The organism is Intrasporangium sp. Soil_C_50 (assembly GCF_057656595.1).
In genome coordinates this window covers 338,409-394,331 of the sequence record NZ_JBDGKB010000001.1, presented here as the reverse complement: position 1 = coordinate 394,331, position 55,923 = coordinate 338,409, and the positions used below count along the sequence as shown (strand labels likewise).

Sequence of the window (55,923 nt, the reverse complement as noted above, 5' to 3'; positions counted from 1 at the left end):
CCGGTGACAGGTGTCCAGTGGTCGTGAGGTGGCGGCGGATCCGGCTACGCGCCACGCTGAGGGTCTTGTACAGCGCCCCGCGCGTCGTGCCGAGTCGGTCGGCGAGCACGTCGATCGGCACGTGGTCGAGCAGCAGCGCGACGGCGATCCGACGCTGGTAGGGCGTGAGCGCGTCCGCGAGGGCCGACGCCACTGCCGCGGCGAGGTCGGCGGCCTCGGCGAGGTGCTCCGGACCGGGGGCCGTGTCGGTCCAGATGCTGTCGGCCCACGCTGCGTCGTCGGGCAGGCACACCTCACGCGTCGCCCACGCCCGGCGCCGCACCTCGTTGGCCGCGTGGAGGACGCCGAACTTGTAGGCCCACGTCGTGAACCGGCTGCGGCCCTCGAAGGTGTCGAGTCTGGCCAGCACCGCGACGACAGCTTCGTCGGCCGCGCCCTCGACGAGCTCGTCGAGGACCGCCGCGCCGACCCCGGGCAGCTGGCCCCGCAGGTGCCACACCTGGTGTCGGCACGCCCTGACGAGCAGGCCGCGCAGCTCGCGGAGTGCCTCCTCGCGGCGTGCGCCTGTCCCGGCGAGGTCGGCCGCCCAGTCGCGTCCCCCGTCCGGACGCGCGAGGCCTGCGGGCGGGCGCACGGCGGCCTCGAGGGCCGTCCGTGCGGCACCGTCGGCGTCGGCGATGGTCACGGGGTCGATCCTTCCGGGGAGAGGATGCGCGCGGCAAGTACCGGCGGGCAGCCGCGGTCGACGAGCTGGAGGAGCGCGTGCACGTCCACGCGTCGGTCCGCGGCGAGCCGGCCCGCGAGGTCGGCGTCGAAGCCGGCCTCGAGCAGTCGGCACCGGCGCCACACCGTCACGTCGACGGGTGGTCCCGCGGCCCCGCACCCGGCGACGCGGGTCGAGTGGATGGTCATACCTCCTTGGTGTCACGGACGTCGACGCCCTTACCCGCCGCGGTAAGACCCCGCCCGGACCGGACACCAAGCAGGTGTCGCAACCCGCAGGCGCCTCGCGCGGCACGGGTGGCGAGCCGTCCACCACATCCGACTCGAAGAGGAGCCTCCATGTCCCACACGCACCCCGCCCCGTCGAGACCCGGTGACCTCATCGACGCCACACCCGCGGCCAGTCGCCCGGATCCCGCCCGCCAGGCCTACCTCGTGCTGCGCACCGCCTTCACCGTGGCCCCGATCGTCTTCGGCGCCGACAAGTTCGCCCACCTGCTCGCCGACTGGGACCGCTACCTCGCACCGCAGATCGCCCATCTGTCGCCCTTCACCGTGCACCAGACGATGTACGTGGTCGGCGCCGTCGAGATCGCGGCGGGCGTGGTCGTCGCGGTGTGGCCGCGTCTCGGGGCGCCGGTCGTCGCCGCATGGCTGGCGGGGATCATCGTGAACCTGCTGCTCCTGGGCGGGTACGGCGACATCGCCCTGCGCGACTTCGGCCTCATGCTGGCGGCCGTGGCGCTGGGTCGGCTCGCCGTCGTGTACGACCGGCGAGCGCTGCCGTGGGCGCGCCGCACGACCTCCTGACGCGGATTGGGTCCGAGCCGGGCGGCCTTGTCGCTCAGGCGCTCTCGGCAGCGCGGTAGGTGCGCCGGTAGGCCAGGGGAGAGACGCCGACCGCTGCCGAGAGGTGCTGGCGCAGTGAGGCCGTCGTGCCGAACCCTGCCTCGGCCGCGACGCGGTCGACCGGCAGGTCGGTCGTCTCGAGCAGGTGGCGGGCCCGGTCGACGCGGGCGCGGGTCAGCCACGTCACCGCCGTCTCGCCGGCCTCCTCGCGGAACCGACGCGTGAAGGTGCGCACGCTCATGCCGGCGTGCCGCGCGAGGTCGGCGAGGCCGAGCGGCTCGCCGAGGTGCTCGAGGGCCCACACGCGTGTCGGGCCGGTGCCGGCGTCGGCCTCCTCGGGCACGGGCCGGTCGATGAACTGGGCCTGGCCGCCGGCCCGCCACGGTGCGACGACGGCGCTGCGCGCGACCCGGTTGGCCGCCTCGGCGCCGAGGTCGGAGCGCACGAGGTGCAGCAGCAGGTCGATGCCGGCCGCGTTGCCGGCGGAGGTGAGCACGTCGCCCTCGTCGACGTAGAGGACGTCGGGGTCGAGGGTCACCCGCGGGAAGTACCGGCGGAACGCGTCGACGTGGCACCAGTGCGTCGTCGCCGTGCGCCCGTCGAGCAGCCCGAGGCCGGCGAGGGCGAACGCCCCGGTGCAGATGGAGATCCAGCGGGTGTCCGGTCGCACCGTCGCCGCGAGGTCGCGGAGCGCGTCAGGCACCCGGCCGGTGTCGACGATGCCGCCGTAGATGCCGGGCACGATGACCGTGTCAGCCTCTGCCAGAACGGAGCTCGCGTGTGTGGGCAGCGCCTGGTAGCCGGCTGAGGTGGTGACGGGGCCGTCGTCGAGGGTGCACATCGACACCTCGTACGGGAGGGGAGCGCCGGTCAGCGGGCCGGGCCAGCCGGGGTCGAGGGCTGCGGCGCGCAGGAACCGGTGGGGCAGGCCGAGCTCGAAGGCCACGACGTTCTCGAGGGCGAGGACGACGACGCGGTGCGGATCACGGCCGGCGTGGCAGGTCATGGCCAGATCCTTGCACATGTTGTCCATCTGGTCACTCGTCGCGCGAAGGGCAGAGCGGGCACAGTGGCCCGGTGACCCTCACCGACCGCTCCGCCGCCGCACCGGCCCCGGGCGCCTCCGCCACCCGACGCGTCCACCCCGCCTGGTGGGTCGCCCTCGTCACGTTCCTGACGATCATCGGCGCCGCCGGCTTCCGCTCGACCCCCGGCGTGCTCATGACGCCGCTGCACGAGGAGTTCGGCTGGCCGATGGGCGTCATCGGCGCCGCCGTCTCCGTCAACCTCGTCCTCTTCGGTCTGGCGGCCCCCTTCTCGGCGGCCCTCATGGAGCGGCTCGGCATCCAGCGGGTCGTCGCCGTCGCGCTGGTCCTCGTCAGCGTCGGCTCGCTCCTGCCGATCTGGATGACGCAGTCGTGGCAGCTGGTCCTGTGCTGGGGATCGTCGTGGGGATGGGCACCGGCGCGATGTCGATGGGCCTGGTCGCCACCGTCACGGGGCGCTGGTTCGTGGCGCGGCGCGGGCTCGTCACCGGCATCCTCACCGCGGCCGGGGCCACCGGCCAGCTCGTCTTCCTGCCGCTCCTGGCCTGGCTCGCCGAGCACCACGGCTGGCGCACCGCCGCCGTCACGACGTCCGCGGCCGCCCTCGCCGTGGTGCCCCTCGTGCTGTGGAAGCTGCACGACCACCCGAGCGTCCTCGGCATCACCGCCTACGGCGCGCCGGCCGGAACCCCGGTCGGCCGTCCGCCCCGGCCCACCGGCCACCCGGCGCGCCTGGCCCTCGAGACGCTGCGCGACGCGTCGCGCACCCGCGTCTTCTGGCTGCTCGCCGGCAGCTTCGCCGTCTGCGGCGCGTCGACCAACGGCCTCGTGGGCACCCACTTCATCCCCGCTGCGCACGACCACGGCATGCCGACGACGACGGCCGCCGGCCTGCTGGCCCTCGTCGGCGTCTTCGACATCCTCGGCACCGTATTCTCCGGCTGGCTCACCGACCGCGTCGACCCGCGGGTGCTCCTCGCCGCCTACTACACGCTCCGCGGCGCTTCTCTGTTCCTGCTGCCGTCGCTCTTCAGCGACCGCATGCACCCGAACATGCTGGCGTTCGTGCTCTTCTACGGCCTCGACTGGGTCGCCACGGTGCCCCCGACGATCGCCCTGTGCCGCCTCGCCTACGGAGAGCGGGCGCCCATCGTCTTCGGCTGGGTGTTCGCCTCCCACCAGCTCGGCGCGGCCGTCGCGGCGGTCGGCGCGGGCCTCGCCCGCGACCAGCTCGGCACCTACGACCTCGCCTGGTACGTGGCCGGCGCGCTCTGCCTCGGGGCGGCCCTGATGTGCGTGGCGATCACGACCGCTCGGCTGTCAGATGGGTCACCTCGGCGCACGGACTCTGGCGCGGAGGCCGCACCGGCGGCACAGTGAGGCCATGACCAGCGACGGCACCGACGGCACCACAGCCGCGTTCGCGGCCTACCGAGACCTCCACGAGTCGAGCCTGCGTGACCCCGAGGCGTTCTGGGCCCGGGCAGCCGGGGCGATCGACTGGGTCACACCACCGACGCGCATCCTCGACGACACGGCACCGCCGTTCTACCGCTGGTACCCCGACGCCGAGCTCAACGTCTGCTTCAACGCCCTCGACCGGCACGTGGCCGCGGGGCGCGGCGCCCAGCCCGCCCTGCACTACGACTCGCCGGTCACCGGGGCCAAGGCGACGCTGACCTACGCCGAGCTGCTGGACCGCGTCGCCCGCTTCGCCGGTGCGCTCGCCGGGCTCGGCGTCGAGAAGGGCGACCGGGTCGTCATCTACATGCCGATGGTCCCCGAGGCCGTCGTCGCCATGCTGGCCTGCGCGCGGCTCGGGGCGGTGCACTCGGTCGTCTTCGGCGGCTTCGCCCCGCAGGAGCTCGCAGCGCGCATCGAGGACGCCGAGCCGAAGGTCGTGGTGTCGGCCAGCTGTGGAGTCGAGCCCACGCGCATCGTCGAGTACAAGCCGATGCTCGACGCCGCCCTCGACCGCAGCAGCCACAAGCCCGAGTCGGTCATCGTGCTCCAGCGCGAGCAGTCGCCCGCCGACGTGGGCCAGCGCGACACCGACTGGGAGGAGATGACCTGGGACGAGGTGTACGACGACGCCGAGCCGGCCGACTGCACCACCGTGGCGGCCACCGACCCGCTCTACGTGCTCTACACCTCCGGCACGACGGGCAAGCCCAAGGGCATCTACCGCGACAGCGGTGGCTACGCCGTCGCGCTGCGCTGGTCGATGGAGAACGTCTACGACGTCCGGCCGGGCGAGACGATGTTCACCGCCAGCGACGTCGGCTGGGTCGTCGGCCACTCCTACATCGTCTACGCGCCGCTGCTGACCGGCGCCACGACCGTGCTCTACGAGGGCAAGCCCGTCGGCACGCCGGACGCCGGGGCCTTCTGGCGCGTCATCGCCGACTACGACGCGGTGTGCCTCTTCACGGCGCCCACCGCCTTCCGCGCCATCAAGAAGGACGACTCGACCGCCTCGAAGGTCGCCGAGCACGACCTGTCGCGCTTCAGGGCGCTCTTCCTCGCGGGGGAGAGGCTCGACCCCGACACCTACGAGTGGGCCTCGGCCGCGCTCGGCGTACCCGTCGTCGACAACTGGTGGCAGACCGAGACGGGGTGGCCGATCGCCGCCAACCCCAAGGGGATCGGACTGCTGCCGATCAAGCCCGGCTCACCGACCGTCGCGGTGCCCGGCTACGACGTGCGTGTCCTCGACGGCGAGGGCAACGAGGTGCCCGCCGGCACCGAGGGCGCGATCTGCCTCCGGCTGCCGATGCCGCCGGGCACCCTGCCGACGCTCTGGCAGGACGACGACCGCTACGTGTCGTCCTACCTGGCGGCCTATCCCGGGCACTACCTGACCGGCGACGGCGGCTACCTCGACGAGGACGGCTACCTCTTCGTCATGGGTCGCACCGACGACGTGCTCAACGTCGCCGGGCACCGCCTGTCCACCGGCTCGCTCGAGGCCGCGCTCGCCGGTCACGAGGCCGTCGCCGAGTGCGCCGTCATCGGCGTCCACGACGACCTCAAGGGCCAGGTGCCGCGCGCCCTCGTCGTGCTCAAGTCGGGCATCGACGCCGAGGCCGAGGGCGAGCGCATCCGGCGCGAGCTCGTGGCCCGCGTGCGTGCGGAGGTCGGGCCCGTCGCCTCCCTCCACCGCGTCGACATCGTGGCGGCGCTGCCCAAGACGCGCTCGGGCAAGATCCTGCGCAAGACGATGCGCGAGATGGCCGACGGCAAGGACGCTGCCGTTCCGGCGACGATCGAGGACGCCTCGGTTCTCGACGCCCTGGCGCCGGTGCTCACGACGCCGGAGTGAGCAGAGCGGGGACCTCCCCGATGTCGTCGACGAGGTGCACCGAGCCGGCCATCCGGCGGTCGGCGGCGAGGACATTCAGCGTCGGCCAGACCGGCACGTCGACGGTCCACTGGCGCCGGCCGACGAGCACGAGCGGCGGCAGCGGCGCGTCGTCGAGGGCGTAGTAGAGCGGCGTCACGGCCTGGAAGATCTCCTGCACCGTGCCCGCCGCGCCTCCGAGGACGACGATCCCGGCGGTGCTGCGCGACAGCAGCCCGTCCTCGCGGATCGCGTTCGAGAAGTACTTGGCGACCGCGTCGCAGAAGACGTTCGGCGGCTCGTGCCCGTAGAACCACGTCGGGATGCCGAGGGAGCGTGCCGTCGGGCCGAGCAGGTCGGTCGGCACCCGCGGCTCGTCGCCGACGACGTCGGCCCGCACGTCGAGGGCCAGGCGCGCCCAGTCGGTGACCGACGGGCGGAAGGTCGGCACCGCGGCCAGGCGGTCCAGGGCGTCCTCGAGCCGCGCCGGGTCGCGGCACAGTGCCCCGAGGTTGACCGCCTCCATGGCGCCCGGGCCCCCACCGGTGGCGACGAGGTGGCCCTCCGAGGCCAGCCGGTGGCCGAGACGCGCGGCCGCTGCGTACGCGTCGGTGCCCCGTTCGACGCGGTGCCCGCCCATGACGCCGACGACCGACCGCCCGGCCACCAGCTCGTCGAGGTCGTCGGTGACGGTGTCGTCGTGGATGGCCCGCACGAGGGTGCAGTAGGCGTCGGTGCGCAGGTGGGCGTCGACGAACCACCGGTAGGCACGGGCGTCGGGCGTCGCCTCGTAGCCGCGCTCGAGACCGGAGTAGAGGTCCTCGGGCCGGTAGAGGCCCCGCCACGGGTCGACCGGTGCGTCGGCGACGCCGGGGAAGACGATGGCGCCGCGACGCAGGAGCACCTCGGCGACGTCGGTGGGTACCGTGCCCCCGAGCACGACGAGACCGGTGAGGTCGGTGTGCTCGGCGAACCGCAGGGCGTACCCCGACAGGTCGAGCCCCTGCAGGCGCAGGCCCCCGAGCGGCGTGCCGTCGTCGAGGTGGTCCTCCAGCGCGTCGAGGCTCTCGATCTCCATGGCGCCATCCTGCCGTGACGACGACGCCTGCGACGGCGTGGCGCGACGGCGCGCCGGGTGGTGGACCGGTGCCACGGGCCCGTGCCGGTTTTGCGAGGATCACGGCGTGCTCGGTGTCCTCGAGGGTTTCGCCACGATCGCCATCATCGTCGCGGGCGGCTGGCTGCTCGCCGACCGACGCGTCCTCGACGAGAGCGCCCAGGTGACCCTCTCGCGGCTGGCCTTCCACGTCGCCTCGCCCGCACTGCTGCTCACCGTCATGCAGCGCACGCCCCTCGACGCCGTCCTGTCGGCCAACCTCGTCACGTCGCTCATCAGCTTCGCCGTGATCGTCGGCATCTACGTGGCGATCGCCCGGTTCCGTTGGGCCGGAGGGACGCTCGGCTCCCGCCTCGTCGGCAGCCTGTCCGCCGCGTACGTCAACGCCGGCAACCTCGGCATCCCCATCGCGCTCTACGTGCTCGGCGACGTCGCGTGGGTCGCCCCGACGCTGCTCATGCAGCTGCTCGTCATCACGCCCGTGTACATGGCGCTGTTCGACAGCGACGCCCGCGGGGAGCGGCCGCGCCTGCTCCGATCGCTGCGCCGGATGTTCAGCAACCCCATCACCCTCGGTGCCATCGCGGGCCTGCTCATCGCCGTGTTCGACGTGCAGCTGCCGCGGGTCGTCGCCGACCCCATCGAGCTGCTCGGACGCATGGCGGTGCCCTCGATGCTCGTGGCGTTCGGCATCTCGCTGCGTCGCGGCCCCCGACCGGCCACGGGCCGTGCGGCCGAGCACGTGTGGGCCATCGTCGGTCTCAAGGTGCTGCTCATGCCGGCCGTCGCGCTCGGCGTCGGCCTGGCCCTCGGGCTCCGCGGCGAGGCGCTCTTCGCGGTCGTCGTGACGGCCGCACTGCCCACGGCGCAGAACATCTTCACCTACGCGGTGCGCTACCGCCGCGAGGTCAACCTTGCCCGCGACGTCATCTTCGTCAGCACCTTCGCCTCGATCCCGGTCATCCTCGCCGTCGCAGCCCTCTTCCACGCCTTCGCCGGCGTCTGACGGGGCCGCCGGGTGGGCGGCCCCGTCAGGGGTCTCGATGCGGGAGTCGACTCAGAAGTCGCCGAAGCCGCCGAAGTCGCCACCGAAGTCGCCACCGAGGTCGCCGCCACCGCCCCAGTCGCCGAGGTCACCGCCGCCGAAGCCCTCGCCGGCCGCGCTGACGTCGCCACCGGCGTCACCCGCACCGGTGTCGCCACCCGTGTCGCCCGCGCCACCTGCATCGGCGCCACCGGCGTCGGACGCGTCGGACGAGCCGTCGCCCTCGCCGGCCTGCGCGGCCTCGGGGGACTGGTCGTAGCCGTCGAAGAGGGCGTCGGCCACCATCGAGCCGACGACCACGCCGGCGATGGTGCCGAGCATCGAACCCGCGATCATGCCGCCCATCCCCATCCCGCCGCCCATGCCGCGGCCGCCACCGGCGAAGGCTCCCTGCAGGTAGCCGGGCCGGCGCAGCTCGGCCCGCGTGGCGCTCCGGGCGAGGTCGGCCGGCTGGTCGCTGCGCGGGCGCTCGGACTCCGGGAGGTCCTCGGTCAGCCGCTGCAGCACCATCTGGCGCTGCTCGGGGGACAGCTGCGCGAACGCGTCGGCGTGGACGCGCTCGAGGTCTTCAGGTGGCGCCGTGCGCAGCAGGTAGCGGTACCGGGCGATGGCGCGCTCGTCCTCGGTGGAGGCACCGCCGCGCGGTGCGGGCACCGCATAGGGGTCGGCCCCCGGAGCGGCGTACGGCGCACCGGTCGGGGCGGGAGCGCTCGGGGCCCCACCCCATCCGGGCCCGCGTGCGGCGGTTCGGGACTGCGGCTCACGGCCCAGCAGTCGGTCGAGGAATCCCATGTCGTCTCCTTGCGTCGGCGTCACATGTGGCGACGGGGTGCCGGCGACGGTCGCCGGTCACGTACCTCGGGGAACGACCGGGGGCCGGTCACCGTTCCTCGGTGACCGGCCCCTTCGGGCAGCGTCCCCTCCCTGGCGCAACCCGACGTCCTGACGCTGAGCGCGACGGGCGCGACGCGTCAGAGGTGGTTCTCCGCCTCCGTGAGCACCGAACGCAGCCGCGACTCGATGTCGTCGAACTGCTCCTGGCCCATGATGAGCGGCGGTGCGAGCTGGACGACGGGGTCGCCACGGTCGTCGGCGCGGCAGTAGATGCCGGCGTCGAAGAGCGCCTTCGACAGGAACCCGCGCAGGAGCCGCTCCGACTCGGCGTCGTTGAACGTCTCGCGGGTCTTCTTGTCCTTGACGAGCTCGATGCCGTAGAAGTAGCCGGCGCCGCGGACGTCGCCGACGAGCGGCAGGTCGAGCAGCTTCTCGAGGGTGGCCTTGAACGCGGGGGCGTTCTGCTTGACGTGGGCGTTGAGGCCCTCGCGCTCGAAGATGTCGAGGTTGGCCAGGGCCACGGCCGAGGAGACGGGGTGGCCGCCGAAGGTGTAGCCGTGCGGGAAGTAGTCGGTGCCCTTCCTGAACGGCTCGAAGAGGCGGTCGCTCGCGATCATCGCGCCGATGGGGGAGTAGCCGCTCGTCATGCCCTTGGCGCACGTGATGATGTCGGGCACGTAGCCGAAGTCGTCGCAGGCGAACATCGAGCCGATGCGGCCGAAGGCGCAGATGACCTCGTCGGACACGAGCAGCACGTCGTACTCGTCGCAGATCTCGCGGACCCGCTCGAAGTAGCCGGCCGGCGGCGGGAAGCAGCCGCCGGAGTTCTGCACCGGCTCGAGGAAGACGGCCGCCACGGTGTCGGGGCCCTCGAACTCGATGGCCTCGGCGATGCGGTCGGCGGCCCAGCGACCGAAGGCCTTCTCGTCGTCGCGCAGGTGCTCGGGGGCGCGGTACTGGTTGGTGTTCGGCACCTTGAACGTGCCGGGCACGAGCGGCTCGAACATCTCCTTGGCCGCCGGGATGCCGGTGATCGACAGGGCGCCCTGCGGCGTGCCGTGGTAGGCGACGGCGCGGGAGATCACCTTGTGCTTGGTCGGCTTGCCGGTCAGCTTGAAGTACTGCTTGGCCAGCTTCCACGCGGTCTCGACGGCCTCGCCGCCGCCCGTGGTGAAGAAGACGCGGTTGAGGTCGCCCGGCGCGTGGGCCGCCAGACGCTCGGCCAGCTCGATGGCCTTGGGGTGCGCGTAGCTCCACAGCGGGAAGAACGCGAGCTCCTTGGCCTGCTTGGCCGCCGCCTCGGCGAGCTCCTCACGACCGTGGCCGACCTGGACGACGAAGAGGCCGGCGAGTCCGTCGATGTACTCGTTGCCGCGGTCGTCCCAGATCTTCCAGCCCTGCCCGCGCGTGATGATCGGCACGGAGTGGCCCAGGCCGCCGTCCCCGGGGTCCTCGAACACCGAGTGGCGCGTGAAGTGCATCCACAGGTGATCGCGTGCGGCATCCGACAACAGCGTGCCCGCAGGGGTGCGCTGGTCCGACGCCGGTTCCCAGACCTCGTTCGGGTTGATGCTCATCGTGTTCCCCAGTTGTAGAGCTGTTTGTTGAGTTTGAGGTAGACGAACGTCTCGGTGGCGAGCACGCCCTCGAGGGTGCGGATCCGCTTGGTCAGCAGCTCGAGGAGGTGGTCGTCGTCCTCGCAGACGACCTCGGCGAGGACGTCGAAGCTGCCCGCAGTCGTCACGACGTAGGACACCTCGTCCATGTCGGAGAGCGCGGCGGCCACGGCCGTCATGTCGCCGGTGACCCGCAGGCCGATCATCGCCTGACGCTGGAACCCGACCTGGAGCGGGTCCGTGACGGCGACGATCTGCATGACGTCGGCGTCGAGCAGGCGCTGCACGCGCTGGCGCACCGCCGCCTCGGACAGCCCGACCTCGGTCGCGATCGAGGCGTAGGACTTGCGGCCGTCCTGCTGGAGCAGCTCGATGATCGTCTTGGAGACGTCGTCGAGGTTGACGCCGCTGCGACGGGGCCGCTTGGCCCCGTTGGTGCCGCTGGCCCCGTTGGCCACACCTCGGATGGTCGTCATGGGCCCGATCTTGACCTGTGGAACGGAACGTTGGCAAGCCCCTGCGCAACTGATTCCGAAGTTTTATCGGCGCAACCCTTCACCATTGCGCAGGACTCTGTTTAGAGTTTCGCCATGACTTCGCAGCCGCGCCAGCTCCGCAACTTCATCGGTGGGCAGTACCTCGACCCCGAGACCGACGCGACCACCGACATCGTCAACCCGGCCACCGCCGGCGTCGTCGCGAAGGCCCCGGTCAGCACCCAGGGTGACGTCGACCGGGCCTACGACGCAGCGTCGAAGGCCTTCGAGACGTGGGGCGACACGACGCCGGGCGAGCGGCAGGCCGCGCTGCTGAAGTTCGCCGACGCCATCGAGGCCCGGGCCGACGACTTCGTGCGCCTCGAGGGCGAGAACACCGGCAAGCCGCACGCCCTGACGGCGAGCGAGGAGATCCCGCCGATGGTCGACCAGCTGCGGTTCTTCGCCGGCGCCGCGCGGGTCCTCGAGGGCAAGGCGGCCGGCGAGTACATGAAGGGCCACACCTCGTTCGTGCGCCGCGAGCCGATCGGCGTCGTCGGCCAGGTGACGCCGTGGAACTACCCGATGATGATGGCGATGTGGAAGATCGCCCCGGCGCTCGCCGCGGGCAACACGATCGTCCTCAAGCCCTCCGACACGACGCCGGAGACCACCCTGCTGCTCGCCGAGCTCGCCTCGGAGTTCCTGCCCGAGGGCACCTTCAACGTCGTCACCGGTGACCGCGAGACGGGCCGCATGGTCGTCGAGCACCGGACCCCGGCGCTCGTGGCCATCACCGGCTCGGTCCGGGCCGGCATGCAGGTGGCACAGAGCGCCGCCAAGGACCTCAAGCGCGTCCACCTCGAGCTCGGTGGCAAGGCGCCCGTCGTCGTCTTCGACGACGCCGACATCGAGGCCGCCGTCGAGGGGATCGCCGTGGGCGGCTACTTCAACGCCGGCCAGGACTGCACCGCCGCCACCCGCGTCCTCGCCGGACCGCGCATCCACGACGACTTCGTCGCCGCGCTCGCCGAGTACGCGAAGAACGAGGCCAAGGTCGGCCTGCCCGACGACCCCGACGCCCTCTTCGGACCGGTCAACAACCCGAACCAGGTCGCCCACGTCAGCGGCATGATCGACCGCCTGCCCGACCACGCCCGCGTGGCCGCCGGTGGCCGCCGCGCCGAGGGTCTCGGCGACGGCTTCTACTTCGAGCCGACCGTGCTCGCCGGCCTGCGCCAGGACGACGAGCAGATCCAGACCGAGATCTTCGGCCCGGTCATCACCGTCCAGCAGTTCACCGACGAGGCCGAGGCGCTCGCCTGGGCCAACGGCGTCCAGTACGGCCTGGCGTCGAGCGTGTGGACCAAGGACTTCGGACGCGCCATGCGGATGAGCAAGAAGCTCGACTTCGGGTGCGTCTGGATCAACACGCACATCCCGATCGTTGCCGAGATGCCCCACGGGGGTTTCAAGCACTCCGGCTACGGCAAGGACCTGTCGATGTACGGGTTCGAGGACTACACGCGCATCAAGCACGTCATGGCCAACATCGAGTCCTGACCGGGACCGCCACAGGGAGCAGTACCAGGCAAGTACGGACGGACAGGGCCGTCCCACGGCCCGGCCCACTCGGGCCGGGTTCGTTCACCAGCACGTGAAGGAGCAGGCGTGAACAGGCGTCGACCCCCCTCGGATCCCGGCATCCGAGCCCTGGCCTCCATGGCCGCATCGTCCGGCCTCTCACGGCGTGGCCTGCTCGGGGGCGGCGCAGCCGGTCTCGCTGCGCTCGGCCTGTCCGCGTGCGCGCCGCCGCCGCCCCCGAGCGGGAGCGTCGGCGCCGCACCGACGCTGACGCTCCCCAAGGACGTCTCCGACACCGAGAAGGTCGTCAAGTTCGCGAACTGGACGGCCTACCTCGACTACGACGACAAGACGAAGACCTATCCCACGCTCGAGGCGTTCCAGAAGCTGACCGGCATCACGGCCACCTACTCGGAGGACATCGAGGACAACGAGACGTATGCGACGAAGATCGCGCCGCAGCTGCAGGCCAACCAGGACATCGACCGCGACATCTTCGTCTTCACCGACTGGATGGCCAACCGGATGATCCAGCAGGGCTTCGTCCAGCCGCTCGAGCTGATCCGCATGCACAACGCCTCGAACCTGCGCCCGATCCTGCAGGACGTCTCCTTCGACCCGGGTCGCAACCACTCGCTGACGTGGCAGAGCGGCTTCGCCGGCATCGGCTACCACAAGGGCAAGGTGGGTCGCGAGCTCAAGACGCTCGACGACCTCTGGGCCCCCGACCTCAAAGGCAAGGTGACTGCCCTGCTCGAGTTCCGCGACACCGTCGGCCTCATCATGCTGCGGCAAGGGGTCGACATCTCCCAGCCCTTCACCGAGGAGCAGTTCCAGAAGGGCGTGGACGAGGTGTCCAAGCAGCTGGCCAACGGCCAGATCCGCCGGATCAAGGGCAACTCCTACCTGCAGGACCTCACGAGCGGCAACGCGATCGCGGGCATCGTCTGGAGCGGCGACATCGCCCAGCTGCAGACGAACACCAAGGACGACAACTGGACGTTCGTGCTGCCCGAGTCCAAGGGCACCCTCTGGAGCGACAACATGATGGTCCCCATCACCTCGCGCCACCGACGCAACGCACAGCGGCTCATGGACTACTACTACGACCCGCTCGTGGCCGCGAAGGTCGCCGCGTACGTCGCGTACATCTGCCCCGTCCAGGGTGCCCAGGAGCAGATGAAGAAGGTCGACCCGACCCTCGTCGACGACCCGATGATCTTCCCCACGGAGGAGTACCTCAGGACCAACACCCGGAGCTTCCGGGCCCTGTCACCGGCAGAGGACCAGAAGTTCTCCCAGATCTGGAGCACGGCGGTGGGCAACTGATGGCTACGAACACGCGCGAGGCGCACGGCGACCTCGTCCTCGAGAACGTCACCAAGCAGTTCGCCGACTTCACCGCCGTCGACGACCTCTCCCTCGTCGTGCCGCGTGGCTCGTTCTTCGCGCTGCTCGGCCCGTCGGGCTGTGGCAAGACGACGACGTTGCGCATGGTCGCCGGGCTCGAGCAGCCCACGGCCGGAAGGGTGCTCATCGGGGAGACCGACCTCACCGGCACGCGGCCGCACGAACGGCCGGTCAACACGGTCTTCCAGAGCTACGCGCTCTTCCCGCACCTGACCATCCGGGAGAACGTCGCGTTCGGGCCCAAGCGCCGCAAGGCTGCCGACGCGATGCGTCAGGCCGACGACGCGCTCGAGCTCGTCCAGCTCTCGCACCTGGCCGGCCGCAAGCCCATGCAGCTCTCCGGTGGTCAGCAGCAGCGCGTCGCGCTCGCGCGCGCCGTCGTCAACCAGCCGGAGGTGCTGCTGCTCGACGAGCCGCTGGGCGCCCTCGACCTCAAGCTGCGACGCCAGATGCAGGTGGAGCTCAAGCGGATCCAGAGCGAGGTCGGGCTGACCTTCATCCACGTGACGCACGACCAGGAGGAGGCCATGACCATGGCCGACACCGTCGCCGTCATGAACGGTGGCCGGATCGAGCAGATGGGTCCGCCCGAGCGTCTCTACGACCTCCCGCGGACCGCCTTCGTGGCCAACTTCGTCGGTCAGTCCAACCTCGGGGTCGGCCGGATCCTCGGCACCGACGGCGACTTCGTCATGGCCGAGGTCAGCAACACCAAGGTTCGGATCCCGAAGCAGCGCACCGAGATCCACGACGGCGAGCTGATGTTCGGCGTCCGTCCCGAGAAGGTCCGGATCCACGAGTCCCAGCCCGACGGCTCGGGCAACGACGTGCGGGCCACCGTCACCGACGTCTCCTTCAGCGGCGTCGCCACGCAGTACCTCGTCACCGTCCCGAGCGGTGCCAACTGGAGCGTCTACGAGCAGAACCTCGACGTCGAGCCGATCAGCGTCCGGCCGGGTGACGACGTCTGGCTGTCGTGGGACCCCACGCACGCCTTCGCCGTGCCCGTCGACGAGAGCGGCCGCAAGGCCGCGCTCGTGGAGGATGGCGCATGACCACCGCCGTCGCGGCGAGTGCCCGTGAGGCGGGCGACCCGCAGCTGACGCCGCCCCGCGCCGGCGCGAAGCGGCGCAGGTGGACGCCGTACCTCCTGCTGATCCCCGGCCTGCTCTGGCTGACGCTCTTCTTCATCGTCCCGCTGATCCAGCTTGGCTCGGCGAGCCTGCAGTCGCAGTGGCCCGGGGCGCCCGGCTACTACTACCGCGACGTCAACGTGGGCAACTACGTCGAGGCCCTCAAGACGTACGGCGAGCACTTCGTGCGCTCGCTGCTCTACGCCGGCACGGCCACGGTCCTGTGCTTCGTCGTCGCCTTCCCGCTCGCCTACGCGATGGCGTTCAAGGCCGGACGCTGGCGCAACGTCATGCTCATCCTCGTCGTCGCGCCGTTCTTCACCTCGTTCATCCTGCGCACCATCGCCTGGCGCCAGATCCTCGCCGACGACGGCTTCGTCGCCTCGACGCTGCGCACGCTGCACCTGCTTCCCGGCGGCCACATCACCGAGACCTGGGTCGCCGTCGTCGCGGGCCTGACGTACAACTTCCTGCCCTTCATGGTGCTGCCGATCTACACCAGCCTCGAGCGTGCCGACCCGCGCCTGCTCGAGGCCGGGCGGGACCTCTACGCCGACCGGTTCACGAACCTGCGCACGGTCACGATCCCGCTCGCGGCCCCAGGCATCCTGGCCGGCACCCTGCTGACGTTCATCCCCGCCGCCGGTGACTACGTCAACGCGGAGCTGCTCGGCTCGGACACGAGCACCAAGATGGTCGGCAACGTCATCAACAGCCAGTTCTTCTCGGTGCTCGGCGGCTACCCGACGGCGGCCGCGTTGTCGATCAGCCTGATGATCCTCATCCTCGTGCTCGTCCTCGGGTACGTCCGCCGGTTCGGGACGGAGGAGGTCCTGTGAGGCGCGCACGTTCCTGGGTCAGCGACCACATCGCGATGATCATCGCGGTCGGGGTCCTCATCTACCTCTTCCTGCCGGTCTTCTACACGTTCGTCTTCTCCTTCAACAACTACCGCCGGTCCAACATCACGTGGAACCCGGAGGGCAGCCCGACGCTCAAGCACTGGGCCAACCCGTGCGGCGCGCCCGGCGTCTGCCCGGCTCTCGTCGAGAGCATCAAGATCGGGGCGCTGGCCACCCTGGTGGCCACGGTCCTCGGTGCCCTCATCGCCTTCGCCCTGGTGCGCTACTCGTTCCGGGGGCGCAGCTCGACGAACGTCCTCGTGTTCCTGCCCATGGCGACCCCAGAGGTCGTCCTGGGCGCGAGCCTGCTGACGATCTTCATCCAGGCCTTCCGCATGGATCTCGGCTTCTGGACCGTCGTCATCGCGCACATCATGTTCTGCATCAGCTTCGTCGTCGTCACCGTCAAGGCGCGGTTGCAGAGCCTCGACCCGCGCCTCGAGGAGGCCGCGTCGGACCTCTACGCCAACCCGAGGACGACGTTCCTGCGGATCACCTTCCCGCTGGCCCTGCCGGGCATCGTCGCCGCAGCCCTGCTGTCGTTCTCGCTCTCCTTCGACGACTTCATCATCACCAACTTCGTCTCCGGCAACGAGACGACGTTCCCCAAGTTCGTCTACGTGTCCTACACCCGCGGCATCCCGGCCCAGGCCAACGTCATCGGGTTCTCCATGTTCGTCATCGCCGTCCTCTGCGTCATCGCTGCCCAGGTCATCGGCAGCCGACGCCGCCGCGGTGCGACGGCCTGACCCTCTGGAGTGAGTCTTCTTGCGTGTCCTCATGATCGGCTCCGGCGGAGTCGGTGACGCCGCCGCGCGCATCGCCGCCGAGCGTGCCTCCTTCGAGCAGTGGGTCGTCGCCGACTACGACGTGACGCGTGCGGAGCGCACCGTCGCAGCCGTGACCGAGCGCCACCCGGGCGAGACGCGGTTCGTCGCGGCCTGCGTCGACGCGTCGGACGCCGGTGCCGTCACCGCGCTCGCCCGCGAGCACGGCGCGACCCACGTGTTCAACGCGGTCGACCCGAAGTTCAACCTGCCGATCTTCCACGGCGCCAAGGCTGCCGGGGCCGACTACCTCGACATGGCGATGAGCCTGTCGCGGCCGCATCCGGACCGCCCCTACGCCGAGACCGGCGTCAAGCTCGGCGACGAGCAGTTCGAGGTGGCGGGGGAGTGGGAGGCCGACGGCCGCCTCGCTCTCGTCGGCATCGGCGTCGAGCCGGGGTTGTCCGACGTCTTCGCCCGCTACGCCGCCGACCACCTCTTCTCCGAGATCGACGAGCTCGGCACCCGCGACGGAGCCAACCTCGTCGTGCGCGACGACGACGGCAACGAGATCTTCGCGCCGAGCTTCTCGATGTGGACGACGATCGAGGAGTGCCTCAACCCGCCGGTGGTCTGGGAGAAGGACCGCGGCTGGTTCACGACCGAACCGTTCAGCGAGCCGGAGGTCTTCGACTTCCCGGAGGGCATCGGGCCGGTCGAGTGCGTCAACGTCGAGCACGAGGAGGTGCTCCTCATGCCGCGGTGGGTCGAGGCGAAGCGGGCGACCTTCAAGTACGGCCTCGGCGACGAGTTCATCGGCATCCTCAAGGTGCTCCACACGCTCGGCCTCGACCGCACCGAACCGGTCCGCGTCAAGGGCGTCGAGGTGAGCCCGCGCGACGTCGTCGCCGCCGTGCTGCCCGACCCGGCGACGATCGGGCCGCGGATGACGGGCAAGACCTGCGCCGGCCTCTTCGTCACCGGTACCGGCACCGACGGGCAGCCGCGGCGCACGTACCTGTTCCACGTCGTCGACAACGAGCAGACGATGCGCGACTACGGCGCCCAGTGCGTCGTGTGGCAGACCGCCGTCAACCCGGTCGTCGCGCTCGAGCTGCTCGCGCGCGGCACGTGGAAGGGCGCCGGCGTGCTCGGCCCCGAGGCGTTCGACGCCGTTCCCTTCCTCGAGCTGCTCGCGGCACCGAAGCCCGAGGGCTACGGCTCGCCGTGGGGCCTCGAGGACCGCTGAGGCGGCCGCGGCTGACCCCCGATCCACCCCCGAACCACCACCGATCCACCCGAGAGAGAACCGGTCCCCGCGGGACCTAGGCTGAGGAGCATGGCAGGCGTGACACAGGAGTCAGTGAAGGCGACCTTCGAGTCGGTGGTCGAGTCGGTCCCCAAGGGGCTGTTCATCGGCGGGTCGTGGCGCGCCAGCAGCAGCGGCGCGACCATCGCCGTCGAGGACCCGGCCACGGGTGAGGTCATCGCCCACGTGGCCGACGCGACGGTCGAGGACGGCCGGGCCGCGCTCGATGCCGCCGTGGCCGCCCAGGCCGAGTGGGCGCGCACGGCCCCCCGTGACCGCGGGGAGATCCTCCGCGACGCCTACGAGCGCATCGTGGCCCGCACCGACGAGTTCGCGACGCTGATGACCCTCGAGATGGGCAAGACGCTCGCCGAGTCCCGGGGCGAGGTCGCCTACGGCGCCGAGTTCTTCCGCTGGTTCTCCGAGGAGGCCGTTCGCGTCTCCGGCCGGTGGTCTACCGCTCCCAACGGCGCGACGCGACTCATGACGATGAAGCAGCCCGTGGGCCCGACGCTCATGATCACGCCGTGGAACTTCCCGCTGGCGATGGGCACCCGCAAGATCGGCCCGGCCATCGCGGCGGGCTGCACGATGGTCGTCAAGCCCGCGAGCCAGACGCCGCTGACGATGCTGGCGCTCGCCGACCTCCTCAAGGAGTGCGGCGTGCCCGACGGGGTCCTCAACGTCGTCACGACGAGCCACACCGGCGACGTCATGGAGCCGCTCATCCGCGATCCCCGGCTGCGCAAGCTGACCTTCACCGGTTCGACGCCGGTGGGGCGCAAGCTCATCGAGCAGGCCGCGGAGGGCATCCTGCGCGTCTCGATGGAGCTCGGCGGCAACGCCCCGTTCCTCGTCTTCCCCGACGCCGACCTGGACAAGGCCGTCGACGGCGCGATGCTGGCCAAGATGCGCAACATCGGCGAGGCGTGCACGGCCGCCAACCGCTTCTACGTCCACGAGTCGCTCGCCGCCGAGTTCTCGTCGCGGCTGGCCGAGCGGATGGGTGCGCTGACCCTCGGGCACGGGACCGAGGACGGCGTCGACGTCGGCCCGCTCGTCGACGAGAACGCCCGCACCAAGGTCGGCGCGCTCGTGCAGGACGCCGTCGACAAGGGTGCCCGGGTGCTCACCGGCGGCAAGGCGCGCGAGGGGGCCGGCTGGTTCTACGAGCCCACGGTGCTCGCGGACGTCCCCACCGGCGCCGACCTCGCCCGTGAGGAGATCTTCGGCCCGGTCGCGCCGGTCACGTCGTTCTCCGACGACGACGAGGCCGTCCGGCTCGCCAACGACACCGAGTTCGGCCTCGTGGCCTACCTGTTCACGCGCGACCTCTCCCGGGCCATCCGCGTCAGCGAGGAGCTCGAGTACGGCATGGTCGGCGTCAACCAGGGCATCGTGTCCAACCCGGCCGCGCCGTTCGGCGGCGTCAAGCAGTCCGGGGTCGGCCGCGAGGGCGGTTTCGAGGGCATCGAGGAGTACCTCGAGACGAAGTACGTCGGCATCGCGCTCTGAGGCACGATCGACCAGACCACGACGCGTCGTGAAGCGACGGATGCCGGGGCACCCATGTGGTGCCCCGGCATCCTCGCGCGTCCTGCGTGAAAACGCGGTCACGGCAGGGGATCCCGTGGTGCAATCGTGCGCATGGTCACTCCCGCTGGACACCGTGATGCCGGTTCGCTGCGCCCGCTCGACGCGCTGCTCACCGAGACCGACGACGTGCTGCGCCGCGGTGGTGTGGCCGGTGCCCAGGTGTGGCCGACCGCGTTCCCCGTCCTCGACGCGACGCTGACGGGCGGGTTCCGCGCGGGCGAGCTCGTGCTCCTCGGAGGCCCGGCCGGCCACGGCAAGACGACCCTGGGCCTCCAGATGGCCCGGAACGCCGTCGCAGCAGGCGGGTCGGCGGTCGTGTTCTCCTACGAGCACGAGTCGTACACGCTCCTCGAGCGCCTCATCTCGATGGAGGCCATGGAGGCGAGCGGCGCCTACGCTGGCGACGTCGCCGGGGTCGTCGAGGTGCGGCGCGCGCTCGAGGTCGGCTCGGGCGGTGCGTCCCTCGCCTCGGTGCTGGCCGACCTCCCCGGCGGCACGGCCGCCCACGACGCCCTGAGCGGCTACGGCGACCGGCTCCAGATCCACGAGTCCTCAGGTGCGACAACGTCGCTCCAGGAGATCGCCGCAGTCATCGGCCGGGTCACCCAGACCACCGGTCAGGCGCCGTTCGTCCTCATCGACTACATCCAGAAGGTGCCCGTCGACGGCGAGGACGAGAACGCGCGCGTCACCGCCGTGGCCGAGGGCCTCAAGGACCTCGCCCTCGCGGCGCGGGTGCCGATCGTCACCATCTCGGCGGCCGACAAGGAGTCCCTCGCCAGCGGGCACCGCATGCGCACCCACGACCTGCGCGGGTCGTCGGCCCTCGCCTACGAGGCCGACGTCGTCCTCATCGTCAACGACAAGGTCGACGTCGTCTCGCGTGAGCACCTCGTCTACGACCTCGGCAACATCCAGCGGTTCCGCGGCTGGACGGTCGTCACCATCGAGAAGAACCGTCACGGCCGGGCCGGCGTCGAGCTCGAGTTCGCCAAGGACTTCGAGCACGGGCGGTTCGAGCCGGACGGCAAGGTGGTCACCGAGCGCCTCATCGACGAGCGCGTCTTCGTCTCCTGAGGGTGTGACGATGGGCTTCCTGCGCGGTCTTCTCGGAGGCGGCGGCCCCCAGGAGCCCGTCAGCGTCGTACCGCGGGACGTCAGCCACCGCGTCTTCGTGGAGGTGGGCCCCGACGCGGTCTGGCAGGCGCTCGTCGCCCCGGCGCCCGGCGCGGAGCACGGGGTCGACTGCGTCGGTGTCCTCCCGCTCCCGCGGGCCGAACCGGCCGGGCTGCCGGAGTTCGCCGGGGTGTGGCGTCGCGGTGACGGTCGCCTCTGGGCCGGCCTGTCGACCGTCGTCGACCTCGAGCCGGGCCGACGCGTCGTGGCGCGGTCGGCCGACGGCGCCGCACCCTTCGACCTGACCACCACCCTCGAGCCGCTCGACCACGGCACCGTCGTGACGCAGGTGCTCGGGGGTCTGGCGCCGGACGACCCGCTCGCCGGCTTCGCCCGCAGCTGGATCGCGCGCGGGCTGCTCGGGCTCAAGGCCGACGTCGAGGGACGCCCGCGCGATGTGCCCGATGCCGCGTCCGCCCCCGACGGGCCGGACGCGTCGCTGCACCGCGGGCTCTCTCCCGCGGTGGTGCCGGTGACGGTGTCGGCGTCGGTCGAGGTCGCCCTGGCACCGGACCTGCTCTGGAGCTTCCTCACCGACCCGGCGTCCGAGTCGCTGCTGCACCCGGACGTCGAGCGCGTCGTGCGCCTCGAGCTCACCGACGCGCCCGGCACCGAGCACGTGCTGGCCGTGCACCGGGGCCCCGACGGCCGTCGCGGCTCCAGCATGTCGGTGCTCGTGGAGTCGGGCGGCCCGATGCGCATGGTCGAGCGAGACCTCAGCGCCCCACGCGAGAGCGACGTCGAGACGGTCGTGGAGCCGGTGGGGAACTTGTGCAGGCTCGGCGAGACCGTGACGGCGTGGCTGCCGGCCACGCCCGGTACGACGCCCGACACGTCGGGCCTCACCGCGTTCCTCCGGTCCCGCCTGGAGACGGTGCGGACGCTTGCCGAGGCCGGCGTCGCGGCGCCTCGCGACCCGCGCAACGGCTTCCTGCCGCCGGGATCGCCGTCCGCAGCGGACACACCCGCAGCAGCGGGATCGGCGGCGCCGGGTGCGCCACGCGGGGGAGTGGACGCGTCGGCACGTGCGGACGCTCGGGGCGGCGCCACCACGGCGCCGAACGGGCGTCCCAGCGTGCCCTCGAGCGTCCTGCTGCCGCCGCCCCATGTCGTCGTGCCCGCACGGCCCTACCTGCCGAGCGACGTGTGGTGGGGCTGGGGCGACCTCGGGGTCGCGTCGCTCGACCTCGGGTGGTGGTGAGACCGCAAGGACGATCGGGTGCGGTGTCGGACCCGGCGCCTACGGTCGGGGGATGGACGACACCGATGCCGAGCTCGACGCCCTGCAGGACCTCCTCGACCGCTCCCACGCCCGCGCCACCGGCCACCTGCGCGGCATCATCACCGACGAGCGCACGCTGACCGCCCGCCAGCTGGCCGCGCTCCTCACCGGCATGAAGGTGCTGAGCGTCGCCACGGTCACCGCCGCCGGCGAGCCGCGCATCAGCGCCCTCGACGGGCACTTCCTCCACGGCACCTGGACCTTCGGCACGAGCGGCACCTCGGCGAAGGCTCGCCACCTCGAGCGACGTCCGGCCGTCAGCGTGGCGCACGTCGACGGCGAGGAGCTCGCCCTCTTCAGCCACGGCTACGCCGACCGCATCCCGGCCGGTCCAGAGCTCGACGCCGTCGACGCCCACTGGACCGCGCACTACGGCAGCAGCCCGTTCTCATGGGGTGACGACATCCGGCTCTACCGGATGCGGATGACGTGGGCGGTGGCGTACGCGTTCAAGCGCGACGAGCTGCTCCGGTCGCGAGGCATCCCGGCCTGACACCTGCTCGCCCACCCGCTCGGGCTCACCTCGACGCCCACCTGACGTTCACGCGGCCCCCGCCCGACGCCCATCGCGGCGAGCGCTCGGTGGTGCGGAACAATGCGGGGGTGACCGACGCCGCCACCGCCCGCCCCCGCCGGATCGTCCTGCTCGGATCGACCGGGTCGATCGGCACCCAGGCCATCGACATCGTGCGCCGCAACCCCGACCGGTTCGAGGTCGTGGGCCTGTCTGCCGGGTCCAACCTCGCCCTCGTGGCCGAGCAGTCTGTCGCGCTGCGCGTCCCGGTCGTCGCCGTCGCGGTCGCGAGCGCAGACGCCCTCGCCGCCGCGATCGCCGCGGCCGCCGACGCGTCGGGCGTCACCGGCTACGCGCCCGAGCTGCTCGTCGGCCCCGACGCGAGCACGAGTCTCGCGGCGCGTGAGGCCGACGTCGTCGTCAACGGCATCACCGGTGCCATCGGGCTCGAGCCGACCCTCGCCGCCCTCCGCGCCGGCACCACCCTCGCCCTGGCGAACAAGGAGTCGCTCATCATCGGCGGCCCCCTCGTCAAGGCGCTCGCCGCCCCCGGGCAGATCGTGCCCGTCGACAGCGAGCACTCGGCCATCGCCCAGTCGCTGCGCGGTGGTCGCGCCGAGGAGGTGCGGCGGCTCGTCGTCACGGCGAGCGGCGGCCCGTTCCGCGGACGCAGCCGGGCCGAGCTGGCCGACGTGACGCCCGAGCAGGCCCTCGCCCACCCGAACTTCGCGATGGGCCGGGTCATCACGACCAACTCGGCGACGCTCGTCAACAAGGGTCTCGAGGTGATCGAGGCCCACCTGCTCTTCGACATCCCGTTCGAGCGCATCGAGGTCGTCGTGCACCCACAGCAGATGATCCACTCGATGGTCGAGTTCGTCGACGGCTCGACGATCGCCCAGGCCGGGCCGCCGCGGATGCTCGTGCCGATCGCGCTCGGGATGAGCTGGCCCGAGCGGGTGCCCGACGTCGACGTGCCGTGCGACTGGACGAAGGCGCAGTCGTGGGAGTTCGAGCCGCTCGACGACGACGCGTTCCCCGCAGTGGCCCTCGCCCGACGCGTCGGGGAGGCCGGTGGCACGTGGCCGGCCGTCTACAACGCCGCCAACGAGGTGGCCGTCGACGCCTTCCACGACGGACGCATCGGCTTCGTCGACATCGTCGACACCGTGGCCCGCGTCGTCGACGCGTACGCGACCAAGCCGGCCTCACGCGTCGGTGAGCTGACGCTGGAGGACGTGCTCGCCGCCGACGCCTGGGCACGGGACGCCGCAGGCCGCCTCGTCGCAACCCCCTGACGCCCTGACCCCCTGACCCCCTGAGCCTGCGACTCGAGGTGATCAGCGACCGTATCGGGTCGCCGATCACCTCGAACCGATCGTCAGCGAGGGGTGAAGAGCGCGTCGGGCAGCACCGCGTCGACCTCGTGCAGGTCGACCGAGAACCCGTCGCGCACCCCGACGGCCCCCACCGGCTCGCACGACACGACGACGCCGGTCGCGCGGTCGAGGCCGACCAGCCACTCGGGGTACTCGTCGGCGGCGCGCACCGGTCCTTCGGCCGGGTCGGCGTACAGCCGCTCCGACTCGGCGCCCCAGAGCAGCGGGCAGCACGAGCAGCGCGGTTCGTAGCCGTCGACGCCGACGGCGAGGGCCCACCACGTCTCGCGCCCGGCCCGTGCGGTGGCCTGCAGGTCGCGCAGCCGGGTCCCGGCCGACAGCTCGACGGGGTCGAGCATGGCCACCCAGTCGTAGGAGCCCCACAGCGGGTCGTCGTAGTCGACGTCGAGCCGGCCGGGCCGCTCATCGACGAGCCCGTCCGCGCGCCGTCGCGGGGTGTGGTCCTGCGGCGGCGAGACGACCCACGGCGACGGCTCGGTACCGGCGGCGTGCAGGACCGCCTTGCCGTACGGCACACCCGTGACGACGTGCCGGGCTCCGTCGACCTCGACAGCCAGGCGCCCCGGCCTCGAGAGCCACGCCTCGACGGGCGAGCGGCCCGGTCGACGCAGCGTGAAGCGCAGCGTCGTGAAGAGCCACGGCGACGAGCGCGCCAGGGCCCGGAACGCGTCCTCCGTCGGTGCCTGCATCCACCGAGTGTGGCGGGTGAACGACGCGCACGTCCCCGGCATTTCCGCGGAGTCGCGGGAGGGGGCGGAACGATGGCCGCCGGATGTGACAATGGGTCATGCTCTTCGTGCTCGGGGTCCTCGTCGTCGTGGTGGGCGTGGCCCTGTCCATCGCCCTCCACGAGATCGGCCACCTCGTCCCGGCCAAGAAGTTCGGGGTCAAGGTGACCCAGTACATGGTCGGGTTCGGCCCGACGGTGTGGTCGCGCAAGCGGGGGGAGACCGAGTACGGCATCAAGGCCATCCCGCTCGGCGGCTACGTCCGGATGATCGGCATGCTGCCGCCGCGCCCGGGGGACAAGCCCGGCGAGCTGCGCACCCTCTCGACCGGCCGGTTCAGCCAGATGGTCGACCAGGCCCGGGCCGACTCGATGGAGGAGGTCAAGCCCGGCGACGAGGACCGCGTCTTCTACAAGCTGAACCCCGGCAAGAAGATCGTCATCATGCTCGGCGGGCCGGTCATGAACCTCCTCATCGCCTTCGTCCTCATCACCGGCGTCATCACGCTCTACGGCCTGCCGCAGGTGGCGGCCAAGGTCGGCCTCGTGGCGCAGTGCGTCCCCACTGCGGCCCCGACGGTGCAGAACCCACAGCCGAAGTGCACCCCGGGCGACCCGAAGGCGCCCTCGGCCGCGGCGGGTCTGCGGCAGGGCGACCGCGTCCTGTCCATCGACGGCAAGGCCGTCAGCTCGTGGGACCAGGTGTCGGCCACGATCCGCGACCATGCCGGCACCCCCATGGCGTGGGTGGTCCAGCGCGGCGACCAGAAGGTCGACGTCACCATCACACCGGCGAAGCTCGAGCGAGCCACGTACGGCCCCGACGACAAGCCCGTCCTGCGCGACGGCAAGCTCGTGCTCGCGCCGGTCGGCTACGCCGGCATCGTGCCGGGCCAGGACCTCGTCAAGACGCCCGTGCTCGAGGCCCCCGGCTACGTCTGGGCCCGTGTCCTCGACACCGCCGGCATCATCGTGCAGATCCCGCAGAAGATGGCCGGCGTCGTCCAGGCGGCCTTCGGCTCCGGCGAGCGCGACCCGAACGGTCCCATCTCGGTGGTCGGTGTCGGTCGCCTCGGCGGTGAGGTCGCGGCCGTCGACATCCCCGACTCCGAGGGCGGCAACTGGGTCAAGCTCGCCCAGCTCGTGCTCCTGATCGCCTCGCTCAACCTCGCCCTGTTCGTCTTCAACCTCATCCCGCTGCTCCCGCTCGACGGTGGCCACGTGGCGGGTGCGATCTGGGAAGCGGTCAAGAAGGGCGTCGCGCGCGTGCGCAACCGGCCCGACCCCGGCTACGTCGACGTCGCCAAGGGGCTGCCGATCGCCTACGGCATGAGCCTCGTGCTCATCACCATGTCGGTGTTGCTCATCTACGCCGACATCGTCAAGCCGATCAGCTTCTTCGGCTGAGCGCGGGCCTTCGGGGGAGCGCCCGGCGGGAACCTCGGGGCGCCGCGACATAATGGGCCGCATGAGCGTCTCCCTCGGCATGCCGTCCGCGCCCCCGCCGGTCCTCGCGCCCCGTCGCAAGACCCGCCAGATCCAGGTCGGCAAGGTCGGCGTCGGATCGGACTTCCCGATCTCCGTGCAGTCGATGACGACGACGCCGACCACCGACATCAACGCGACGCTCCAGCAGATCGCCGAGCTGACCGCTGCCGGCTGCGACATCGTGCGCGTCGCGTGCCCGAGCCAGGACGACGCCGACGCCCTGCCGGCGATCGCAAGGAAGAGCCAGATCCCGGTCATCGCCGACATCCACTTCCAGCCGAAGTACGTCTACGCGGCGATCGACGCCGGGTGCGCAGCGGTGCGCGTCAACCCGGGCAACATCCGCCAGTTCGACGACAAGGTCAAGGAGATCGCCAAGGCGGCCAAGGACGCCGGCGTCTCGATCCGCATCGGCGTCAACGCCGGCAGCCTCGACAAGCGGATCATGGACAAGTACGGCAAGGCGACGCCCGAGGCGCTCGTCGAGTCGGCGGTCTGGGAGGCGAGCCTCTTCGAGGAGCACGACTTCCACGACTTCAAGATCAGCGTCAAGCACAACGACCCCGTCGTCATGGTCCGCGCCTACGAGCTGCTCGCCGAGCGCGGCGACTGGCCGCTGCACCTCGGGGTCACCGAGGCCGGACCGGCCTTCCAGGGCACCATCAAGTCGGCCACCGCCTTCGGCGCCCTGCTCTCGCGCGGCATCGGCGACACGATCCGCGTCTCGCTCTCGGCCCCGCCGGTCGAGGAGGTCAAGGTCGGCAACCAGATCCTGCAGAGCCTCAACCTCAAGCCGCGCAAGCTCGAGATCGTCTCCTGCCCGTCGTGCGGCCGCGCCCAGGTCGACGTCTACACGCTCGCCGACCAGGTCACCGCCGGTCTCGAGGGCATGACCGTGCCGCTGCGCGTCGCCGTCATGGGCTGCGTCGTCAACGGGCCGGGGGAGGCCCGCGAGGCCGACCTGGGCGTCGCGAGCGGCAACGGCAAGGGCCAGATCTTCGTCAAGGGCGAGGTCGTCAAGACCGTCCCCGAGGCCCAGATCGTCGAGACGCTCATCGAGGAGGCCATGCGGATCGCCGAGGAGATGGGCGAGCCGATCGACGACGACGCCGCCGGCAGCCCCAGCGTCACCGTCGGCTGACCGTGCGCCCGCCCGTCCCGGCGACGGGCCGCTTCGCCGTCGTGCGCGCGCTCGCGGACGAGCTCGTCGCGCTGAACCCCGGGCGACGCGTCGCGGTCGCGGTGGACGGTGTCGACGGGGCAGGCAAGACGGTCCTCGCCGACCAGCTGGCCGAGGTCGTCGGAGCGCGCCGGGAGGTGCTGCGGGTCTCGGTCGACGGGTTCCACCGCCCACGCGCCGAACGCATCGCGCGGGGGCGCGGCCCGGACTCGTTCTACGAGGACTCCTACGACTACGCCGCGTTCCGACGCGCCGTGCTCGAGCCGTTCCGGGCCGGGCTGCCGGTCACGCCGGCCGTCAACGACGTCGAACGCGACGAGCCCGTCACGCCGGTGCCCGTGCCGGTCGGCGTCGACACCCTGCTGCTGGTCGACGGGATCTTCCTGCAGCGACCGAGCCTCGTCGACGCGTGGGACGCCGTCGTGTTCGTCGACGTCCCCTTCGCGGTGTCGGTGCCGCGCGGCCACGCCCGGTTCGGCGAGGGCCACGACCCGGACCCGGAGGCGGAGGCCAACCGCCGCTACGTCGGCGGTCAGCGGCTCTACCTCGCCGAGGCCGACCCGCGCGGCCACGCGACGTGGGTGTTCGACAACACCGACCTCGACGCGCCGGTGCTGCACCGCCGCCACCACTGAGCTCGGGTGGGTGAGGGTGCCCGCATGGCGCGGTTCGTCGTCGCTGGGCGTCGGGCGACGACGGCGGGGCATGACAACGCCGAGGTCACGATGGGGTCGCCGCTGCGAGCCGCAGGTGACAAGCGGCCGTCGTACCGTCACTCTTGGGAGGTGCTCCGCCAACGCCTCCCTGTGCGGTCGCTGTCGACCGCTGACCGCGACACGGCCCTCGCGCTGTGCGCTCGCGACCGGGTGGCCAACGTCTTCGTCGCCGCGCGCATCCTCGAGGGCAGCATCTCGACCTCCCCGGGCTCGCTCATCGGGCACGTCGAGGCCGGCGACCTCACCGGTCTGGCGTGGGTCAGCGCCAACGTCGTCCCGGTCGAGCTCGACGACGCCGGTGTCACCGCGGTTGCGACGCGGATCCTGCGGATGCGGCGCCAGTGCGCGTCGATCTTCGGGCCCAGCGAGCAGGTCGTCGGGCTCTGGGACCGGCTCGGCCCCTCGTGGGGGCCCGTCCGCGCCGTCCGCACGCACCAGCCCCTCCTGGCCACCTCGACCCCGCCGTCGAGCCTGGGCATCGACCTCGACGACCGCGTGCGCCCGGCGACCCTCGACGAGGTCGACCTCGTGCTGCCGGCCGCGGCGCACATGTTCACCGAGGAGATCGGCTACCCGCCGTTCCACGGCTCCGACCGCGGCTACCGCGCCAGCATCGCGGCCCTGGTCCGGCAGGGCCACACCTACGTGCGGATCGAGGACGGCGAGGTCGTCTTCAAGGCCGACATCGGCTCGCTGGCGCTCGGGTGCGCGCAGGTGCAAGGCGTGTGGCTGCACCCGAGGCTGCGTGGACAGGGCCTGGCGGTGCCGGCGATGGCCGCGGTGGTCGAGCAGGTGCTCGCCGGCCCCGCCGACGAGGTGTCGCTCTACGTCAACGACTTCAACGTCGCGGCGCGCGCCACCTACGACCGGTGCGGGTTCCACGAGGTCGGCGCGTTCACCACCGTCCTGCTCTGACCGGCACCCGCTCCGACGCCTAGGCTGCGTCCATGACGAAGCGCCCGAACCCTCCGGCCCGGCTCGCCGGCGACGGCCTCGCCCTCGCCGGTCTGTTCCTCACGTCGGGGGTCATGCACTTCGTGCGCCCGGAGCCGTTCGAGCGCATCGTGCCCAAGGCGCTGCCGAACCGACGGGCCCTCGTCCTCGTGTCGGGTGCTGCCGAGATCGCTTGTGCCGTAGGGCTTCTCGTGCCATCGACCCGTCGGGTGGCCGGGCTGGCATCGGCCGCGCTGCTCGTCGGGGTCTTCCCGGCGAATGTCACGATGACAGCCCAGGCAAAGCGTCGCCTCGACCGGTCGCCGGAGGACCGAGCACGGCAGGGCTTCCTCGCCGCGACGGTTGCGCGGCTGCCGCTCCAGTGGCCGATGATCCGGGCGGGGCTGCGCGCCGCCGGCGTCGTGCGCTGAGCCTGGATCTCGCGCGGCCGCCCGTCGGGCCGGTGTGGTTTTCGTGCCAGTCGAATGGTCCGAATCGCCCCATTGGACATATCCCTGATCGTCCACTTTTGTCCCATTCCATGAAAAGGGACATAAGGGACTGATCGCCCAGTTTTCTTGCACTTCAGTCGAATTCGCGACGAAGAGCGGAACCGCTGTGGTTCCTTTCTCTCTCAGACGCCCCGTCCGACATGGGCTGGAAGGCGTCTTCGTCTGAATCCACTGACCTCACTGGGGGGAATTCGTCATGCGCACGACCAAGATGAAGAAGAAGACCGCTGTCATCCTGACCGCGGGTGCCCTGACCGTGGCGGCTGCCGGCGGCGCCGTCGCCTACTGGACCACCACCGGTTCCGGCACCGGCTCGGCCACCAACGCCACGTCGAACGGGACCGTCGTCCTGCACGCCAGCTTCGCCGACGGGATCGCCCCCGGCAACACGCGGACGGTCACGTACACCGCCGACAACGCCGGCACCTCGAGCCTGTTCGTCAACACGATCCACGCGGTCGTCTCCACCGACAAGCAGGGCTGCGACGCGGCCGACTTCAGCATCCCGGACGTCGCCTCGGGCACGCGCGTGGGCGCCGGGCTGACCGGTGTCGCCGCCGGTAGCGGCACGCTCACGTTCGCCGACACGGCGGTGAGCCAGGACGCCTGCAAGGGCGCGAAGATCACGCTCACGCTCACGAGCGACTGACCCGGTCCGGTGTGGACCGGGCGGCCCGATGGCGTCCGGTCCACCTCGGTCCACCACACACGAATCGAATCACCCGGCAGCACAGGCAGACTCACTCAGGGGACAGGGCAGATGACGGTGAACCCGGCGGTACGACGTGGCGGCCTCACGGCCGCGCTCGTCGCGGCGATGGTGCTCGTCGCGGGCGTCGTCTACGCCGTGGCGGCAAAGCCCGGCATCTCGGTGCAGGTCTCGCCCGCGAGCCAGTCGGTCACGAGGGGCGGCGCGACCACCTACACCCTGACCCTGGGCAGCATCAACGGCTTCGCCGGTACCGCGACGCTCAGCGCGTCGGGCCTGCCGTCCGGTGCGACAGCGACCTTCTCCCCGGCCACGGCGGCCCTCACCGCGTCGGGTGCGGGAGCGACGGCCACCGCCAGTGTCACCGTCACGACGACGTCGTCGACGGCGGTCGGCTCCTCGAGCCTGACCTTCACCGCGACGAGCGGCAAGACGAGTGGTGACGTCACGGCGGGCCTCACCGTCAACTACCAGCTCTCCGGGTCTCTGACGATGAGCGCGACGCCGGCCGCCACGACCCTCGCTGCCGGCTCGAGCGCCGTGTACTCGATGCAGCTGTCGCGGACCGCGATGCGGGGCCCCGTCTCATTCAGCGTCTCCGGGGGACTGCCGTCCGGCGCCACCTGGGGCTACACGCCGAACCCGACCACCGGGTCGACGGCCACGCTCCAGGTCGACGTGCCGGCCACCGCGTCCGACGGCACCTACACGCTCTACCTCGTCGCGTCCGGCAGCGACGACGCGGGGACGACCCGCTACGCCTACGCGAGCGTGCAGCTCACGGTCACGACCAGCGGCAAGGCCTTCACGATCACGGGCTCGTCGCAGACGCCCTTGGCGCCCGGCGTCTCCGCGCCGCTGGCTCTCGCGCTGACCAACCCGAACAAGAAGCCGCTCGCGGTCACCAACCTCACCGTCACGGTCACCTCGGTCACGCGGACCCCGTCGGCCGTCGCCGCCGGTCTCGCCTGCTCGACCGCCGACTACCAGGTGCGGCAGTACGGCGGGCCGTACCCGCTCACGGTCGCGGGCAGCTCCACCACGACGCTGGCTCAGCTCGGCGTCGCCCAGAGCTACTGGCCCGCGCTGACCCTGCTCGACCGCCCCGTCAACCAGGACGGCTGCAAGGGCGCGAGCGTGACCCTGGCCTACGCCGGCAGCGGACAGGGGAACTGACATGGCTCGCTTCCGAGGGATCTCGATGGGCCGCCGCCTCCTGTTCGCTGGTGCGCTGGCGCTCGGCCTGACGGCGGTCGGCACGTCCGCCTGGGCGTACTGGATCGCCGCAGGTGCCGGTAGCGGCCAGGCGAAGGCTGCGACGATGAGCGCACCGACGAACGTCGCCGCGACCGCGAACGCAGGCTCCGTCTCCCTGACGTGGACTGCCGCGTCGCTCTCGACGGGCGCGCCGGTCACGGGCTACTACGCGATGCGCTCCGACGGCAGGGCCACGACGTGCGGCACGCCCGCGGCGCCCGTCACGACGACCCGCTGCGCCGACACCGGGGTCGCCGATGGCACCTACTCATACACGGTCACCGCCGTGTACCGCACCTGGACCTCGACGAGCACGAGCAGCAACAGCGTGCTCGTCGATACCGTCGCGCCATCCGTCTCCGCCGTCGTGTCGCCCACGCCGAACGGCGCCGGCTTCAACACGACGACACCGGTGACGGTCACCATCACGGCGACCGACAACGCCGGCGGGTCCGGCGTCGCGTCGGTCACGTGGTGGGTTGGGACGGGCACCGCCACGACAGTGACCGGTTCGTCGACCACCGTCAGCCTGAGCAGCCAGGGCACGAATGTCGTGTCGTTCTATGCGACCGATCGGGCCGGTAACAAGAGCACGACCCAGACGAGCACCGTCAAGATCGACACCATCGCGCCCAGCGTGACCGTCGACTCGGTGACGAGCGCGATCACAGCCGCGAACATGGCGAACACGTCCGCATCCGGAGCCGTCGAAGCCGGCGCGAAGGTGACCGTCGTGGCCACCGACGGCACGCGCTCGACGACGCCGGTCTCGGCCACGGTTACCGGCACCACCTGGACGGCGTCAGGTATCGACGTATCCGCTCTGCGCGACGGAAGCATCACGTATTCGGCGACGGCGACCGATGCTGCCGGCAACAACAGCGCGCCGGTCTCGAAGAGCACGACGAAGTCGACGATCCGCTTCGTCCTCACGACACCTGCGTCGGCGGTGGCCGGCACCGCGTTCACCGCCACGCTCACGGCCACATCGTCCGACGGGACCACGGCCACGAGCTACTCCGGCACGAAGACCGTCACGTTCACCGGTCCGAACACTTCCCTCGACAAGCCGACGACCAGCGACACGCTGACTCCGCTCTACCCGGGATCGGTGACGTTCGCCAACGGAGTGGGCACAGCGTCGATCACGCTGAAGAAGGCAGAGAACGTGATCCTTACCGCGACGGAGGGCAGCGGCCCGCAGGTTATCGGCAGCAGCTCGATCACCGCGTCGGCCGGCCCGGCAACGCACCTCGCCTGGTCCACCAGCGCGAGCACGGGCATCGGCACTCCGGGCTGCTTGTTCGCCTGCACGGTGACCGGTTTCGGCAACAACAACACGCTGTCGATCAAGGTCAGCGTCACCGACAACTGGGGCAACACCGTGAACAACTACACGGGGAACGCCACCGTCACGCTTTCCTTCGTCAAGGACACAACCGGCGGCTCCCTGAGCCCGCTGACGCTCACTCTCCCAAACTCCGGTCCTGCCCAGACGACGAGCGGTTCGGCGTACAAGGGCGGAACAGGGCAGAGCTGGACGGATCGCATCACGGCCATGTCAGGGAGCCTCGCGTCCGCGACGGCCTCGTTGTCGAAGTAGCCGGCGGGCAGAGGGTGGGCGCCTGCGAGGGTGCCCACCCCGGCCAGGAGGGCGCCGGTCATCGGGCGCGTCAGGCTGCTCCGAACGCGATGGTGATGGCGTCGCCGACGCGTCGGTAGCCCATGGCCTGGTAGATCGCGTTCGACGTCGGGTTGGCGAGGTCGGTGAAGAGCATGCACGCCTCGCCGGCGTCGAGCCGCTCGTTGGACAGGGCCGCGACGACGCCGCTGGCGTAGCCGTGACCGCGCAGCTCGGGCGGCGTCCATACACCGGACACGCGCGTCAGGCCGCCGCTCGCGGGCGAGGCGTAGGCCATCGACACCGGAGCGCCGCCGTCGACCCACAGGCCGACGCGGCCGTCGGCGACCTGAGCGTCGAGCCCCGGGGCGGCTCGCTGCCCGGGACCCTCGATGGCGTCGACGAAGTCCTGGTGCCACGCGTCGACGACCGGCAGGTCCTCCGCCGTGGCGCGACGGAACGCGCCCGGCACGTCGAACGGCACGACGGCCCGTCTGGGCAGCGCGAACCGGCCGACCTCCATCGTCGTCCGGGCCGAGCACCGCGTGTGCCGCACCCACTCGTCGGCGAACGCCTCGGCCGGACCCCGCAGCCCGCCGACACCCGGCAGCTCGTCCCCCTGACCGGCGAGCGCGACTGCCAGCGCCCGGGCGTCGTCCGACGTGGCGAACGCGACGTGGAGCGGAAACGGAGGGGTGTGCATGAAGGCCGCGACGACGTCGGTGCCGTCGTGCCCCGCCCACCACCGGGCGCCGGGGTAGCGCGTCGGGTCGTGCAGGATGCCTGCGGTCACGCTCGCGACCACGCTGAGGGCCTGCGGCTCACGCTCGACGAGCCCGGCGAACCACGAGCGGGCCTCGGTCGGGTCGGAGGTCACGTGCAGCGTCAACGGAGCGGGCATGCGTCCAATCTCGCAGACGCGCAAGGGCGGCCGCGCCCGGTTTATCGTCGCGGCGGCACGGCTCACGAGCGCCGCAGCACTTCGGCGCGGACGAGCGCCGACGAGCGCGACCGGCGTCGCTGAGCATGACTGGCGCTCCTGAGCATGACTGGCGTCGCTGAGCCGGGCCTCCGTAACGGTCGCGCCTCAGACGTGGGCCAGCACCTCCGCGTGGGTCATCGCGAACCAGGCGTCGGGGTGGCGCGACCACGCGAGCCAGGCCTCCCGCATCGACTCGAGGTCCGCCTGCGTCGCGAGCCCACGGTCGAGCGCCTGCACGGCGAACGTCGAGTCGACGACGCGTCGCGCCCAGACCCCGCCCCACCACGCGCACTGGGCCGGCGTCGCGTAGGTCCACAGCGAGGCCGTAGGCGTCAGCCGCGTGAGGCCCGCGGCGTGCGCCCACGCGAGCAGGTGGCGTCCGGCGTCGGGCTCGGCGTGGTTGAGGCGGGCCAGCGCCCGGTAGGTGTCGAGCCAGCGCGTCATGCCCTCGGATGCCGGATGCCACACCATCGACGCGTAGTCGACGTCCCGCACGGCCACGACTCCGCCCGGGCGTGTCACGCGGGCCATCTCACGCATGGCGCCCACCGGGTCGGCGAGGTGCTGGAGCACCTGGTGGGCGTGCGTCACGTCGAAGGTCCCAGCGGCGTGGGGGAGCGCGGCGACGTCGGCGATCTCGAATCGCGTGCGCTCGTCGCCCCGGGCCGCCGCGTGCTGGCGGGCCTGCACCAGCGGGCCCTCGACGTTCTCGACGCCGACGACCACCCCCGGCGCGACGGCCTCGGCGAGGTCCAGGGTGATGGTGCCCGGACCGCACCCGACGTCGAGCACCGAGAGGCCCCGACGCAGGTGCGGGAGCAGGTAGGCGGCCGAGTCGGCGGCGGTCCGCGCGCCGTGCGAGGCGAGGACGCTCGAGTGGTGCCCGTGAAGGTAGACGTCGGCCATGTCGGGACGCTACGCCGTGCCTCGGGACGGGCGCCCCGGCGTCTCACCCATCCGGCGTCCCACCGGCCGGCCGAAACGGGGTCGGAGACCGGGACGCCCGCCAGATATCCTTCCGGGGTTCACTCGCGCTCACCCGAGCGACGCACCCGAAGGAGTCCCGGTGGCCCTGCACATGTCGTCCCTGTTCCTGCGAACCCTTCGCGAGGACCCGGCGGACGCAGAGGTCCCGAGCCACAAGCTGCTCGTCCGCGCCGGCTACGTGCGCCGCGTCAGCCCCGGTGTCTACACGTGGCTGCCCCTCGGCCTCCGGGTGCTGCGCAACGTGGAGCGCATCGTCCGCGAGGAGATGGACGCCATCGGCGCGCAGGAGCTGCTCTTCCCGGCGCTGCTGCCCCGCGAGCCCTTCGAGGCCACCGGGCGCTGGACCGAGTACGGCGACAACATCTTCCGGCTCCAGGACCGCAAGGGGGCCGACCACCTGCTCGGCCCGACGCACGAGGAGATGTTCACCCTCACGGTCAAGGACCTCTTCAGCTCCTACAAGGACCTGCCGCTCTCGATCTACCAGATCCAGACGAAGTACCGCGACGAGGCGCGGCCGCGTGCCGGTGTGCTCCGCGGCCGCGAGTTCGTCATGAAGGACTCCTACTCCTTCGACGTCGACGTGGCCGGGCTCGACAAGAGCTACCAGCTGCACCGCGAGGCCTACATCCGGATCTTCGACCGGCTCGGCTTCCACTACGTCATCGTCGAGGCGATGGCCGGCGCGATGGGCGGCAGCAAGAGCGAGGAGTTCCTCGCCACGGCCGAGGTCGGCGAGGACACCTACGTCCACTGCACGAGCTGCGGCTATGCCGCCAACGTCGAGGCCGTCCGGGTACCCGCGCCCGACCCCGTCGGCTGGGACGGCGTCCCGGCCGCGCACGCCGAGGACACCCCCGACACCCCGACCATCGAGACGCTCGTGGCACACCTCAACGAGCGCTTCCCCCGCGAGGACCGCGCGTGGGTGGCCGGCGACACGCTCAAGAACGTCGTCGTCATGCTCGTGCACCCCGACGGCACCCGCGAGCCGCTCGCCATCGGCCTGCCCGGCGACCGCGAGGTCGACGAGAAGCGCCTCGGCGCGCAGGTCGAGCCGGCCGAGGTCGAGGCGTTCACGGAGGCCGACTTCGCCGCCAACCCGGCCCTCGTCAAGGGCTACATCGGCCCCCGCGCGCTCGGCACCGAGGGCATCACCGGCATCCGCTACCTGCTCGACCCGCGCATCGCCGACGGCACCCGCTGGGTCACCGGCGCCAACGTCGCGGGGCAGCACGTCATCGACCTCGTCGCCGGGCGCGACTTCACCGCCGACGGCACCATCGAGGCCGCCGAGGTGCGGTTCGGCGACCCCTGCCCCCACTGCGACCACGTCCTCGAGGGGGCGCGCGGCATCGAGATGGGTCACGTCTTCCAGCTCGGCACGAAGTACGCCGAGGCGCTCGACCTCAAGGTCCTCGACCAGAACGGCAAGCTCGTCACGGTCGTCATGGGCTCCTACGGTGTCGGGGTCTCGCGGGCCGTCGCCTGCGTCGTCGAAGGCAACCACGACGACGCCGGCATCATCTGGCCGCGCGAGCTCTCGCCGGTCGACGTGCACATCGTCGTGGCCGGCAAGGACGACGCGATGTTCGTCAAGGCCGAGGAGATCGCGCGCGAGCTCGAGACGCAGGGCCTGTCGGTGCTCGTCGACGACCGCAAGGGCGTCAGCCCCGGCGTGAAGTTCAAGGACTCCGAGCTCGTCGGCGTGCCGACGATCGTCGTCGTCGGGCGCGGCCTGGCCGACGGTGTCGTCGAGGTCAAGGACCGACGCTCGGGCGAGCGCCGTGAGGTGGCCGTCGACGAGGTCGTCCCGGTCGTCACCGCCGAGGTCACCGCCGAGGTCGAGCGCTCGTGACGACGGGCGCCGTTCCGGGCCGCCCCGCCGGGGGTGTGCGCCCCGTCCGGCCGGTGCGGGCCGTCATCTTCGACTGGGGCGGCACCATCACGCCCTGGCACACGGTCGACATGCGCGCCCAGTGGACGACGTTCGTCGACGCCGTCGGCCTGCTCGCCTGCTCCCGCGACGACCTCGCGTCGGCCCTGTACGCCGCCGAGGATCGCGCGTGGCAGCGCGGCCGGGCCGAGGGCGCGAGCGCACGGCTCCACGAGATCCTCGCCGAGTGCGGCCTCGAGCCCGGCCACGCCACGACCGAGGCCGGCCTCACCGCCTACCGCGACTTCTGGGAGCCGCACACGCTGACGCACCCGGACATCACGCCCTTGTGGGAAGCCTTGCGCGCCAACGACATTCGCATTGGCGTCCTGTCGAACACGATCTGGGACCGCGACTACCACCGCGGCATCTTCGAGCGCGACGAGGTCCTGCACCTCATCGACGCCGACGTGTACTCGAGCGAGACCCCGTGGGTCAAGCCGCAGACGGAGATCTTCGTGCACGCCGCCGAGGTCCTCGGCGTCGACCCGGGGGAGTGCGCCTACGTCGGGGACCGGTCCTACGAGGACGTCCACGGTCCTCAGCAGGCCGGTATGCGGGCGATCTGGATCCCGCACTCGCAGATCCCCGTCGACCAGCAGGTCTCCCACGAGGCCACGCCCGACGCCGTGGCCCACGAGCTGCTCGAGATCGCCACCATCGTGGCCGCCTGGAACGAGGATGCCGACGGCGTGACCGCGCCGTGAGCGACCCGACCCTGACGACGCTGGCCCTGCTCGGCGTCGCCGCCTTCGCCGCGGGCTGGATCGACGCCGTCGTGGGCGGCGGGGGGCTCGTCCAGCTGCCGGCGCTGCTCGTCCTGCTCCCCGGGGCGAGCCCCGCCCAGCTGCTCGCGACGAACAAGTTCGGCTCGATCTTCGGCACGGCGACGAGCTCGGTGACCTACTACCGGCGCGTCCGGCCGGACCTGCGCACCGCGCTGCCGATGGCGGGGGTCGCCTTCGTCGGCTCGATCCTCGGCGCCGTCATCGGCCTGCACATCCCGAAGGCGGCGTTCAACCCGATCATCCTCGTGCTGCTCGTCGCCGTGGGCGCGTACACGCTCCTCAAGCCGGACCTCGGCCGGGAGTCCCTGCGTCGGTTCCACGGGGCCAAACACGTCGTGCTCGCGATGCTCACCGGCTTCGTCATCGGCGTCTACGACGGCGCGCTCGGGCCCGGCACGGGGTCCTTCCTCGTCTTCGCGCTCGTCGGGCTGCTCGGGTACGCCTTCCTCGAGGCGAGCGCCAAGGCGAAGATCACCAACTTCGCGACGAACCTCGGCGCCCTCGCGGTCTTCGCCCCGATGGGGCTGGTCATCCTCAAGGTCGGCGTCGTCATCGCCGGGGCCAACCTCCTCGGCGGGTACGTCGGAGCGCGGACGGCCGTGGCTCGGGGCAGCGGCTTCGTGCGCGCCGTCTTCGTCGTCATCGTCACGGCGTTCATCGTCAAGATCGGCGGGAGCCTCCTCGGCATCTGGCCCTGACCCCCCAACACGTCCCGCGTCATCGGTGCGCACCCACTCGTCCCGGGACTGCCCCGTCCCCCTCTTCATCGAGTGAGCGCTGCGCCCCATCCGTCCCACTGGTCACCCGAGGACGTGCGGGCGAAAGTGACGCGTGTGGCTGGGTGCTCACTCGACCATGAGGGTGGCGTTGTCCTTCCCGATCGAGTGAGCGCTTCGTCCCACGCGTCACACGGCCCACGTCGTGGACCCCACCGGGGCTGTGACGCGTGAGGCTGGGTGCTCACTCGACGAAGGACTGGTGGAGGCCGAACCCCACGATGTGAGCGGGTGCGCCGAGGTGGCGCGGGTCGCACCGACGGGTGCCCGATTCGTGCTCATACTCGCGTCCTGTGTGTCCCACAGGAGAATCACAGCGTGGCTCGTGAATGTTCAACCATGAGCGCAGTCGTCACCTCCGAGGGCACTCCCTTGAGTCCTGTCGCCCCGGACGCCGGGGTCGCCGGGCACCGCCCCTTCCGCGTCACCCGAGGGCGGACCCCGTTGTGGTGGCGTGACGCGTCGGGCGCCGTGGCGTGGGCCCTGGTCCTCTTCGTCGTGGCCCTGTGGGTCGCCGGCGGCGGGCTCACCGCGTTCGGTACCGTCGGCGACGCGCTGACGAACGTCGGGCGCCTCTTCGGGCTCGTGGCGTCGGTGCTCATCCTGCTGCAGGTGCTCCTCATGGCGCGTATCCCGATCGTCGAGCAGGCCTGGGGCCAGGACGAGCTCGCGCGGGTACACCGACTCGTCGGCTTCACCTCGTTCAACCTCATGCTGGCCCACATCGTCCTGACGATCCTCGGCTACGACCAGGGCACCAACGTCGGGGTGATCGGCACGTTCCTCGACGAGGTGCTCCATTCGCCGGGCATGCTGCTGGCCCTGGCCGGGGCGATCGCGCTCGTCATGGTCGTCGTCACCTCGCTCCGGGCGGCCCGCCGCCGGTTGCGGTACGAGTCGTGGCACCTGCTGCACCTCTACGCTTACCTCGGCGCCGGCCTCGCCCTGCCGCACCAGCTGTGGACCGGGCAGGACTTCCGGTCCAACACCGTCGCGACGGTCTTCTGGTGGGGCCTCTACGGAGTCTCGCTCGCTGCCGTCCTCGTCTACCGCGTCGGCCTGCCGGTGTTCCGCTCGCAGCGGCACCGGATCGTCGTCACCGACGTCGTCACCGTGTCACCGACCGTCACGTCGGTCACCGTGGCCGGGCGGAACCTGCACCGGCTGCCCGTCAGAGCCGGCCAGTTCTTCCAGTGGCGCTTCCTCGACGGCCCGGGCTGGACCCGTGCCAACCCCTACAGCCTCTCGGCGGCGCCCGACGGCCGCACCCTGCGGATCACCGCTGCCGCGGTCGGTGACGGCAGCAACCGCCTGGCAGCCCTGCGACCCGGAACCAAGGTGCTGGTCGAGGGGCCCTACGGCCGCCTGCACACTGGGGTCGCCACCCGCGACAAGGCCGTGCTCATCGGCGCCGGCATCGGCATCACCCCGCTGCGCGCCCTCCTCGAGGACCTGCCGGCCGGGCCTGACGCCACCGTCGTCATCTACCGGGTGAGCCGTGAGTCCGACATCGTCCTGGCCGACGAGCTGCTCGACCTCGCCCGCGCCAAGGGCGCCCGGGTCGTCGCCGTCATCGGGCCGCGCGCGACGAGCCGCGACAGCTGGCTGCCCCAGGACGCCGCCCACCTGTCCGACGCCGAGGCACTCCTGCGCATCGTCCCCGACGTCGCCTACCGCGACGTCTACGTCTGCGGCACCCCCGCGTGGATGGACCTCGTCATCGACGCGGCCCACTCCGCCGGCGTCGCCCCCGACGCCGTCCACCACGAACGTTTCAGCTACTGACCCGCGCGGCCGGCAGCCCTCCGCACCAGACGACCCGCACGAACCCGCTCGAGCACACGAAACGAGACCCACACCATGCGACGCATCGTCATCTGGGCCATGAGCACGCTGACCGTGCTCGTCCTGCTCTTCAGCTACGGCACCTCCCGGTCCTCGACCGCAGCAGTGGCGACCGCGGAGATGCGCCAGGCCACCGCGAGCACGAAGCAGCAGACGACGACCTCGGGTGGCGCGTCGGGGGGTTCCGACGGGTCGAGCTCCGGCCAGTCGAGCTCGACGGGCTCCACCGACGCATCCGGGTCGTCGGGGTCTTCGGGCTCGTCGGGCTCGTCCGGGTCGTCCGGGTCGTCCGGGTCGTCGTCAGGCTCTGGCTCGGGCGGATCGGTGTCGAGCGCCGCGAAGACCTACGACGGCGACCCCTTCGGCACGCGCTACGGCGACGTGCAGGTCCAGATCACCGTGCAGAGCGGCAAGATCACCGACGTCAACGTGCTCCAGGTGCCGTACAACGACCGCCACGACCAGATGATCAACTCGCAGGCAGTGCCGATCTACAACAGCGAGGCCGTGCAGGCCCAGTCGGCGAACATCGACGTCGTCTCCGGCGCGACCGTGACCTGGGAGGGCTACACGCAGTCGCTCCAGTCAGCCATCGACAAGGCGAACATCTGACCGCCGTGCGGCGGCCGGACACCGACTCGAGGAGGACGATGTGAACGTGGATGCCAAGCCCCGGGCGACGCCGGCTCGCCGTGCCTGGGTCGAGCAGGTCATGGGGATGCCGGTGAGCATCCACCTGCGCGGCCAGGGCGTCGAAGGCCCTGCGGCCGAGACCGCTGTGGCCGCGGCCTATGCGCTGCTGCGCGAGATGGACGCGACGTTCTCGACCTACCGCGACGACTCCGACCTCATGCGCCTGCGCCGCGAGGAGATCGAGCTGTCCGAGGCGAGCCCGCGCGTCGCGGAGGCGCTCGCGATCGGCGAGGAGGCCGAGCGCGTCACCGGTGGCGCCTTCACGACGCTGCTGCCCACGCCCGACGGCGACCTCGCGTTCGACCCCACCGGCCTCGTCAAGGGGTGGGCCGTCGACCTCGCGGCCGAGCACCTCGCCGGACTGCCCGGCGCGTCCTACTGCGTCAACGCCGGCGGGGACCTGCTCATCGGCGCGCACCCCGATCTGCCCCTCGAGGGCCCGGACGCGATCACCTGGCGGGTCGGCATCGAGGACCCGCTCGACCGCACCCGGATCGCGAGCACCGTCAGCCTGACGCACGGTGCCGTCGCGACCTCGGGCACGGCCGCGCGTGGCGCGCACCTCTACGACCCGGCAACCGGTCAGCACGTCGGACGCCAGGGATCGGTGACCGTCGTCGGCCCGCGCCTCGTGTGGGCCGACATCTGGGCCACGGCGCTGTTCGTCGGGGGAGCGGCGGCCCGTGAGCGCTTCGCGTCGACGGCCCGCGACTACCTGTCGACCGAGCTGTGACCGGGGCGACTGGGCCGAGCCGGGCGGCCTCACCATCCTGTCCGGTTCGTCGCATTCGCCCTGCTTCGTAACTGAATCATCCTGTGCCGCAAGGCCGCTCGTCCGATTTGCCGGATGGGCGGCCTTGCGGCTTTCTTGCGCAAAGCCTGCATTCAATAGCACGCCGTCTTGTGGTTGCCCCGACACAGTGGTCAGTGCCAGACCACAACGAGACGAAGCCGGCGGGCCGACCACGGCCCACTGACCACGGCGCACCAGGCCGGGTGGGGACCTCGCCCGGTGCGCCGCGGCCCCGTCGTCGGGGAGGGACGACGGAGCCACCACCCGGGTGGCCGGGTCGGGTGGGGACCCGACCCGGCCACCCCGCAGCCGGAGCCCCCGGGGGCCGGGGACCGGCCAGCGGCACCAGCACCAACGCGAACAGACAGGAGGACCGCCGTGAGCAGTGTGACCAGCCTGGCCCGCATCCCGCGGCCGCTGCGCGGGTTCGGCACCGGCCGACCGTTCGCAACCGCCGGTCCCCTGCGGCCGACGTCCTCGGGGGGAGGAACGGGCGTCCGGGCTGACCGGTCCCGAGTGGACCGCGCCACGCGGACGACCCTTCGTCGAGCGGTTCGACCGCTGTGGGGGCTCACCATGACGACGCTCGTGCTCTCCGCTGCGGCGGCCTTCGCGTTCCTCGCGGTCGGGCCGCACGTCTTCGGGTACCGCACGACGACGATGACGACCGCGAGCATGGCACCGGGCATCGATGCGGGCGACATCGTCGTCAGCGTCCCGATCGGGGCGGCCGGCGTGCGCGTCGGTGACGTCATCACCTACGAGAGCCCGGTCGGGGACCAGGGCACCATGACCCGCCGCGTCGTCTCGGTCGGCCACGACGCTGCCGGAAGGGTCGGCGTCGTCACCCGGAGCGACACCGGCGCGGCGGTCGACCCGTGGGTCGTGACGTTCCCGGGCGACACCGCCTGGCGCACGACGCACGTCGTGCACCACCTCGGCGACGTGATGCGCGTCGTGCGCGCCGCGGCGCCGCAGTCCTGGGTGCTGTGGGGCGCCCTCGGCCTCGCGGCCCTGGCCGGCCTGAGCGGCCTCCGGACCGCCGGTCCCACCAGGAAGGAGCGCACCGATGTGTGAGACGCCGCTGCACGTGGCAGCCGACCTCGAGCCGGTCTTCGAGCCCGGCATCCTGTTCACCCTCGGCGAGGAGCTGGAGAGCCAGCAGGTGGCCACCTCGGTCGCCCGCACCTACCTGCGCCTGCTCGCCGAGCGCGTCGGACGCGTCGAGGCGGCGCTGACGACCGGTGACCTCGACGGGGCCCTCGAGGTCCTGCTCAGCCTGCGGGTCACGTCGGGAACGGTGGGCGCCCGTCGCCTCGCCGCCCGCACGACCCTCGTCATCGACGCCCTCGAGCGGGGCGACACCGAGCACACGTGGGAGTGTCTCGGGGATCTCGCGCGCGACACCGCGGAGACGGAGGCAGCCCTCTGGCTGCACCTGTCCGGGTCGGAGCGCGGCTAGACCGCGGCGGACCGGTGACCGGCTGGGTGGGCCGGACCGGTCGGGTGAGCGCCGTGGGGTCAGGAGCCGGACGTCTACAGGGCGTCCGGCTCCTCCATGCGGTAGCCGACGCCGCGAACGGTGCGGATGAGCGGTCGGGTGCCCTCGGGGGCGGCCCGGGTCAGCTTGCGGCGCAGGTTGCCGACGTGCACCTCGACGAGGTGCTCCTCCGAGGACCAGCCGGCGCCCCAGAGCGTGTCGAGCAGGACGGCGCGCGACCAGACCCGGCGCGGGGCGGCGAGCATCGTGGTCAGCAGGTCGAACTCGGTGCGGGTCAGCTCGACCTCGGTCTCGTCGACGAGGACGGTGCGGCTCTCGGTGTCGACGGCGAGCAGTCCGTGGCGGACCACGGGCTCCGCCTCGCCGGCGTCGGAACGGTGGCCCCGGACGGCGTGGCCCGCAGGCGCGGCCTGTCCGGCGTGGGCGCTGCGGGCATCGTGTCCGTTGGTGGCGGGGTGAGGTGTCGAGCCCGGTGCTCCGGCCCTGTGGACGCCGTTGGCGCCGTTGGTGCCGACGACGGGGACCGGGCCGGTGGCGCCGGCGGTCGGGTCCCAGGCCGTACGAGGCCGGCGGAGCAGGGCGTTGACGCGCACCTGGAGCTCACGCGGGCTGAACGGCTTCGTCAGGTAGTCGTCGGCACCGGTCTCGAGGCCCATGAGGCGGTCGATCTCCTCGGTGCGGGCGCTGATCATGATGATGTAGGCCTGGCTCGTCTCGCGGACCCGACGGCACACCTCGATGCCGTCGAGGTCGGGCAGGCCGAGGTCGAGGGTGACGAGGTCGGGGTCGGTCGAGGTGACGAGGTCGATGGCCTCGCGACCGCTGCGCGCGACGGTGACGGCGAAGCCCTGCATGCCGAGGCTGTGCGTGATGAGCTGCCGGATGTCGTCGTCGTCCTCGACGACGACTGCCCTGCGCTCGGTGCCCGTCATGCGTGGATTGTGACAGATGTGGCGGATGGCGCACCCGCGAACCGGAACAAGTGGACGCCGCGAACTTGCGGGTTTCTTGCATCTGGGGCCCGGCTCCGTTGCGATCCGTCGCCCAGGATCGAGGTGGGCCGTCCGAGACACCCCGGGAAACCCCTGACTCCCGGGAGCCTCGGACGGTCCGTCCGTCGGGCCCGTGTCCCCGGGCTGCCCGGGAGTGGCGGACGCCGGAGCAGGCAACCGGGGCTCCGGCGTCCGCCGCCACAACGATCCGAGGCCTACCGCACCGCCGGCCTCCGGGCCGTCACAGCGCGGCGAGCCGCCCGGCGAGGGCGTCCGGCTCGGTGACGGGCAGGTCGCACACCATGCCGCGGCACACGTAGGCCGTAGGCCGGCCGGCCGACAGCGGCCGGTCCGCGAGCAGCGGCACTCCGGGGGCGTCGGGGTGGCCGGCGACGACGACGGCGCCCGGCCGCGGGCTGCGGCGTGCGGTGTCGAGCAGCGCCGACGCGTCCGGTCCGGTGCCGACGACGGCCACCTGCACGGGCCCGTCGAGCAGGGCCTCCGCCACCGCGAGCGTCCACCCACCGAAGCGCGGCTCGCGGGCGGCCAGCCCGAGCCCTGCCGCGACGGCGGCCCGACCGACGGCCAGCGCGTCGGCGTCGCCGGTCAGCGCCCCGAGGGCCACGAAGGCGCCGGCGAGGGCGGACTGCCCCGACGGCTCGGCGTTGTCGGCGGCGCTGCGGGGGCGCAGGTAGAGCCGCTCGGCGTCGGCGGCGGTGTCGTGGAAGCCCCCGTCATCGGCCGCGAAGGGCCGGGCGCCCTCCAGGACGGTGCGGGCGTGCGCCAGCCACGACGCGTCGCCCGTCGCCCGGTGCAGGGCGAGCAGCCCCTCGGCGAGGTTGCCGTGGTCGTCGGCGACCGCGCGCGCGTCGCCGCCCCGACCGTCGCGCGAGGCACGCAGCAGGACGCCGTCCCGCACGTGCACGTCGAGGACGTGTCGGGCGCAGTCGGCGGCGGCCTCGACCCAGGCCGGCTCGCCGAGGAGCGCCCCGGCGTCGGCGAGAGCGGCGACGGCGAGCCCGTTCCACGACGTGACGACCTTGTCGTCCCGGGCCGGCTGGGGTCGCCGGCCACGGGCCTCGAGCAGCCGTGACCGGGCACCGTCGAACCACGGCCGGTTGTCCGGGTCGCGCGGCAGCTGGAGCGTCGAGCTGCCGTGCTCGAAGGTGCCGGCGTCGGTGACGCCGAACAGCCCCGCCACGGTGTCACCGTCCTCACCGAGCACCTCCCGCAGCTGGACAGGCGTCCACGCGTACGTCAGACCCTCGATGCCGTCGGCGTCCGCGTCGAGGGAGGAGGCGAACCCGCCCCGGGAGGTGCGCAGGTCGCGCAGGAGGAACACCGCCGTCTCACGGACCACGCGCTCGGCGAGGTCGCCACCGCCGAGACGCCACCACGACGCGTAGGCGCGCAGCAGCAGCGCGTTGTCGTAGAGCATCTTCTCGAAGTGCGGCACCACCCAATCGGCGTCGACGGCGTAGCGGGCGAAGCCGCCGCCGAGCTGGTCGTAGAGGCCGCTGCGGGCCATCCGGTCAAGGGTGCGCGACGCCAGCTCGAGCGCCGTCGGGTCGCCCGTGCGGGCGTGGTGGCGCAGCAGGAACTCGAGCACCATGGACGGCGGAAACTTCGGTGCGCCCCCGAACCCTGCTGAGCGAGAGTCGAACTGGCGAGCCAGGAGGCGGACTGCGTTCTCGAGCAGGTCCGGAGCGGGCTCGAGCGGGTCGGGGGAGCGCAAGCCCTCGCGGAGCGCGCCGGCGATGTGCGTGCCCGACGCGCGTACCTCGTCCTCGCGGGTGCGCCACGCCTCGTCGAGGGCGGCGAGGACGCGCAGGAAGTGGTCGCGCGGGAAGTAGGTGCCGGCGAAGAACGGCTCGCCCTCCGGGGTGAGGAACACGGTCATCGGCCAGCCGCCCTGGCCCGTCGTCGCCGTCACCGCCGACATGTAGACCGCGTCGATGTCGGGCCGCTCCTCCCGGTCGACCTTGACCGCCACGAACCGCGCGTTGACGGCGGCCGCGACGGCATCGTCCTCGAAGGACTCGTGGGCCATGACGTGGCACCAGTGGCAGGCCGCGTACCCGACCGACAGGAGCACCGGCACGTTGCGCTCCCGGGCCTCGGCGAACGCCTCCGGGCCCCACTCCTGCCAGTCCACGGGGTTGTCCCGGTGCTGGAGGAGGTACGGGCTCGTGGCAGTGGCGAGGCGGTTCGGCATCCACCCACTCTCCAACACCCGGGGATTCCCCACCACGCAGGCCCGCGGGGCCCTATCGTCGGTGCGGGACGTCGTCGAGGGGGCGGCGTCCTCGGTCCGGCGGCGGACGGGGGGTCCGGACGCCGGGGTCCGGTCGCGGCGGGGGCGCCGTCACCGGAACCGCCCGGGCGGGTATGTCCACCGGGGCACCGGTTTCGGTGAGGGGACACTTGGGGGAGCCATGTCGAGCCATGACGAGCATGACGAGCACGACCATGGGCACGCGCACGACGAGCACGTCGACCTCATGACGCCGGCCGAGGTTGCGCGTCTGTTCCGCGTGTCGGTGACGACCGTGACGAAGTGGGCCCGCTCGGGCCTGCTACCGAGCGTCCGCACGCTCGGGGGGCACCGGCGCTTCGACCGGCGTGACGTGCTCGACCACCTCGAGCGCACCCAAGGGGCGGGTCCGGCCGGCGACGAGCCCGAGGCGACCTGACGCGTCGGGGCCGGCTCAGGCGGGCAGCGGCGCCTGCGTCACGACGAGGCGCTCCCAGCGGATGCGGCGCGCGCGCCACGTGAACACGGCGAGCTTGGCGAGCTCCTCGACGATGCGCGCCGCGAAGATGCCGACGAAGCCGAGCGGCGTGTGGAGGCCGAGCAGGACGGCGAGCGGCAGCCCGACGGCGAACGCGCCGACGACGTCACCGATGATGACGCCGCGCACGTCGTTGGCGCTCGGCAGCACGCCCGCGCCGACGATCATGTTGCGCACCTTGACCACCTGGAAGGCGGCGTTCATGAGGATGCCGACGCCGGCCATGACCCGGACGTCGCGCCCGGCCTCGCCGAACAGCGCGTCGAGCAGCAGCACCGAGGTGGCGAACAGGACGCCGAAGACGGCCGCCGTGCCGACGCCGGCGCGGGTGAGGCGCCGGACCCAGGCCATCGCGTCGCCGACGTCGCCACGCCCGACCGACCGGCCGACGAGCGTGGTCGTCGCGCTCATCAGGCCGATGCTGCCGACGATGAAGACGCCCTCGAGCGTCGTGACGATCTGCGCCGCGGCGAGGGCCTCGTCGCCGAGCCTGCCGAAGACGACGTTGTAGAGGAACGTGCCGACGGTCCAGAACAGCTCGGTGACCCCGAGCGGCAGGGCGAGGACGAAGAGGGGCACGACGACGGCCCGCCACTGCACGAGGCTGTCGGGCAGGCTCCAGCGGACGGCCCCGCGTCGGAAGGCCATCCAGAGCAGGATGAGCGACTTCGCGACGGCGGTGACGAGCGTGGCCCAGCCGGCGCCCGCGACGCCTAGCGCCGGGAACGGGCCGAAGCCGGTGACGAGCGCCAGGGCGATGCCCGAGTTGGCGACGACGGTGACCATTGTGGCGATCATCGGGCTGGTCGGACGGCCGACCGAGCGCAGCACACCGGACAGGATCGCGCTGAGCATGACCGGCAGGGTGGCGAGGACGGTGAGGCGGAAGTAGTCGGTGCCGGCGGCCGCGACCGACGGCGAGGCCCCGACGAGCGCCATGAGGTGGTCGGAGAAGAACCACGGCACCAGGGACACGACCGTCCCGAGGCCGAGCGCGACGAGCAGCGCAGCCGTGACGGTGTGGTCGAGGTCTCCGGTGCGACCCGCGCCGTGCGCCCGCGCCACGAGGATGCTCACCGACGTGCCGAGGCACCCGAGGGTCACGGCGAGGATGAAGGTGAGGCTGTTGGAGAAGCCCACTGCCGCGATGGCCGTCGCCCCGAGCCCGCCGACGACGATCTGGTTGACGAAGTTGAGCACGAGCATCAGCACGAACTCCATGCTCACCGGCACCGCGATACGCGCGATCTCGCGCGCGGGCGACGGCGTGCCGGGGACGGTGGTCGTCCCGGCCGGGCGTGTCGCGCGGCGGGTGAGCAGGGCGGGGCGGGGCATGCGAATGCCTTTCGACATCGAAGAGGGGGAGGAGGCGCGCGACGCTGCGCGGGGACGATCGTACGACCTTCGACGACCCGGGTCGAAACGTTTTGACCGGCCGTCCCGACAGAGGGCCCCGAGGGCCGTCCGGAGGGGTGTTCCGACGTGTCCCGAGACCTCAGCGGCAGCCTTGCGAGGCCCGCTCGACCGGGGGAGATGGCCTCAGTCGTTCATGGCCTTGATGATCGTCACCGCGAGGCTGATGCGGTCGTGGGCCCAATCCCGCGACGCGTCGTCGCCAGCGGACTCGGCCGACTCGGCGGCATCGAGTGCGTTGTCGGCCTCGCGGACGATCGTCCAGGCACGCGCCCGGCCCTCGTCGAGCCCACCGTGCTCGCAGATGATCTCGAGGCGTCGACGGAGCGACCACCGCACCTGTGAGCCGGTGCCGAGCTCGTCGGCGCGGTTCCACAGGGCCGGGGCGACCTCGAACGCGGGGTCGCCGGCCATCGGCTTCGGGTCGATCGCCAGCCACGGCGAGCGGTAGGCGCCGAGGACGTTCAGGTAGTGCAGGTCGGTGTGCAGGAGCCGGTCCTCGGCCGGCGGACGGGCCACCAGCTCGCGGGCCAGCGCCGAGGCCTGGTCGAGGTAGCGGCGCGGCAGCACCGCCGGCGCGTCGCGCAGCTCGCGGGCCTGGCGCTGCGCGTAGTCGACGAGGCGCGGCACGCGCGGGTGCGGCGGACGACGCAGGACCCGCAGCAGGTCGCCGATGACGGCGCACGCCTCGTCGATGTCGACGCCCATGAGGTCGCGGGTGTGCAACCGCTCGAGGAGCATGGCGAAGCGGGACGGGTCGGCCCGCAGCAGGCGCACGGCGCCGTGGCCGTTCCACGTCTGCAGCGCCAGCGACTCCGTGGCGGCCTCCGGGTGCGGCCAGCTGACCTTGAGCACGCCCTCGCCGCTGACACCCGCGGCGTCGCGCCCGGCCCCGAGCAGGCGCACCGGCAGGGCCACCGAGCACGCGCCGGTCATCGTGGGGCCGGCCGGTTCCAGCTCCCACTCGCGCAGCAGGTCGCCGAGGAGCGTCGGCAGCTCGGCGAGCCAGTCCTCGCCGGTGGCGTAGCCGTCGGCCGGGTAGCCGCTGATCCGGTGGGCGAACCTGGCGGGGATGAGGTCGATGCTCACGAGGCGGCTCCGGGGAAGGCGGTCAGGGGCACGTCCCAGTCGACGGCGAGGGCCTGGACGCGTGCGCTCCAGCGGGCGACGTCCTCGACCGACGCGGCGCTCGGCGTCGTCCCGGCGACCTCGGACGTGGCGTCGACGGTGTCGGCGAGCACCTGGTGGGCCAGACGAGACGCGTCGGCCGGGGTGGTGACGGGGAAGGGCAGCGCCCATCCGCTCGGCATCGTCGAGGACCTGCCGGACGTGGCGATCTCGAGGCGGGTCAGACCAGCGAGGGTGTCCGCGGCGCGGCGCCGGCCCGCGGCGCCGGCCTGCGCGGCGACGACCTCGAAGGCGTACACGAGGGGCTGTGTGCGCGCCACGATGGCCGGACGGGCCGGGCTCGCGGCGTCGGGCATCGGGACGTCGGCGCCGAGCAGGGCGGCGCCCGCGAGGCGCGCCGACAGTGCGGCGAGGAGGACCGGACGCGTGGGGGCGCCGGCCTCGGCCACGTCGGCCCACACGGTCCGCGGCACGTCGCCGAGCCGGGCCGCGAGGTCGGCGCGGGTCCGCACCGGGCCGGCCGCGGCCGCCGCCGCAGCGGCCTTGCGCACCGCGGCGTCGATGACGGACGAGGGCACCCCGGCGTTCGTGAGCCGACCGGTCAGCACGCGACGCTGGCCCGCCAGGGCGTCGCGTACGCGGGTGACGCCGCCGGCTCCGGCCTTCACCAGGGTGTCCGCGTCGGCGACGAGGACCCCGAGGTCGCCGACGACGGACAGGAGCAGCGCCTCGTCGGGGGCCTTGCGGCGGGTCGGGACCGGAGGCGGTGGCTGGGGCAGGTCGAGGCGCAGCCCGCGGTCGACGAGGACGGCGAGGACGGCGGCGCCACCGGCGAGGAGCAGGAGGCGGCGCGGGGGGCGGCCGAGCCGTTCGGACAGGCGGGGTCCACGTCCCCCGATGTCGCCGTCCATGCCCCGGATCCTCCCACGTCGTCGGCCGGTGGTGGTCTGCGCCCACCCCTCCGCGCCGATAGAGTGGGCCACGCGGCGCGCCGGGACCGACCGGTTCGCGCGGCCGGCCCGGCGCACGGGCCGGGTGTGACAGCGGTCCGTGCATCCCCGACGGGGTCACGGCACCGACATTCGAGAAGAGCAGGAGGCGTCGACGCATGAGCACGGCCCAGGACATCCGAGGGGCGCTCGAACCGGTGCTCGCGCCTCTCGGGCTCGTCGTCGAGGACGTCTCCGTGTCGCCCACGGGCAAGCGCCGCGTGGTGCGCGTCCTCGTCGACTCCGACATCACCGGCCTCGACGACGCCGACACCACGAGCGTCGTCCCCCCGCTCTCGCTCGACACCGTCGCCGACGCGACCCGGGCCGTGAGCGACGAGCTCGACGCCGGTGACCTCCTCGGCCAGTCGCCCTACGTCCTCGAGGTGTCCTCGCCGGGCGTCGGGCGTGCGCTGTCCTCCCGCGACCAGCTGCGACGGCAGGTGGGCCGCCTCGTCGAGGTCACCCACCGCGACGGCACCGACACCGGCCGCCTCGTCGAGGTCGGCGCCGACGGTCTCGTGCTCGACGTGCCCGCTACGAAGAAGACGCCGGCCCGACGCGTCACCCTCGACCTCGATGCCGTGCAGCGGGGCGTCGTGCAGGTGGAGTTCACCCGGCCGGGCGCCGACGACCAGACCGACCCGAACGACGACACGAACGACGAGCGGGCCGACGACGCGCCCGCCACGGAAGGGGACTCCTGATGGACATCGACCTGGCCGCGCTGCGCGCGCTCGAGCGGGAGCGCGACATCAGCCTCGACGTGCTCATCCCCGCCATCGAGCAGGCCCTCCTGGTCGCCTACCACCGCACCGAGGGCAGCTACCGCATCGCGCGCGTCGAGCTCGACCGCAAGACCGGTCACGTCATCGTCTGGGCCCGCGAGGAGGGCGAGCTGCTGCCTCCCGAGGAGGAGGGCGAGCGCCCCCAGCGTGGCGAGCCCGGTCCCGAGTTCGACGACACCCCCGAGGGTTTCGGCCGCATCGCCGCGTCAACAGCGCGCCAGGTCATCGTCCAGCGGCTGCGCGACCTCGAGGACGAGGCGATCCTCGGCGACTTCAAGGGCCGCGAGGGCGACGTCATCTCCGGCGTCATCCAGCAGAGCCAGGACCCCCGCAACGTCCTCGTCGACTTCGGCACGGTGGAGGGCATCCTGCCCCTCGCCGAGCAGGTGCCCGGCGAGCGCTACCTCCACGGCGAGCGGCTGCGCTGCTTCGTCGTCAGCGTCAAGCGCGGTCCGAAGGGCCCGCAGGTCAGCCTGTCGCGCACCCACCCCAACCTCGTGCGCACCCTCTTCCGCTTCGAGGTGCCCGAGATCGCCGACGGCACCGTCGAGATCGCGGCGCTGGCCCGCGAGGCCGGTCACCGCACGAAGATCGCCGTGCACAGCAAGGTCGCGGGGGTCAACGCCAAGGGCGCGTGCATCGGGCCGATGGGCTCCCGCGTCCGCGCCGTCATGACCGAGCTGCGGGGCGAGAAGATCGACATCGTCGACTTCTCCGAGGACCCGGCCGTCTTCGTCGCGGCGGCACTCTCGCCGGCACGCGTGCAGTCGGTCGAGATCGTCGACGCGGCGGCCCGCAAGGCCCGCGTCGTGGTGCCCGACTACCAGCTGAGCCTCGCCATCGGCAAGGAGGGCCAGAACGCCCGCCTCGCCGCGAAGCTGACCGGCTGGCGCATCGACATCCGCGCCGACACCGAGGAGACCGGTGGCGTGGAGGCCGCGCCCGAGTGACGGGTGGCGCGCCGGCGTGACACCGGCGTGACGTGAGGGCGCCCGGTGGCACGTGCCAGCGGGCGCCCGTGCGTCAGCCGTGGTCCGACCCGTAGCCCTCGGCGAGGACAGGCTGGCCGTTCTGGCACACGACGTGCTGCGGGTACTCCTGACCGGGCTGCTTGAACGTCACGTCGAGCTCGCCCGTCTCGGTCTCGGTCTCGAAGGACCACCCGTAGCGCGGCGTCACCGACCGTGCGTAGGGCAGACCGCCGCGGCAGCCGGCGACGGTCGCCCCACCCGGCGTCGAGAACGTACGGGTGGCGCTGCCGTCGGACAGGGCCGTGCCGGCCGCCGTCGACCCGGCCGGGACACCGGCGCCACCCTGGGCCCCGCCGGCGGCCCCGCCGCGTGGGCCGCTCGGTGGCGCAGCCTCGCCCGACGCGTCGACGCCCGCTTCGCCGTTGCCCTCGGCCTCCGCCCCGGCCGTGCCGCGGCCTGACGCGGGGGCGGTGGTCGCGCCGGAAGGCGGCGTCGTGTCGGTGCCCGACCCGGGCGTGGAGAGGTCCTCGCCGGACTCGGGCTCGACGGACACGGACGGTGTCGGTGTCGAGGCGCCGACGAGTCCCGGCGGCAGCGCGACCGACCCGCCCGCGACGGAGTCGGTCACGTCGCGCCCGACGCTCGTGACGATGACGGTCGTGACGACTGCGGTGACGACGACGACAGCGAGCCACCCGAGCACGTGGCGCAGCCTGACCACCATCGGCCGGCTCACCGGGCTGCACCTCCTCCCGGGCGCAGGGCCGCGCGCTGTTCCGCTCGAGGACGGTCCGCGCGGACACCCCCGGGCGTACCGTTCTCACTGTGACACACGTGCTCGTCATCGAGGACGACGCGGCCATCCGCACCTCCCTCGTCCGCGCCCTCGGCGACCGGGGCCACACGGTGTCGAGCGCCCACCGCGGCCTCGACGGGCTCCAGCACGCGGTCGACGACCAGCCCGAGCTCGTGCTGCTCGACCTCGGCCTGCCCGACCTCGACGGCCACACCGTCCTGTCGATGCTGCGCGCCGTGCGGGACACCCCGGTCATCGTCGTGACGGCCCGGGACGACGACGCGTCGGTCGTTCGCGCCCTCGACTCCGGCGCCGACGACTACGTGTTCAAGCCCTTCACCGTCGACCAGCTCGAGGCCCGGATGCGGGCTGTGCTGCGCCGCACGTCGGCCCCCCAGGGCGAGGACCGGCTCGTCGTCGGCGGCCTCGTCGTGCACCCGACCGCGCGCGAGGTGACGCTCGACGGCGTCCCGGTCGAGCTGTCCCGCAGGGAGTTCGACCTGCTGCTCCTGCTCGCGAGCCGCGTCGGTGAGGTCGTGACCAAGCGCGAGATCCTCGCCCAGGTGTGGCAGCAGGTCTACGGCGGGGGCGAGCGCACCGTCGACGTCCACCTCTCCTGGCTGCGGCGCAAGCTCGGCGAGTCGGCGGCTCACCCGCGGTACCTCCACAGCGTGCGCGGCGTCGGCGTCCGGCTCAGCGCCCCCGACGCGACGGACCCGACGGACGCCTGATGCGGCGCCAGATCACGTGGCTCGTCGCGGCGACGACCTCGGCGGTCGTCGTCGCCTTCATCGTGCCGCTGTGCATCCTGGTGGCAGGCGTCGCCGAGGACCGCGCGACGAACCGCGCGCGCGAGCAGGCCCAGAGCGTGGCCACCGTCGTCGCGAGCGTCGACACCGAGGCCGAGGTGCGTCAGGCCGTCGCCCTCTTCACGGCCCAGGGCATGCGCGTCGTCGTGCACACCCCGTCCGGCGGCACGATCGGCACCGAGATCTCCTCCGGCGACGAGCAGGAGGAGGTCCAGCGCGCCCGGACCGAGCGGACGTCGTTCACGCAGCGCACCGAGTCGGGCGTCGACGTCGTCGTGCCGGTCCAGACGGAGGCCGGCATCACGGTCGTCGAGTCGAGCGTCACCGACGCCGAGCTGCACGAAGGGGTGACGAGGGCCTGGCTGACCATCGGCGGACTCGGGCTCCTGCTCGTGCTCGCCGCGATCCTCATCGCCTGGCGCCTCGGTCGGCGCACCAGCGTGCCGGTCGTGCACCTCGCGGACGTGGCCCACCGCATCCGGCTCGGCGACCACGACGCCCGGGCGCCGGTCGAGGGCCCGCCCGAGACCGTCGAGCTCGCCCACGCCCTCAACCAGCTCGCCGACCGCATCGACAGCCTCGTCGCGGCCGAGCGGGAGTCGGTCGCGGACCTCGGCCACCGGCTGCGTACTCCCGTCACGGCGCTGCGCATCGACACCGACCTCGTCGGCGACGCCGAGCTGGCCGGACGCCTGCGTGGCCACGTCGACGAGCTGCAGCGCAGCGTCGACGCCGTCGTGCGCGAGGCGCGCCGTCCGCTGCGCACCGCCCTGCCGGTGGCGTGCGACGCCACCGAGGTGGTGCGGGCGCGCAGCGACTTCTGGGAGCCGCTCGCCCAGGACCAGGAGCGTGCCTTCGACGTCGTCGTGCCCGGCCACGCGTGCCTCGTTCCGGTGGCCCCGGAGGACCTCGGCGACGTCGTCGACGTGCTCCTCGACAACGTCTTCGCGCACACGCCCGAGGGCGCCCCGGTCCTCGTGTCGCTCACCGACGGCCGCCGCGAGCGGGTGCTCACCGTCTCGGACGGCGGACCGGGTGCCGTCGCCGCCGACGCCGTGCGACGAGGCGCGAGCGGCAGCGGGTCGACGGGCCTCGGCCTCGACATCGTGCACCGGGTGGCCGAGGCCGCGGGGGGCTCGGTGCAGCTCGGGTCCTCGGTACTCGGTGGCCTCGAGGTCACGGTCCGGCTGCCCGTGGCCGGCACCTGATGCTCCGGGTCCGACGCGGGCCGGGCCCGGGTGTCGGGCCCGGGACGGCGCAGCAGGGGGAAGCGCGGTCACCGGCTCAGCCGGCGGGAGTCGTCGGGACCGTCGGCGTCGGGGCGGGAGACGTGGCTGCGGTCGGGGGAGGGGTCGAGGGTGTCGTCGCAGGCGTCGGGTGTTCGCCCGCCTCGTCGTCGGGCTCGCCGGCGCGGTCCTCGCCCGGCTCGCCGCCGTCGCCGGAGGCGTGCTCTCGCGCCGAGACCGCGGGGCCCGACCCGGAGGCCGGGATGTCGAGGGGGAGGGACGACCCCGGCGCGTCCGGATCGAGGTCGGGCCCCGCGGGGGCTGGCAGGGTGGTCGCCCGACCGGGCACGTGCGTGACGCAGGTGCCGGCCACGAGCACGGCCGGCGCGCTGCACGGCGCCGGCAGCGTCGTCGTGAAGGAGGGAACGCTCGGGGCCACCCGGGCGACCGCGGGAG

General features: G+C 72.4%; 53 protein-coding genes and 1 pseudogene (2 of these 54 running past the window's edge). 36 read left to right on the top strand and 18 right to left on the bottom strand.

Translation table 11 applies throughout. The features are described from left to right. Nucleotides 1–685: the 5' portion of a sigma-70 RNA polymerase sigma factor region 4 domain-containing protein gene (locus tag AC3A5R_RS01885; RefSeq protein ID WP_487619090.1), read on the bottom strand. 44 nt of this gene lie to the left of the window's left edge; 685 of the gene's 729 nt are visible here — the first part of the coding sequence; it begins with the start codon at nt 683–685; its stop codon lies off the left edge, out of view. Continuing rightward, nucleotides 682–912: a hypothetical protein gene (locus AC3A5R_RS01880; protein ID WP_487619089.1), complete on the bottom strand. Its 231-nt coding sequence runs from the start codon at nt 910–912 to the stop codon at nt 682–684. The genes AC3A5R_RS01885 and AC3A5R_RS01880 overlap by 4 nt, the downstream gene beginning before the upstream one ends. Before the next feature lie 150 nt (nt 913–1,062). On the opposite strand from AC3A5R_RS01880, the gene AC3A5R_RS01875 reads away from it, so the two are divergent. Next, a complete protein-coding gene (locus AC3A5R_RS01875; protein WP_487619088.1) occupies nt 1,063–1,533 on the top strand; it encodes a hypothetical protein in 471 nt (156 codons plus the stop codon). Between the two features lie 34 nt (nt 1,534–1,567). Here AC3A5R_RS01875 and AC3A5R_RS01870 read toward each other — a convergent pair whose 3' ends face one another. Next, a complete protein-coding gene (locus tag AC3A5R_RS01870) occupies nt 1,568–2,578 on the bottom strand; it encodes a GlxA family transcriptional regulator (protein ID WP_487619087.1) in 1,011 nt (336 codons plus the stop codon). 71 nt (nt 2,579–2,649) lie between these two features. Between AC3A5R_RS01870 and AC3A5R_RS01865 the strand changes: the two are divergent. Both AC3A5R_RS01865 and AC3A5R_RS01860 read left to right on the top strand, forming a co-directional pair. Next, nucleotides 2,650–3,998, top strand: a pseudogene (locus AC3A5R_RS01865) (MFS transporter). Between the two features lie 4 nt (nt 3,999–4,002). Further along, nucleotides 4,003–5,940, top strand: a complete 1,938-nt coding sequence (locus AC3A5R_RS01860) for a propionyl-CoA synthetase (RefSeq protein WP_487619086.1) — start codon at nt 4,003–4,005, stop codon at nt 5,938–5,940. Here the strand turns inward: AC3A5R_RS01860 and AC3A5R_RS01855 are convergent. Then, nucleotides 5,924–7,036: an LOG family protein gene (locus AC3A5R_RS01855; protein ID WP_487619085.1), complete on the bottom strand. Its 1,113-nt coding sequence runs from the start codon at nt 7,034–7,036 to the stop codon at nt 5,924–5,926. The two genes, AC3A5R_RS01860 and AC3A5R_RS01855, sit on opposite strands and share 17 nt — an antisense overlap. Before the next feature lie 106 nt (nt 7,037–7,142). On the opposite strand from AC3A5R_RS01855, the gene AC3A5R_RS01850 reads away from it, so the two are divergent. Continuing rightward, nucleotides 7,143–8,081, top strand: coding sequence for an AEC family transporter (locus AC3A5R_RS01850; protein WP_487619084.1), 939 nt, complete (start codon nt 7,143–7,145; stop codon nt 8,079–8,081). A 51-nt stretch (nt 8,082–8,132) separates the two neighbouring features. Here the strand turns inward: AC3A5R_RS01850 and AC3A5R_RS01845 are convergent, their stop codons facing one another. From AC3A5R_RS01845 to AC3A5R_RS01835, 3 genes are all read right to left on the bottom strand, one after another. Further along, nucleotides 8,133–8,912, bottom strand: coding sequence for a hypothetical protein (locus AC3A5R_RS01845; protein ID WP_487619083.1), 780 nt, complete (start codon nt 8,910–8,912; stop codon nt 8,133–8,135). A 179-nt stretch (nt 8,913–9,091) separates the two neighbouring features. Continuing rightward, nucleotides 9,092–10,531, bottom strand: a complete 1,440-nt coding sequence (locus tag AC3A5R_RS01840; protein WP_487619082.1) for an aspartate aminotransferase family protein — start codon at nt 10,529–10,531, stop codon at nt 9,092–9,094. Further along, nucleotides 10,528–11,046: an Lrp/AsnC family transcriptional regulator gene (locus AC3A5R_RS01835; RefSeq protein ID WP_487619081.1), complete on the bottom strand. Its 519-nt coding sequence runs from the start codon at nt 11,044–11,046 to the stop codon at nt 10,528–10,530. Before AC3A5R_RS01835 ends, AC3A5R_RS01840 begins: the two co-directional genes overlap by 4 nt. Nucleotides 11,047–11,160: 114 nt before the next feature. Here AC3A5R_RS01835 and AC3A5R_RS01830 point away from each other — a divergent pair, with 114 nt between their 5' ends. The 11 genes from AC3A5R_RS01830 to dxr all read left to right on the top strand — a co-directional run bounded on the left by AC3A5R_RS01830 (nt 11,161) and on the right by dxr (nt 24,017). Further along, complete coding sequence (locus AC3A5R_RS01830) at nt 11,161–12,609, top strand: gamma-aminobutyraldehyde dehydrogenase (protein ID WP_487619080.1); 1,449 nt, start codon at nt 11,161–11,163, stop codon at nt 12,607–12,609. Nucleotides 12,610–12,717: 108 nt separating this feature from the next. Further along, nucleotides 12,718–13,959, top strand: coding sequence for a polyamine ABC transporter substrate-binding protein (locus tag AC3A5R_RS01825; protein ID WP_487619079.1), 1,242 nt, complete (start codon nt 12,718–12,720; stop codon nt 13,957–13,959). After that, nucleotides 13,959–15,095 carry an ABC transporter ATP-binding protein gene (locus AC3A5R_RS01820; protein ID WP_487619078.1) on the top strand — a complete coding sequence of 379 codons (1,137 nt, stop codon included), beginning with the start codon at nt 13,959–13,961 and terminating at the stop codon, nt 15,093–15,095. The genes AC3A5R_RS01825 and AC3A5R_RS01820 overlap by 1 nt, the downstream gene beginning before the upstream one ends. After that, a complete protein-coding gene (locus AC3A5R_RS01815; protein WP_487619077.1) occupies nt 15,092–16,012 on the top strand; it encodes an ABC transporter permease in 921 nt (306 codons plus the stop codon). Before AC3A5R_RS01820 ends, AC3A5R_RS01815 begins: the two co-directional genes overlap by 4 nt. 35 nt (nt 16,013–16,047) lie before the next feature. Continuing rightward, nucleotides 16,048–16,824 (top strand): ABC transporter permease, encoded by a 777-nt coding sequence (locus AC3A5R_RS01810; RefSeq protein ID WP_487620102.1) that lies wholly within the window; start codon nt 16,048–16,050, stop codon nt 16,822–16,824. A gap of 19 nt (nt 16,825–16,843) precedes the next feature. After that, the gene (locus AC3A5R_RS01805) at nt 16,844–18,091 is read left to right on the top strand and encodes a saccharopine dehydrogenase family protein (protein ID WP_487619076.1); all 1,248 of its coding nucleotides are present in this window, start codon (nt 16,844–16,846) and stop codon (nt 18,089–18,091) included. A gap of 90 nt (nt 18,092–18,181) precedes the next feature. Next, nucleotides 18,182–19,666 (top strand): NAD-dependent succinate-semialdehyde dehydrogenase, encoded by a 1,485-nt coding sequence (locus tag AC3A5R_RS01800; protein ID WP_487619075.1) that lies wholly within the window; start codon nt 18,182–18,184, stop codon nt 19,664–19,666. Nucleotides 19,667–19,798: 132 nt separating this feature from the next. After that, nucleotides 19,799–20,824: a DnaB-like helicase C-terminal domain-containing protein gene (locus tag AC3A5R_RS01795; RefSeq protein WP_487619074.1), complete on the top strand. Its 1,026-nt coding sequence runs from the start codon at nt 19,799–19,801 to the stop codon at nt 20,822–20,824. A 10-nt stretch (nt 20,825–20,834) separates the two neighbouring features. Further along, nucleotides 20,835–22,124 carry a hypothetical protein gene (locus AC3A5R_RS01790; RefSeq protein ID WP_487619073.1) on the top strand — a complete coding sequence of 430 codons (1,290 nt, stop codon included), beginning with the start codon at nt 20,835–20,837 and terminating at the stop codon, nt 22,122–22,124. A gap of 52 nt (nt 22,125–22,176) precedes the next feature. Beyond that, complete coding sequence (locus AC3A5R_RS01785; protein WP_487619072.1) at nt 22,177–22,698, top strand: pyridoxamine 5'-phosphate oxidase family protein; 522 nt, start codon at nt 22,177–22,179, stop codon at nt 22,696–22,698. A 110-nt stretch (nt 22,699–22,808) separates the two neighbouring features. Further along, a complete protein-coding gene (gene dxr / locus AC3A5R_RS01780; protein WP_487619071.1) occupies nt 22,809–24,017 on the top strand; it encodes a 1-deoxy-D-xylulose-5-phosphate reductoisomerase in 1,209 nt (402 codons plus the stop codon). Nucleotides 24,018–24,100: 83 nt separating this feature from the next. Here dxr and AC3A5R_RS01775 read toward each other — a convergent pair whose 3' ends face one another. Continuing rightward, complete coding sequence (locus AC3A5R_RS01775; protein ID WP_487619070.1) at nt 24,101–24,808, bottom strand: hypothetical protein; 708 nt, start codon at nt 24,806–24,808, stop codon at nt 24,101–24,103. A gap of 98 nt (nt 24,809–24,906) precedes the next feature. On the opposite strand from AC3A5R_RS01775, the gene AC3A5R_RS01770 reads away from it, so the two are divergent. The 7 genes from AC3A5R_RS01770 (at nt 24,907) to AC3A5R_RS01740 (ending at nt 31,560) form a co-directional block, all read left to right on the top strand. Continuing rightward, nucleotides 24,907–26,253 (top strand): M50 family metallopeptidase, encoded by a 1,347-nt coding sequence (locus AC3A5R_RS01770; RefSeq protein ID WP_487619069.1) that lies wholly within the window; start codon nt 24,907–24,909, stop codon nt 26,251–26,253. Between the two features lie 61 nt (nt 26,254–26,314). Further along, the gene (gene ispG / locus AC3A5R_RS01765; protein WP_487619068.1) at nt 26,315–27,475 is read left to right on the top strand and encodes a flavodoxin-dependent (E)-4-hydroxy-3-methylbut-2-enyl-diphosphate synthase; all 1,161 of its coding nucleotides are present in this window, start codon (nt 26,315–26,317) and stop codon (nt 27,473–27,475) included. Nucleotides 27,476–27,477: 2 nt separating this feature from the next. Next, the gene (locus tag AC3A5R_RS01760) at nt 27,478–28,149 is read left to right on the top strand and encodes a nucleoside/nucleotide kinase family protein (protein ID WP_487619067.1); all 672 of its coding nucleotides are present in this window, start codon (nt 27,478–27,480) and stop codon (nt 28,147–28,149) included. 150 nt (nt 28,150–28,299) lie between these two features. Continuing rightward, a complete protein-coding gene (locus AC3A5R_RS01755) occupies nt 28,300–29,145 on the top strand; it encodes a GNAT family N-acetyltransferase (protein WP_487619066.1) in 846 nt (281 codons plus the stop codon). 32 nt (nt 29,146–29,177) lie between these two features. Beyond that, nucleotides 29,178–29,594 carry a DoxX family protein gene (locus AC3A5R_RS01750; protein ID WP_487619065.1) on the top strand — a complete coding sequence of 139 codons (417 nt, stop codon included), beginning with the start codon at nt 29,178–29,180 and terminating at the stop codon, nt 29,592–29,594. Nucleotides 29,595–29,871: 277 nt separating this feature from the next. Beyond that, nucleotides 29,872–30,324: a hypothetical protein gene (locus AC3A5R_RS01745; protein WP_487619064.1), complete on the top strand. Its 453-nt coding sequence runs from the start codon at nt 29,872–29,874 to the stop codon at nt 30,322–30,324. A gap of 111 nt (nt 30,325–30,435) precedes the next feature. Beyond that, the gene (locus AC3A5R_RS01740; protein WP_487619063.1) at nt 30,436–31,560 is read left to right on the top strand and encodes a hypothetical protein; all 1,125 of its coding nucleotides are present in this window, start codon (nt 30,436–30,438) and stop codon (nt 31,558–31,560) included. A gap of 345 nt (nt 31,561–31,905) precedes the next feature. Here the strand turns inward: AC3A5R_RS01740 and AC3A5R_RS01735 are convergent, their stop codons facing one another. Beyond that, the gene (locus AC3A5R_RS01735) at nt 31,906–32,112 is read right to left on the bottom strand and encodes a hypothetical protein (protein ID WP_487620132.1); all 207 of its coding nucleotides are present in this window, start codon (nt 32,110–32,112) and stop codon (nt 31,906–31,908) included. Here AC3A5R_RS01735 and AC3A5R_RS01730 point away from each other — a divergent pair. Further along, complete coding sequence (locus tag AC3A5R_RS01730) at nt 32,054–33,244, top strand: OmpL47-type beta-barrel domain-containing protein (RefSeq protein ID WP_487620101.1); 1,191 nt, start codon at nt 32,054–32,056, stop codon at nt 33,242–33,244. The two genes, AC3A5R_RS01735 and AC3A5R_RS01730, sit on opposite strands and share 59 nt — an antisense overlap. Nucleotides 33,245–33,314: 70 nt before the next feature. Here AC3A5R_RS01730 and AC3A5R_RS01725 read toward each other — a convergent pair whose 3' ends face one another. Then, entirely contained in the window at nt 33,315–34,163 is an 849-nt protein-coding gene (locus AC3A5R_RS01725) for a GNAT family N-acetyltransferase (RefSeq protein ID WP_487619062.1), read from the bottom strand. Nucleotides 34,164–34,349: 186 nt separating this feature from the next. Next, nucleotides 34,350–35,150, bottom strand: coding sequence for a methyltransferase domain-containing protein (locus tag AC3A5R_RS01720; RefSeq protein WP_487619061.1), 801 nt, complete (start codon nt 35,148–35,150; stop codon nt 34,350–34,352). 160 nt (nt 35,151–35,310) lie between these two features. Between AC3A5R_RS01720 and AC3A5R_RS01715 the strand changes: the two genes are divergently transcribed. The 8 genes from AC3A5R_RS01715 (at nt 35,311) to AC3A5R_RS01680 (ending at nt 43,524) form a co-directional block, all read left to right on the top strand. Further along, entirely contained in the window at nt 35,311–37,089 is a 1,779-nt protein-coding gene (locus AC3A5R_RS01715; RefSeq protein WP_487619060.1) for a proline--tRNA ligase, read from the top strand. Beyond that, on the top strand, nt 37,086–37,874 hold the full coding sequence (locus AC3A5R_RS01710; protein ID WP_487619059.1) for an HAD family hydrolase: 789 nt from the start codon (nt 37,086–37,088) through the stop codon (nt 37,872–37,874). Before AC3A5R_RS01715 ends, AC3A5R_RS01710 begins: the two co-directional genes overlap by 4 nt. Next, on the top strand, nt 37,871–38,653 hold the full coding sequence (locus AC3A5R_RS01705) for a TSUP family transporter (RefSeq protein ID WP_487619058.1): 783 nt from the start codon (nt 37,871–37,873) through the stop codon (nt 38,651–38,653). The genes AC3A5R_RS01710 and AC3A5R_RS01705 overlap by 4 nt, the downstream gene beginning before the upstream one ends. Before the next feature lie 417 nt (nt 38,654–39,070). Beyond that, entirely contained in the window at nt 39,071–40,516 is a 1,446-nt protein-coding gene (locus AC3A5R_RS01700; RefSeq protein WP_487619057.1) for a ferredoxin reductase family protein, read from the top strand. 75 nt (nt 40,517–40,591) lie between these two features. Beyond that, nucleotides 40,592–41,188, top strand: a complete 597-nt coding sequence (locus AC3A5R_RS01695; RefSeq protein WP_487619056.1) for an FMN-binding protein — start codon at nt 40,592–40,594, stop codon at nt 41,186–41,188. Nucleotides 41,189–41,234: 46 nt separating this feature from the next. Then, complete coding sequence (locus tag AC3A5R_RS01690; protein WP_487619055.1) at nt 41,235–42,002, top strand: FAD:protein FMN transferase; 768 nt, start codon at nt 41,235–41,237, stop codon at nt 42,000–42,002. Nucleotides 42,003–42,638: 636 nt separating this feature from the next. Further along, entirely contained in the window at nt 42,639–43,139 is a 501-nt protein-coding gene (locus AC3A5R_RS01685) for a S24/S26 family peptidase (protein ID WP_487619054.1), read from the top strand. Continuing rightward, nucleotides 43,132–43,524: a hypothetical protein gene (locus AC3A5R_RS01680; protein ID WP_487619053.1), complete on the top strand. Its 393-nt coding sequence runs from the start codon at nt 43,132–43,134 to the stop codon at nt 43,522–43,524. The genes AC3A5R_RS01685 and AC3A5R_RS01680 overlap by 8 nt, the downstream gene beginning before the upstream one ends. 74 nt (nt 43,525–43,598) lie before the next feature. Here the strand turns inward: AC3A5R_RS01680 and AC3A5R_RS01675 are convergent, their stop codons facing one another. Together AC3A5R_RS01675 and AC3A5R_RS01670 are read right to left on the bottom strand one after the other, a co-directional pair. Then, nucleotides 43,599–44,495: a response regulator transcription factor gene (locus AC3A5R_RS01675; RefSeq protein WP_487619052.1), complete on the bottom strand. Its 897-nt coding sequence runs from the start codon at nt 44,493–44,495 to the stop codon at nt 43,599–43,601. A gap of 301 nt (nt 44,496–44,796) precedes the next feature. Then, nucleotides 44,797–46,770, bottom strand: coding sequence for a thioredoxin domain-containing protein (locus AC3A5R_RS01670; protein WP_487619051.1), 1,974 nt, complete (start codon nt 46,768–46,770; stop codon nt 44,797–44,799). Nucleotides 46,771–46,990: 220 nt separating this feature from the next. Between AC3A5R_RS01670 and AC3A5R_RS01665 the strand changes: the two genes are divergently transcribed. Continuing rightward, on the top strand, nt 46,991–47,248 hold the full coding sequence (locus AC3A5R_RS01665) for a BldC family transcriptional regulator (RefSeq protein WP_487619050.1): 258 nt from the start codon (nt 46,991–46,993) through the stop codon (nt 47,246–47,248). A gap of 15 nt (nt 47,249–47,263) precedes the next feature. On the opposite strand, the gene AC3A5R_RS01660 is transcribed toward AC3A5R_RS01665, so the two are convergent. The 3 genes from AC3A5R_RS01660 to AC3A5R_RS01650 form a co-directional block, all read right to left on the bottom strand. After that, complete coding sequence (locus tag AC3A5R_RS01660) at nt 47,264–48,682, bottom strand: MATE family efflux transporter (RefSeq protein ID WP_487619049.1); 1,419 nt, start codon at nt 48,680–48,682, stop codon at nt 47,264–47,266. Nucleotides 48,683–48,886: 204 nt separating this feature from the next. Beyond that, nucleotides 48,887–49,849, bottom strand: coding sequence for an aminoglycoside phosphotransferase family protein (locus AC3A5R_RS01655; protein WP_487619048.1), 963 nt, complete (start codon nt 49,847–49,849; stop codon nt 48,887–48,889). Continuing rightward, nucleotides 49,846–50,799, bottom strand: a complete 954-nt coding sequence (locus tag AC3A5R_RS01650) for a hypothetical protein (RefSeq protein ID WP_487619047.1) — start codon at nt 50,797–50,799, stop codon at nt 49,846–49,848. Before AC3A5R_RS01650 ends, AC3A5R_RS01655 begins: the two co-directional genes overlap by 4 nt. 197 nt (nt 50,800–50,996) lie before the next feature. Between AC3A5R_RS01650 and AC3A5R_RS01645 the strand changes: the two genes are divergently transcribed. Both AC3A5R_RS01645 and nusA read left to right on the top strand, forming a co-directional pair. Further along, a complete protein-coding gene (locus tag AC3A5R_RS01645) occupies nt 50,997–51,584 on the top strand; it encodes a ribosome maturation factor RimP (protein WP_487619046.1) in 588 nt (195 codons plus the stop codon). Then, complete coding sequence (gene nusA / locus AC3A5R_RS01640) at nt 51,584–52,615, top strand: transcription termination factor NusA (RefSeq protein ID WP_487619045.1); 1,032 nt, start codon at nt 51,584–51,586, stop codon at nt 52,613–52,615. The genes AC3A5R_RS01645 and nusA overlap by 1 nt, the downstream gene beginning before the upstream one ends. 73 nt (nt 52,616–52,688) lie before the next feature. On the opposite strand, the gene AC3A5R_RS01635 is transcribed toward nusA, so the two are convergent. Further along, complete coding sequence (locus tag AC3A5R_RS01635; RefSeq protein ID WP_487619044.1) at nt 52,689–53,372, bottom strand: hypothetical protein; 684 nt, start codon at nt 53,370–53,372, stop codon at nt 52,689–52,691. A gap of 89 nt (nt 53,373–53,461) precedes the next feature. Here AC3A5R_RS01635 and AC3A5R_RS01630 point away from each other — a divergent pair, with 89 nt between their 5' ends. Beyond that, on the top strand, nt 53,462–54,163 hold the full coding sequence (locus tag AC3A5R_RS01630; protein WP_487619043.1) for a response regulator transcription factor: 702 nt from the start codon (nt 53,462–53,464) through the stop codon (nt 54,161–54,163). Continuing rightward, a complete protein-coding gene (locus AC3A5R_RS01625; RefSeq protein ID WP_487619042.1) occupies nt 54,163–55,449 on the top strand; it encodes a sensor histidine kinase in 1,287 nt (428 codons plus the stop codon). Before AC3A5R_RS01630 ends, AC3A5R_RS01625 begins: the two co-directional genes overlap by 1 nt. A gap of 76 nt (nt 55,450–55,525) precedes the next feature. Here AC3A5R_RS01625 and AC3A5R_RS01620 read toward each other — a convergent pair whose 3' ends face one another. Continuing rightward, nucleotides 55,526–55,923: the 3' portion of a hypothetical protein gene (locus AC3A5R_RS01620; RefSeq protein ID WP_487619041.1), read on the bottom strand. Its footprint extends 127 nt past the window's final position; the window shows 398 of its 525 coding nt (coding positions 128–525); the start codon falls outside the window, past its right edge — the gene reads right to left on this strand; the stop codon is at nt 55,526–55,528.

Bases quoted from the DNA above. Each gene is read 5' to 3' on its own strand.
- AC3A5R_RS01680 (WP_487619053.1), top strand. From the start codon at position 43,132: ATGTGTGAGACGCCGCTGCACGTGGCAGCCGACCTCGAGCCGGTCTTC.
- AC3A5R_RS01650 (WP_487619047.1), bottom strand. From the start codon at position 50,799: ATGGACGGCGACATCGGGGGACGTGGACCCCGCCTGTCCGAACGGCTC.
- AC3A5R_RS01700 (WP_487619057.1), top strand. From the start codon at position 39,071: ATGAGCGCAGTCGTCACCTCCGAGGGCACTCCCTTGAGTCCTGTCGCC.
- AC3A5R_RS01820 (WP_487619078.1), top strand. From the start codon at position 13,959: ATGGCTACGAACACGCGCGAGGCGCACGGCGACCTCGTCCTCGAGAAC.
- AC3A5R_RS01670 (WP_487619051.1), bottom strand. From the start codon at position 46,770: ATGCCGAACCGCCTCGCCACTGCCACGAGCCCGTACCTCCTCCAGCAC.
- AC3A5R_RS01790 (WP_487619073.1), top strand. From the start codon at position 20,835: ATGGGCTTCCTGCGCGGTCTTCTCGGAGGCGGCGGCCCCCAGGAGCCC.
- AC3A5R_RS01645 (WP_487619046.1), top strand. From the start codon at position 50,997: ATGAGCACGGCCCAGGACATCCGAGGGGCGCTCGAACCGGTGCTCGCG.
- AC3A5R_RS01750 (WP_487619065.1), top strand. From the start codon at position 29,178: ATGACGAAGCGCCCGAACCCTCCGGCCCGGCTCGCCGGCGACGGCCTC.
- AC3A5R_RS01870 (WP_487619087.1), bottom strand. From the start codon at position 2,578: ATGACCTGCCACGCCGGCCGTGATCCGCACCGCGTCGTCGTCCTCGCC.
- AC3A5R_RS01880 (WP_487619089.1), bottom strand. From the start codon at position 912: ATGACCATCCACTCGACCCGCGTCGCCGGGTGCGGGGCCGCGGGACCA.
- AC3A5R_RS01855 (WP_487619085.1), bottom strand. From the start codon at position 7,036: ATGGAGATCGAGAGCCTCGACGCGCTGGAGGACCACCTCGACGACGGC.
- ispG (WP_487619068.1), top strand. From the start codon at position 26,315: ATGAGCGTCTCCCTCGGCATGCCGTCCGCGCCCCCGCCGGTCCTCGCG.
- AC3A5R_RS01835 (WP_487619081.1), bottom strand. From the start codon at position 11,046: ATGACGACCATCCGAGGTGTGGCCAACGGGGCCAGCGGCACCAACGGG.
- AC3A5R_RS01725 (WP_487619062.1), bottom strand. From the start codon at position 34,163: ATGCCCGCTCCGTTGACGCTGCACGTGACCTCCGACCCGACCGAGGCC.
- nusA (WP_487619045.1), top strand. From the start codon at position 51,584: ATGGACATCGACCTGGCCGCGCTGCGCGCGCTCGAGCGGGAGCGCGAC.
- AC3A5R_RS01800 (WP_487619075.1), top strand. From the start codon at position 18,182: ATGGCAGGCGTGACACAGGAGTCAGTGAAGGCGACCTTCGAGTCGGTG.
- AC3A5R_RS01860 (WP_487619086.1), top strand. From the start codon at position 4,003: ATGACCAGCGACGGCACCGACGGCACCACAGCCGCGTTCGCGGCCTAC.
- AC3A5R_RS01625 (WP_487619042.1), top strand. From the start codon at position 54,163: ATGCGGCGCCAGATCACGTGGCTCGTCGCGGCGACGACCTCGGCGGTC.
- AC3A5R_RS01845 (WP_487619083.1), bottom strand. From the start codon at position 8,912: ATGGGATTCCTCGACCGACTGCTGGGCCGTGAGCCGCAGTCCCGAACC.
- AC3A5R_RS01675 (WP_487619052.1), bottom strand. From the start codon at position 44,495: ATGACGGGCACCGAGCGCAGGGCAGTCGTCGTCGAGGACGACGACGAC.
- AC3A5R_RS01775 (WP_487619070.1), bottom strand. From the start codon at position 24,808: ATGCAGGCACCGACGGAGGACGCGTTCCGGGCCCTGGCGCGCTCGTCG.
- AC3A5R_RS01770 (WP_487619069.1), top strand. From the start codon at position 24,907: ATGCTCTTCGTGCTCGGGGTCCTCGTCGTCGTGGTGGGCGTGGCCCTG.
- AC3A5R_RS01660 (WP_487619049.1), bottom strand. From the start codon at position 48,682: ATGCCCCGCCCCGCCCTGCTCACCCGCCGCGCGACACGCCCGGCCGGG.
- AC3A5R_RS01695 (WP_487619056.1), top strand. From the start codon at position 40,592: ATGCGACGCATCGTCATCTGGGCCATGAGCACGCTGACCGTGCTCGTC.
- AC3A5R_RS01720 (WP_487619061.1), bottom strand. From the start codon at position 35,150: ATGGCCGACGTCTACCTTCACGGGCACCACTCGAGCGTCCTCGCCTCG.
- AC3A5R_RS01795 (WP_487619074.1), top strand. From the start codon at position 19,799: ATGGTCACTCCCGCTGGACACCGTGATGCCGGTTCGCTGCGCCCGCTC.
- AC3A5R_RS01810 (WP_487620102.1), top strand. From the start codon at position 16,048: ATGATCATCGCGGTCGGGGTCCTCATCTACCTCTTCCTGCCGGTCTTC.
- AC3A5R_RS01840 (WP_487619082.1), bottom strand. From the start codon at position 10,531: ATGAGCATCAACCCGAACGAGGTCTGGGAACCGGCGTCGGACCAGCGC.
- AC3A5R_RS01745 (WP_487619064.1), top strand. From the start codon at position 29,872: ATGCGCACGACCAAGATGAAGAAGAAGACCGCTGTCATCCTGACCGCG.
- AC3A5R_RS01665 (WP_487619050.1), top strand. From the start codon at position 46,991: ATGTCGAGCCATGACGAGCATGACGAGCACGACCATGGGCACGCGCAC.
- AC3A5R_RS01785 (WP_487619072.1), top strand. From the start codon at position 22,177: ATGGACGACACCGATGCCGAGCTCGACGCCCTGCAGGACCTCCTCGAC.
- AC3A5R_RS01875 (WP_487619088.1), top strand. From the start codon at position 1,063: ATGTCCCACACGCACCCCGCCCCGTCGAGACCCGGTGACCTCATCGAC.
- AC3A5R_RS01830 (WP_487619080.1), top strand. From the start codon at position 11,161: ATGACTTCGCAGCCGCGCCAGCTCCGCAACTTCATCGGTGGGCAGTAC.
- AC3A5R_RS01815 (WP_487619077.1), top strand. From the start codon at position 15,092: ATGACCACCGCCGTCGCGGCGAGTGCCCGTGAGGCGGGCGACCCGCAG.
- AC3A5R_RS01740 (WP_487619063.1), top strand. From the start codon at position 30,436: ATGACGGTGAACCCGGCGGTACGACGTGGCGGCCTCACGGCCGCGCTC.
- AC3A5R_RS01685 (WP_487619054.1), top strand. From the start codon at position 42,639: ATGACGACGCTCGTGCTCTCCGCTGCGGCGGCCTTCGCGTTCCTCGCG.